General features: G+C 39.5%; 64 protein-coding genes, 1 tRNA gene and 1 pseudogene (2 of these 66 cut by a window edge). 22 read left to right on the top strand and 44 right to left on the bottom strand.

Features of this window, described 5'->3' with window-relative positions; translation table 11 throughout:
- On the top strand, positions 1-1,102 hold the 3' portion of the coding sequence (secA, locus tag QVL57_RS03570) for a preprotein translocase subunit SecA (protein ID WP_290075786.1). The gene continues 1,610 nt to the left of window position 1, outside the view; 1,102 of the gene's 2,712 nt are visible here — the last part of the coding sequence; the start codon falls outside the window, past its left edge; the stop codon is at positions 1,100-1,102.
- Here the strand turns inward: secA and QVL57_RS03565 are convergent.
- The gene (locus tag QVL57_RS03565) at positions 1,099-2,121 is read right to left on the bottom strand and encodes a PAS domain-containing sensor histidine kinase (RefSeq protein WP_290075785.1); all 1,023 of its coding nucleotides are present in this window, start codon (positions 2,119-2,121) and stop codon (positions 1,099-1,101) included. The two genes, secA and QVL57_RS03565, sit on opposite strands and share 4 nt — an antisense overlap.
- Positions 2,122-2,130: 9 nt before the next feature.
- Complete coding sequence (locus QVL57_RS03560; RefSeq protein ID WP_290075783.1) at positions 2,131-2,925, bottom strand: response regulator; 795 nt, start codon at positions 2,923-2,925, stop codon at positions 2,131-2,133.
- Positions 2,926-3,137: 212 nt separating this feature from the next.
- On the opposite strand from QVL57_RS03560, the gene QVL57_RS03555 reads away from it, so the two are divergent.
- The 3 genes from QVL57_RS03555 to QVL57_RS03545 all read left to right on the top strand — a co-directional run bounded on the left by QVL57_RS03555 (position 3,138) and on the right by QVL57_RS03545 (position 5,501).
- Positions 3,138-3,329, top strand: coding sequence for a NepR family anti-sigma factor (locus QVL57_RS03555; RefSeq protein WP_290075781.1), 192 nt, complete (start codon positions 3,138-3,140; stop codon positions 3,327-3,329).
- 45 nt (positions 3,330-3,374) lie between these two features.
- The gene (locus QVL57_RS03550; protein ID WP_290077393.1) at positions 3,375-3,923 is read left to right on the top strand and encodes an RNA polymerase sigma factor; all 549 of its coding nucleotides are present in this window, start codon (positions 3,375-3,377) and stop codon (positions 3,921-3,923) included.
- Between the two features lie 183 nt (positions 3,924-4,106).
- Complete coding sequence (locus QVL57_RS03545) at positions 4,107-5,501, top strand: histidine kinase dimerization/phosphoacceptor domain -containing protein (protein WP_290075779.1); 1,395 nt, start codon at positions 4,107-4,109, stop codon at positions 5,499-5,501.
- A gap of 3 nt (positions 5,502-5,504) precedes the next feature.
- Here the strand turns inward: QVL57_RS03545 and ubiG are convergent, their stop codons facing one another.
- Complete coding sequence (gene ubiG, locus QVL57_RS03540) at positions 5,505-6,263, bottom strand: bifunctional 2-polyprenyl-6-hydroxyphenol methylase/3-demethylubiquinol 3-O-methyltransferase UbiG (RefSeq protein WP_290075778.1); 759 nt, start codon at positions 6,261-6,263, stop codon at positions 5,505-5,507.
- Positions 6,264-6,389: 126 nt separating this feature from the next.
- On the opposite strand from ubiG, the gene QVL57_RS03535 reads away from it, so the two are divergent.
- From QVL57_RS03535 to prmC, 3 genes are read left to right on the top strand one after another with little or no spacing between them, the layout of a single operon-like run.
- The gene (locus QVL57_RS03535; protein ID WP_290075776.1) at positions 6,390-7,682 is read left to right on the top strand and encodes an aspartate kinase; all 1,293 of its coding nucleotides are present in this window, start codon (positions 6,390-6,392) and stop codon (positions 7,680-7,682) included.
- 21 nt (positions 7,683-7,703) lie between these two features.
- Entirely contained in the window at positions 7,704-8,783 is a 1,080-nt protein-coding gene (gene prfA / locus QVL57_RS03530; RefSeq protein WP_290075774.1) for a peptide chain release factor 1, read from the top strand.
- Positions 8,783-9,652 carry a peptide chain release factor N(5)-glutamine methyltransferase gene (gene prmC / locus QVL57_RS03525; RefSeq protein ID WP_290075773.1) on the top strand — a complete coding sequence of 290 codons (870 nt, stop codon included), beginning with the start codon at positions 8,783-8,785 and terminating at the stop codon, positions 9,650-9,652. Before prfA ends, prmC begins: the two co-directional genes overlap by 1 nt.
- Here the strand turns inward: prmC and QVL57_RS03520 are convergent.
- Both QVL57_RS03520 and QVL57_RS03515 read right to left on the bottom strand, forming a co-directional pair.
- On the bottom strand, positions 9,649-10,938 hold the full coding sequence (locus QVL57_RS03520) for an adenylosuccinate synthase (protein ID WP_290075771.1): 1,290 nt from the start codon (positions 10,936-10,938) through the stop codon (positions 9,649-9,651). The genes prmC and QVL57_RS03520 overlap by 4 nt on opposite strands.
- Positions 10,939-10,984: 46 nt before the next feature.
- The gene (locus QVL57_RS03515; RefSeq protein WP_290075769.1) at positions 10,985-12,157 is read right to left on the bottom strand and encodes a phosphoserine transaminase; all 1,173 of its coding nucleotides are present in this window, start codon (positions 12,155-12,157) and stop codon (positions 10,985-10,987) included.
- Between the two features lie 126 nt (positions 12,158-12,283).
- Here QVL57_RS03515 and QVL57_RS03510 point away from each other — a divergent pair.
- Positions 12,284-12,359 (top strand) — tRNA-Phe (locus QVL57_RS03510).
- 90 nt (positions 12,360-12,449) lie between these two features.
- Positions 12,450-13,583 carry a hypothetical protein gene (locus QVL57_RS03505; RefSeq protein ID WP_290075767.1) on the top strand — a complete coding sequence of 378 codons (1,134 nt, stop codon included), beginning with the start codon at positions 12,450-12,452 and terminating at the stop codon, positions 13,581-13,583.
- On the opposite strand, the gene rpoH is transcribed toward QVL57_RS03505, so the two are convergent.
- Both rpoH and QVL57_RS03495 read right to left on the bottom strand, forming a co-directional pair.
- A complete protein-coding gene (rpoH, locus tag QVL57_RS03500) occupies positions 13,580-14,455 on the bottom strand; it encodes an RNA polymerase sigma factor RpoH (protein ID WP_290075765.1) in 876 nt (291 codons plus the stop codon). The two genes, QVL57_RS03505 and rpoH, sit on opposite strands and share 4 nt — an antisense overlap.
- A 66-nt stretch (positions 14,456-14,521) precedes the next feature.
- The gene (locus QVL57_RS03495; RefSeq protein ID WP_290075763.1) at positions 14,522-15,538 is read right to left on the bottom strand and encodes an RluA family pseudouridine synthase; all 1,017 of its coding nucleotides are present in this window, start codon (positions 15,536-15,538) and stop codon (positions 14,522-14,524) included.
- A gap of 73 nt (positions 15,539-15,611) precedes the next feature.
- On the opposite strand from QVL57_RS03495, the gene QVL57_RS03490 reads away from it, so the two are divergent.
- The gene (locus tag QVL57_RS03490; RefSeq protein WP_290075762.1) at positions 15,612-15,923 is read left to right on the top strand and encodes a hypothetical protein; all 312 of its coding nucleotides are present in this window, start codon (positions 15,612-15,614) and stop codon (positions 15,921-15,923) included.
- Here the strand turns inward: QVL57_RS03490 and QVL57_RS03485 are convergent.
- Positions 15,892-17,658: an ABC transporter transmembrane domain-containing protein gene (locus tag QVL57_RS03485; RefSeq protein WP_290075760.1), complete on the bottom strand. Its 1,767-nt coding sequence runs from the start codon at positions 17,656-17,658 to the stop codon at positions 15,892-15,894. The two genes, QVL57_RS03490 and QVL57_RS03485, sit on opposite strands and share 32 nt — an antisense overlap.
- 78 nt (positions 17,659-17,736) lie before the next feature.
- Here QVL57_RS03485 and rpmE point away from each other — a divergent pair, with 78 nt between their 5' ends.
- The gene (gene rpmE / locus QVL57_RS03480) at positions 17,737-17,958 is read left to right on the top strand and encodes a 50S ribosomal protein L31 (RefSeq protein ID WP_290075759.1); all 222 of its coding nucleotides are present in this window, start codon (positions 17,737-17,739) and stop codon (positions 17,956-17,958) included.
- Between the two features lie 42 nt (positions 17,959-18,000).
- On the opposite strand, the gene QVL57_RS03475 is transcribed toward rpmE, so the two are convergent.
- From QVL57_RS03475 to ykgO, 4 genes are all read right to left on the bottom strand, one after another.
- Positions 18,001-18,750: a YebC/PmpR family DNA-binding transcriptional regulator gene (locus QVL57_RS03475; RefSeq protein WP_290075757.1), complete on the bottom strand. Its 750-nt coding sequence runs from the start codon at positions 18,748-18,750 to the stop codon at positions 18,001-18,003.
- 62 nt (positions 18,751-18,812) lie between these two features.
- A complete protein-coding gene (locus QVL57_RS03470; RefSeq protein ID WP_290075755.1) occupies positions 18,813-19,640 on the bottom strand; it encodes a TIGR00282 family metallophosphoesterase in 828 nt (275 codons plus the stop codon).
- Between the two features lie 2 nt (positions 19,641-19,642).
- Entirely contained in the window at positions 19,643-20,251 is a 609-nt protein-coding gene (locus QVL57_RS03465; protein WP_290075754.1) for a 5-formyltetrahydrofolate cyclo-ligase, read from the bottom strand.
- Positions 20,252-20,500: 249 nt separating this feature from the next.
- Complete coding sequence (gene ykgO / locus QVL57_RS03460; RefSeq protein WP_290075753.1) at positions 20,501-20,626, bottom strand: type B 50S ribosomal protein L36; 126 nt, start codon at positions 20,624-20,626, stop codon at positions 20,501-20,503.
- Positions 20,627-20,750: 124 nt separating this feature from the next.
- Here ykgO and QVL57_RS03455 point away from each other — a divergent pair, with 124 nt between their 5' ends.
- The gene (locus QVL57_RS03455) at positions 20,751-21,749 is read left to right on the top strand and encodes an NAD(P)H-quinone oxidoreductase (RefSeq protein ID WP_290075751.1); all 999 of its coding nucleotides are present in this window, start codon (positions 20,751-20,753) and stop codon (positions 21,747-21,749) included.
- Positions 21,750-21,813: 64 nt separating this feature from the next.
- Complete coding sequence (locus QVL57_RS03450) at positions 21,814-22,434, top strand: cell cycle transcriptional regulator TrcR (protein WP_290075749.1); 621 nt, start codon at positions 21,814-21,816, stop codon at positions 22,432-22,434.
- 19 nt (positions 22,435-22,453) lie between these two features.
- On the opposite strand, the gene QVL57_RS03445 is transcribed toward QVL57_RS03450, so the two are convergent.
- From QVL57_RS03445 to tkt, 4 genes are read right to left on the bottom strand one after another with little or no spacing between them, the layout of a single operon-like run.
- Positions 22,454-23,482: a class I fructose-bisphosphate aldolase gene (locus QVL57_RS03445; RefSeq protein WP_290075747.1), complete on the bottom strand. Its 1,029-nt coding sequence runs from the start codon at positions 23,480-23,482 to the stop codon at positions 22,454-22,456.
- Between the two features lie 13 nt (positions 23,483-23,495).
- Positions 23,496-24,668, bottom strand: coding sequence for a phosphoglycerate kinase (locus QVL57_RS03440; protein ID WP_290075745.1), 1,173 nt, complete (start codon positions 24,666-24,668; stop codon positions 23,496-23,498).
- A gap of 10 nt (positions 24,669-24,678) precedes the next feature.
- Entirely contained in the window at positions 24,679-25,683 is a 1,005-nt protein-coding gene (gene gap, locus QVL57_RS03435; RefSeq protein WP_290075744.1) for a type I glyceraldehyde-3-phosphate dehydrogenase, read from the bottom strand.
- Between the two features lie 23 nt (positions 25,684-25,706).
- Positions 25,707-27,710: a transketolase gene (gene tkt, locus QVL57_RS03430; protein WP_290075743.1), complete on the bottom strand. Its 2,004-nt coding sequence runs from the start codon at positions 27,708-27,710 to the stop codon at positions 25,707-25,709.
- A gap of 112 nt (positions 27,711-27,822) precedes the next feature.
- Between tkt and QVL57_RS03425 the strand changes: the two genes are divergently transcribed.
- Positions 27,823-28,092 (top strand): hypothetical protein, encoded by a 270-nt coding sequence (locus QVL57_RS03425; RefSeq protein WP_290075741.1) that lies wholly within the window; start codon positions 27,823-27,825, stop codon positions 28,090-28,092.
- Between the two features lie 9 nt (positions 28,093-28,101).
- Positions 28,102-28,440 (top strand): cell division protein ZapA, encoded by a 339-nt coding sequence (gene zapA, locus QVL57_RS03420; RefSeq protein WP_290075739.1) that lies wholly within the window; start codon positions 28,102-28,104, stop codon positions 28,438-28,440.
- Here zapA and QVL57_RS03415 read toward each other — a convergent pair.
- Complete coding sequence (locus tag QVL57_RS03415) at positions 28,433-28,843, bottom strand: DUF1036 domain-containing protein (protein WP_290075737.1); 411 nt, start codon at positions 28,841-28,843, stop codon at positions 28,433-28,435. The two genes, zapA and QVL57_RS03415, sit on opposite strands and share 8 nt — an antisense overlap.
- 98 nt (positions 28,844-28,941) lie before the next feature.
- On the opposite strand from QVL57_RS03415, the gene QVL57_RS03410 reads away from it, so the two are divergent.
- Positions 28,942-29,199 (top strand): DUF2312 domain-containing protein, encoded by a 258-nt coding sequence (locus QVL57_RS03410; protein WP_290075735.1) that lies wholly within the window; start codon positions 28,942-28,944, stop codon positions 29,197-29,199.
- A 53-nt stretch (positions 29,200-29,252) separates the two neighbouring features.
- On the opposite strand, the gene QVL57_RS03405 is transcribed toward QVL57_RS03410, so the two are convergent.
- From QVL57_RS03405 to rpmF, 7 genes are all read right to left on the bottom strand, one after another.
- Complete coding sequence (locus tag QVL57_RS03405; RefSeq protein WP_290075734.1) at positions 29,253-29,645, bottom strand: hypothetical protein; 393 nt, start codon at positions 29,643-29,645, stop codon at positions 29,253-29,255.
- A 65-nt stretch (positions 29,646-29,710) separates the two neighbouring features.
- Positions 29,711-30,352, bottom strand: coding sequence for a thiamine diphosphokinase (locus QVL57_RS03400; RefSeq protein ID WP_290075733.1), 642 nt, complete (start codon positions 30,350-30,352; stop codon positions 29,711-29,713).
- 14 nt (positions 30,353-30,366) lie between these two features.
- Positions 30,367-31,293: an RNA polymerase factor sigma-32 gene (locus QVL57_RS03395; protein WP_290075731.1), complete on the bottom strand. Its 927-nt coding sequence runs from the start codon at positions 31,291-31,293 to the stop codon at positions 30,367-30,369.
- 173 nt (positions 31,294-31,466) lie between these two features.
- Positions 31,467-32,051, bottom strand: coding sequence for a CarD family transcriptional regulator (locus tag QVL57_RS03390; RefSeq protein WP_290075730.1), 585 nt, complete (start codon positions 32,049-32,051; stop codon positions 31,467-31,469).
- 184 nt (positions 32,052-32,235) lie between these two features.
- Positions 32,236-32,571 (bottom strand): ferredoxin FdxA, encoded by a 336-nt coding sequence (gene fdxA / locus QVL57_RS03385; RefSeq protein ID WP_290075728.1) that lies wholly within the window; start codon positions 32,569-32,571, stop codon positions 32,236-32,238.
- 47 nt (positions 32,572-32,618) lie between these two features.
- The gene (locus QVL57_RS03380; protein WP_290075726.1) at positions 32,619-33,767 is read right to left on the bottom strand and encodes a hypothetical protein; all 1,149 of its coding nucleotides are present in this window, start codon (positions 33,765-33,767) and stop codon (positions 32,619-32,621) included.
- 62 nt (positions 33,768-33,829) lie between these two features.
- Positions 33,830-34,009 (bottom strand): 50S ribosomal protein L32, encoded by a 180-nt coding sequence (gene rpmF / locus QVL57_RS03375; RefSeq protein WP_290075724.1) that lies wholly within the window; start codon positions 34,007-34,009, stop codon positions 33,830-33,832.
- 160 nt (positions 34,010-34,169) lie between these two features.
- On the opposite strand from rpmF, the gene QVL57_RS03370 reads away from it, so the two are divergent.
- Positions 34,170-35,072 carry a polyprenyl synthetase family protein gene (locus tag QVL57_RS03370; protein WP_290075722.1) on the top strand — a complete coding sequence of 301 codons (903 nt, stop codon included), beginning with the start codon at positions 34,170-34,172 and terminating at the stop codon, positions 35,070-35,072.
- On the opposite strand, the gene ispG is transcribed toward QVL57_RS03370, so the two are convergent.
- Entirely contained in the window at positions 35,053-36,315 is a 1,263-nt protein-coding gene (ispG, locus tag QVL57_RS03365; RefSeq protein ID WP_290075721.1) for a flavodoxin-dependent (E)-4-hydroxy-3-methylbut-2-enyl-diphosphate synthase, read from the bottom strand. The two genes, QVL57_RS03370 and ispG, sit on opposite strands and share 20 nt — an antisense overlap.
- A 113-nt stretch (positions 36,316-36,428) precedes the next feature.
- Here ispG and QVL57_RS03360 point away from each other — a divergent pair, with 113 nt between their 5' ends.
- Entirely contained in the window at positions 36,429-36,743 is a 315-nt protein-coding gene (locus QVL57_RS03360) for a hypothetical protein (protein ID WP_290075720.1), read from the top strand.
- 46 nt (positions 36,744-36,789) lie between these two features.
- On the opposite strand, the gene QVL57_RS03355 is transcribed toward QVL57_RS03360, so the two are convergent.
- Entirely contained in the window at positions 36,790-37,332 is a 543-nt protein-coding gene (locus tag QVL57_RS03355; protein ID WP_290075719.1) for a hypothetical protein, read from the bottom strand.
- The gene (gene leuS, locus QVL57_RS03350; protein ID WP_290075717.1) at positions 37,319-39,973 is read right to left on the bottom strand and encodes a leucine--tRNA ligase; all 2,655 of its coding nucleotides are present in this window, start codon (positions 39,971-39,973) and stop codon (positions 37,319-37,321) included. Before leuS ends, QVL57_RS03355 begins: the two co-directional genes overlap by 14 nt.
- A 77-nt stretch (positions 39,974-40,050) precedes the next feature.
- Between leuS and QVL57_RS03345 the strand changes: the two genes are divergently transcribed.
- Positions 40,051-40,698 (top strand): YggS family pyridoxal phosphate-dependent enzyme, encoded by a 648-nt coding sequence (locus QVL57_RS03345; protein ID WP_290075715.1) that lies wholly within the window; start codon positions 40,051-40,053, stop codon positions 40,696-40,698.
- A 6-nt stretch (positions 40,699-40,704) separates the two neighbouring features.
- On the opposite strand, the gene QVL57_RS03340 is transcribed toward QVL57_RS03345, so the two are convergent.
- Positions 40,705-40,884 carry a DUF1674 domain-containing protein gene (locus tag QVL57_RS03340; RefSeq protein ID WP_290075713.1) on the bottom strand — a complete coding sequence of 60 codons (180 nt, stop codon included), beginning with the start codon at positions 40,882-40,884 and terminating at the stop codon, positions 40,705-40,707.
- A gap of 46 nt (positions 40,885-40,930) precedes the next feature.
- On the opposite strand from QVL57_RS03340, the gene QVL57_RS03335 reads away from it, so the two are divergent.
- Together QVL57_RS03335 and QVL57_RS03330 are read left to right on the top strand one after the other, a co-directional pair.
- The gene (locus tag QVL57_RS03335; protein ID WP_290075711.1) at positions 40,931-42,301 is read left to right on the top strand and encodes an RsmB/NOP family class I SAM-dependent RNA methyltransferase; all 1,371 of its coding nucleotides are present in this window, start codon (positions 40,931-40,933) and stop codon (positions 42,299-42,301) included.
- Between the two features lie 72 nt (positions 42,302-42,373).
- Positions 42,374-44,089 carry a heparinase II/III family protein gene (locus tag QVL57_RS03330; RefSeq protein WP_290075709.1) on the top strand — a complete coding sequence of 572 codons (1,716 nt, stop codon included), beginning with the start codon at positions 42,374-42,376 and terminating at the stop codon, positions 44,087-44,089.
- On the opposite strand, the gene QVL57_RS03325 is transcribed toward QVL57_RS03330, so the two are convergent.
- Complete coding sequence (locus QVL57_RS03325; RefSeq protein ID WP_290075708.1) at positions 44,074-45,168, bottom strand: D-alanyl-D-alanine carboxypeptidase family protein; 1,095 nt, start codon at positions 45,166-45,168, stop codon at positions 44,074-44,076. The two genes, QVL57_RS03330 and QVL57_RS03325, sit on opposite strands and share 16 nt — an antisense overlap.
- A 69-nt stretch (positions 45,169-45,237) precedes the next feature.
- Here QVL57_RS03325 and QVL57_RS03320 point away from each other — a divergent pair, with 69 nt between their 5' ends.
- Complete coding sequence (locus QVL57_RS03320) at positions 45,238-45,687, top strand: universal stress protein (RefSeq protein WP_290075707.1); 450 nt, start codon at positions 45,238-45,240, stop codon at positions 45,685-45,687.
- Here QVL57_RS03320 and QVL57_RS03315 read toward each other — a convergent pair whose 3' ends face one another.
- The 15 genes and pseudogenes from QVL57_RS03315 to atpA all read right to left on the bottom strand — a co-directional run.
- The gene (locus tag QVL57_RS03315; protein WP_290075705.1) at positions 45,688-46,239 is read right to left on the bottom strand and encodes a biotin transporter BioY; all 552 of its coding nucleotides are present in this window, start codon (positions 46,237-46,239) and stop codon (positions 45,688-45,690) included. It abuts the gene before it with no gap.
- Positions 46,240-46,244: 5 nt separating this feature from the next.
- Positions 46,245-46,811, bottom strand: coding sequence for an energy-coupling factor transporter transmembrane component T (locus tag QVL57_RS03310; RefSeq protein WP_290075703.1), 567 nt, complete (start codon positions 46,809-46,811; stop codon positions 46,245-46,247).
- Positions 46,808-47,482 (bottom strand): ABC transporter ATP-binding protein, encoded by a 675-nt coding sequence (locus tag QVL57_RS03305; protein ID WP_290075702.1) that lies wholly within the window; start codon positions 47,480-47,482, stop codon positions 46,808-46,810. Before QVL57_RS03305 ends, QVL57_RS03310 begins: the two co-directional genes overlap by 4 nt.
- The gene (locus QVL57_RS03300; RefSeq protein ID WP_290075700.1) at positions 47,466-48,272 is read right to left on the bottom strand and encodes a 1-acyl-sn-glycerol-3-phosphate acyltransferase; all 807 of its coding nucleotides are present in this window, start codon (positions 48,270-48,272) and stop codon (positions 47,466-47,468) included. The genes QVL57_RS03305 and QVL57_RS03300 overlap by 17 nt, the downstream gene beginning before the upstream one ends.
- Before the next feature lie 37 nt (positions 48,273-48,309).
- Positions 48,310-49,089, bottom strand: coding sequence for a succinate dehydrogenase iron-sulfur subunit (locus QVL57_RS03295; protein WP_290075698.1), 780 nt, complete (start codon positions 49,087-49,089; stop codon positions 48,310-48,312).
- Between the two features lie 12 nt (positions 49,090-49,101).
- Entirely contained in the window at positions 49,102-50,910 is a 1,809-nt protein-coding gene (sdhA, locus tag QVL57_RS03290) for a succinate dehydrogenase flavoprotein subunit (RefSeq protein ID WP_290075696.1), read from the bottom strand.
- 3 nt (positions 50,911-50,913) lie between these two features.
- Positions 50,914-51,300, bottom strand: coding sequence for a succinate dehydrogenase, hydrophobic membrane anchor protein (gene sdhD / locus QVL57_RS03285; protein WP_290077392.1), 387 nt, complete (start codon positions 51,298-51,300; stop codon positions 50,914-50,916).
- A 22-nt stretch (positions 51,301-51,322) separates the two neighbouring features.
- Positions 51,323-51,724: a succinate dehydrogenase, cytochrome b556 subunit gene (gene sdhC / locus QVL57_RS03280; RefSeq protein ID WP_290075695.1), complete on the bottom strand. Its 402-nt coding sequence runs from the start codon at positions 51,722-51,724 to the stop codon at positions 51,323-51,325.
- Positions 51,725-51,857: 133 nt separating this feature from the next.
- Positions 51,858-52,223 (bottom strand): annotated as a pseudogene (gene rplS, locus QVL57_RS03275) (50S ribosomal protein L19); the annotation flags it as partial.
- Positions 52,224-52,352: 129 nt separating this feature from the next.
- Positions 52,353-53,045, bottom strand: a complete 693-nt coding sequence (gene trmD, locus QVL57_RS03270) for a tRNA (guanosine(37)-N1)-methyltransferase TrmD (RefSeq protein WP_290075694.1) — start codon at positions 53,043-53,045, stop codon at positions 52,353-52,355.
- 8 nt (positions 53,046-53,053) lie between these two features.
- Complete coding sequence (gene rimM / locus QVL57_RS03265; RefSeq protein WP_290075693.1) at positions 53,054-53,557, bottom strand: ribosome maturation factor RimM; 504 nt, start codon at positions 53,555-53,557, stop codon at positions 53,054-53,056.
- 11 nt (positions 53,558-53,568) lie between these two features.
- Positions 53,569-53,970, bottom strand: a complete 402-nt coding sequence (gene atpC / locus QVL57_RS03260) for an ATP synthase F1 subunit epsilon (protein ID WP_290075691.1) — start codon at positions 53,968-53,970, stop codon at positions 53,569-53,571.
- A gap of 19 nt (positions 53,971-53,989) precedes the next feature.
- Entirely contained in the window at positions 53,990-55,432 is a 1,443-nt protein-coding gene (gene atpD, locus QVL57_RS03255; RefSeq protein WP_290077390.1) for a F0F1 ATP synthase subunit beta, read from the bottom strand.
- 114 nt (positions 55,433-55,546) lie between these two features.
- A complete protein-coding gene (locus tag QVL57_RS03250; RefSeq protein WP_290075690.1) occupies positions 55,547-56,425 on the bottom strand; it encodes a F0F1 ATP synthase subunit gamma in 879 nt (292 codons plus the stop codon).
- Between the two features lie 40 nt (positions 56,426-56,465).
- Positions 56,466-56,592: the final stretch of a F0F1 ATP synthase subunit alpha gene (gene atpA / locus QVL57_RS03245; protein ID WP_290075688.1), read on the bottom strand. 1,424 nt of this gene lie beyond the right edge of the window; 127 of the gene's 1,551 nt are visible here — the last part of the coding sequence; its start codon lies off the right edge, out of view — the gene reads right to left on this strand; it ends in the stop codon at positions 56,466-56,468.

The raw sequence follows: 56,592 nt of genomic DNA, 5'->3' as shown, positions 1-56,592 counted from the left end.
ATCGCAATTAAAGGCCAAAGCAATTGCTGCCGGAGGTCTATATGTTTTAGCAACCGAAAGGCACGAAAGCCGCCGAATAGACAATCAGCTACGAGGCAGATCTGGACGACAAGGCGATCCAGGAAAATCTAAATTCTTTTTATCTTTAGAAGATGATTTAATGCGTATTTTTGGCTCAGAGCGGATGCATGGCATGCTACAAAAACTTGGTCTAAAAGAGGGAGAAGCTATTACTCATCCTTGGATCAATAAGGCCTTAGAAAAAGCACAGACAAAAGTAGAAGCACGGAATTTTGAAATAAGAAAAAATCTATTAAAATATGACGATGTTATGAATGATCAAAGGAAGGTTATATTTGAACAACGTCTAGAAATTTTACAATCTGAACATTTAACCGATGTAATAGAAGAAATGCGCGAAGATGTAATGCATAGCATTACTGCTAAATATATAACTGCTGATAATTATCCTGAACAATGGGACATAGAAAATTTAGCAAAAGAGCTTAAAGAGGCTTTTAATTTAACTTTACCTTTTGCAGAATGGCAAAAAGAAGATGGAATAAACGCAAAAGAAATTGCCCACAGAATTGACAAGGCAGCACAAGCATCGCTAACCCAAAAAGAACAACATGCGGGGCCAGAAATCGTACGCTACTTTGAAAAAACTGTGCTAATAGAAACGATAGATACACTTTGGCGTCAGCATTTAGAAAATCTAGAGCATTTACGTTCGGTAGTAGGGTTCAGAGGATACGCCCAAAGAGACCCATTAAACGAGTATAAAACAGAAGCTTTTGGACTGTTTCAGCAATTACTAAGCCAATTGCGCTATGACGCTATATCAAAGCTTTTGCGCATTGATATAGCAAAGCCAACTACGCCAATTATAGATTTGTCACAGTTGAGGGCTCAGCATGCAGAATTAGGCGAGGAACTCGGACTGCTAGAATCGAATATTACTACGCTGGAAATAGGTGGAGTTACACCGCAAGCTAGAATTCCCAAAGACGATACAAACTGGGGACGGGTAGGCCGAAACAGTCCTTGTCCATGTGGCAGCGGTAAAAAATATAAACACTGCCATGGAAGTTTTGCTTAAAAACTTTGAATTTTATTAAATTCAAACTGCGTTTCAGGCATTTTTACATTATAAAGTACGCCATAATTATCTATAGTATATATGGCGGTACCGCTTAGTGCGGCAGGTACTATTTTTTCTAAAACTGCGCTGCCGAAACATGCTTTTGGATCCTCAGGCAGAACACCAGCAGGGTCAAATTTTTCATTCCAGGCTACAGCTACCACCAACTTATCATCACTAGTAATCTGTTTTACACAACTTACCACAACAGTACCTTTTTCTTGGGCCAAAGCACCAAAAGAAAGAGAATTTATCAAAAGCTCATGTATAGCAAGACCAATATGCAAGGCCGCATTAGGAAAAAAATAAGGATCATCCCCAACTATAGTAAAGCGATGGCTTTCTGTACCTAAATAGGGACTTGTTTGCGATTGTATCAATTCAAAAAATCCAGCCCCACGCCAATTAGAATTAGTCACCAAATCTTGGCTATGCGAAAGAGATTGAAGACGACCTTGAAATTTTTTTAAAAATACTACCGTAGATTCACTAAATCTTGCGGTTTGCGAAGCTATGCTCTGAATAATAGCCAAGAGATTTTTTGACCTGTGGCTAACCTCCCGCAGCAAAACTTTTAAAACTTGTTCGCGCTGTCGTATTTCAGAAACATTAACACCCGTTGTAATTAGTCCAATTATATGCCCCGTATCATCTCTATGTGCATCTATTGAAAATTTATACCAAATATGTTGAGCATTATGCTCAAATCGCAATTCAGTAGTTGCGCATTCTCCAGTAGCTAAAACCTGTAATTTTTTGGTTTCCAATCGCTCTGCTAAATCAGCAGGCAAAAAATCACTGTCTCTACAATCTACACGCCACCGTGCAAGCAAAAATTCTGGTACATTTTCTGCCCAGCGATAAATTAAATCGGTTGTTTGATAAAACACGCAAATGTCTGCACCGGCTATCGCTTGCATTAAAGCACCGATACGTCTTTCATCAATATTTCTATTTTTTACCGCATGTTGTAACATAATGTTGGCTTAAGCAGCGCTAGATGCATTTTCTTGAAAAAACAATGCTTGAGAAATTAATGCCTTTACCATCTCTGGATTGAATGGCTTTGTTACCAAAAAGGTTGGCTCTGGCCTTTTTCCAGTTAATAATCTTTCTGGAAAAGCAGTTATAAAAATCACGGGCAAGTCATTTTGCTTTAAAATATCATTCACAGCATCTATACCAGAAGAATTATCTGCCAACTGGATATCTGCCAAAATCATTCCCGGCTTTTCTTTAGCATAAAGCGCATTTGCTTCATCTCTAGTACGCGCTATGCCCACAACCGTATGCCCTAAACTTTCAGTAAGCTGCTCTATGTCCATGGCGATAAGAGGCTCATCTTCAATAATCATTATTCTAGTGGCAACTTGTTCTGAGATGTCTTTTGATGCTTCACTTATTAATTTTTTCACATCACTTAATTGCAAATCTAAAATTTCAGCTATTTCTGTTTCATTAAAGCCTTCTACAGCCACCAATAAGAATGCCTGTCTTGCGCGCGGCGTTAAATAAGACAATTTAGCATTAGCCCGCTCCTCTAGACCAAATACTGGCAAAGGTTCGGCTAATTTAGGAGAAGTTTGATCAAATAGCTGACAAAATAAATGATATACGCTTATACGGTCGCTAGAAGTTTCAGGAAATATACTAACATCAGCAATCAAAGCTTCTAGCATGGCAGCAACATAGGCGTCACCAGAATTTTGCGAGCCTGTTACAGCGCGTGCAAAGCGCCTGAGATATGGTAAATGCGGTGCGATACGCGTGGACAAAGACATGTTTTACCTCGTAATATAAATAGCTCTATTGATGGCTATCTATATGGTGAAGATAAAAAAGAAAACAAGCCCTTTGCATTTTAAGCGCAATTTACTATTTATTGCTGTATAATAATATTATGTCATGGCTGGAACTTTTAAACCCACAGTTAATTAACCAACCACTGACCAAGTGGCATAATTTAAAAAGCGCATAATGCGGGGGCAAGTAAATGGATACAAAAAAATCCACGGCAGAAAAATCAATGAAAGAGCTTATCGGGCCACATAGCGAAATTACAGCTAAATTGCGCCAATTATATGGCTCTATACAAGAAGAGCCATTACCAACAAATCTGCTAACGCTTCTAGAGCAATTAGATGAGGCAGAGGAAAACGCACAGCAAAATGCCAAGCAATTATAATTTTTTAACCTATGGGATAGTCCTTTGGAATCGCAAACAGAACAAATGCATTATAAAAAAGAGTTTAAAAAAGAGCTCCTAAAAAGCCTGCCAAGCCTACGCGCCTTTGCCGTTTCTTTAGTACGCTGGCCAGACAAGGCAGATGATTTAGTACAAGACACTATTATGAAAGCCTGGGCCAAACAAGATAGCTTTAAAATAGGTACCAATATGAAAGCTTGGCTATTTACCATATTGCGCAACGAATTTTACAGTCAAATGCGGCGCAAAGGCAGAGAGGTACAAGATAGTGACAACACGCTTTCAAATAATATGGCCATACATCCAGCGCAATATGGCTCACTAGATTTACAGGATTTTAAAAAAGCTCTAGATATGCTGCCGCCAGACCAAAGGGAAGCTATAATATTAATCGGGGCTTCCGGCTTTTCTTATGAGGACGCGGCAAGAATTTGCGATTGCGCTGTTGGTACTATAAAAAGTAGGGTAAGCAGAGCTCGAGTGCGCTTACAAGAAATCTTAAAAATCAATGGCGAGTCTGATTACGGGCCAGATAATTATTCCGCTAATATTACTATGCGTTCTTTTAATTAATAAAATTCTTTTTCTACTATTGTTATTTCGCTTAGCTGCCCAAAATTATAATTATGGTATAGTCTGTATACGCGTTTAAATGGCCCATCAATCTAGATGCGCCATCAATTGTAGCTTATGTAATAGCGTTGTTAATCATAAAAACATATATGTTAAACCGGCTGTGACCCATTAGGCTAGTAGATGAGCGCTTTAAATTATAATAGACTTAAGCATCAAGCTTGGCGGCCAGCGCGCCTACTTTTTGCTCTTTCTATTATCCTTACACTGTGTGCCGCAATAGCGATAGCAACATTATATAAATATATAAATGAAGAGCTCAGCTACGTTTCTTCTACATTATACCTACAAAAAAACTATGGAGACGTATTTGCTAAGCTTCTAAAACTACAAAGCGATCAACAATATTTTGTTAAAAGCAAAGATAGCCAAACTTATCAAAGCTTTAACCAAACCTATAATGAACTAAGCGCAATATTACAAAATATCAGCGCTATAAGCTTTTACGCCCCACAATTACGTCCTTGTATCAGCGAATTTGTACGGGCTATAAGTACACAAGCTACCGCTGTAAAAGAAAATATGGATATAGCGCAAAAACTACAATTTAATAATCCTGTAGATTTTAGCAATTATGATTTAAATTTTTCACGTATTATTAATGCATTTGTTCAAAAAGAAAATGCTGTACTGGACAAGCACCAAGAAACAATTAATCACATAAAAAACCTATTTATAATTTCAATGTTAATCTTTATGTTAGGCTTAGCAATATCTAGCATTATCGCTATTCAACATTTTTATAAAGATATTAAACAATTAAATGCTAAGCAAAAGCGATTAAATGATGAAAATTTAGAGCTAGAGTCGAATATACGCCAACGCACTAGTGAGCTAGAAAGCGCTCGCTTACATGCTGAAAAAGAACGACAAAGGGTAGAATTATTACTACAAGATACTAGCCACCGCATAGGTAACTCTCTTGCCACCGTAGCTTCGCTCTTGGGAATGCAAGCCAATAGAAGTAAGAATGAAGAAGTTTCAAATGCGCTGATAAGCGCTCGTGATCGAATTCAAACCATAGCCGCAGCCCATCGACGCTTGCGCCTAGGTAGCGACATGGAAACTACAAAGGTAAATGAATTTTTACAAGCCGTTATCCATGATATAGAATTTTCTATGCCAGCAGATGTAAAAGAAAGAGTACATATAGTAACTCAATTACACCAGTGTTGGTTTTCATCGCGCGATGCCACTACATTAGGCATTGTTATGGGAGAGTTATTAACAAATGCTATAAAACATGCCTTTCCCGTACCTAAAACTGGCGAAATTAATGTATTTTTAGGAAAAAAACATGACAAATTATGTTTAATTATTGAAGATAATGGTATTGGAGTAAAAACTAATAAATCTACCACCAGTGCCGAAGAAAAAATGCATCCAGGGCTCGGCCAATTGGTAGCAAAACAATTATGTATGCAATTTAACTGCGAACCCGTATACGAAGAGTTACCAAATAGCGGTACCAAAGTTACTATAGATTTAAGCAAAGTCGAATCCAAAGAAGAAGGTTAGAGCTTAGCTCAATTTTTTGGCAACAATCATATAGTTTATGGACATATCTTTTGACAAATCCCAACTATCATGCAACGGGTTATAAACAATACCAGTCTGTCCTACTAAATCAAACTTATCTTTATGAAAATAAGCCTTTAACTCATCTGGTGTAATAAATTTATTAAAATCATGCGTGCCTTTAGGTAGCCAACGCAAAATATATTCCGCAGCTATAATAGCAAAAGCCCATGCTTTAAAGCTTCTATTTAAAGTAGCTACAAAAACCACCCCTCCAGGCTTAACCGTTTTGCAGCAACATAACATAAAATTTGCTAAATTATCGACATGCTCAACCACTTCCATATTCAGAACTACATCAAACTCTGCCCCACCTTCGCTTAATTCTTCTAAACTCATAGCTCGATAATCTATGACAAGCCCCATCTTTTCCGCATGTAAACTAGCAACATTAATATTTTTTTCAGCCGCATCTATTCCAACAACGCTAGCTCCAAGCCTAGCAAGGGGCTCACACAACAACCCGCCGCCACAGCCAATATCTAAAATTTTAACCCCTTGCAATGGCAATTCAGAACTAAGCGAAACTCCCTTGTGCTGAGCTACCATTTCTAAAATGTAGCTGATTCTAGTTGGATTAAATTTATGCAAAGGGCGAAATTTCCCCTTCGGGTCCCACCATTGCTCCGCCAAGCGCGAAAATTTTTCTATCTCGCTACCATTAATAGAGGTGGAAGTAAAATTTTTATAAAATTTAGGCATCTTTATTATATTCTAAGAATTATTATTCAATAATATATTATTTTTCTTTAAATTGAAATAAATATTCTGTATTTATACTCTCTTGATTCCTTTTAATAACCGATTGGCATAAGGCAAAACACTCTAATGGCACGTATTGTAATGAAATTTGGGGGCACATCTGTTGCTGATGTAAAACATATACGTAATGTAGCCCAACATATAAAACGCGAAGTGCTGGCTGGCAACGAAATAGTCGTAGTCGTTTCTGCTATGGCTGGTAAAACCAATGAATTATTGGCCTTAGCTCGCGAAGCTTCAGGCAATGTCAAAAAAGCTCTATCGGACAACGCTGAAAAGATGATAGATAGAGAATATGACGTTATACTTTCATCTGGCGAACAAATAACTATAGGACTATTATCGCTTGTTTTGCAAAATATGGGTATCGCAGCCCATTCATGGCTGGGCTGGCAAATACCAATACAGACCGATAACAATTATAGAACAGCCCGTATAAAAGCCATAAATGGAGCCGCCATAATCGCAGAGTTAGAAAAGAAACGGGTCGCCATAGTAGCGGGCTTTCAAGGGCTGAGTCCAGATAACAATATAACCACCCTGGGACGCGGAGGGTCTGACACAAGCGCCGTTGCTATAGCCGCCGCAATTAAGGCAGATCGCTGTGATATATATACCGACGTGGATGGAGTCTATACTACAGATCCACGTATAGAAAAAAAAGCAGTGCCATTAACAAAAATATCGTTTGAAGAAATGCTGGAAATGTCCTCGCTCGGTGCTAAGGTTCTGCAAGTGCGCTCTGTTGAGCTTGCAATGATTCATAAAGTGCGTACTTTCGTACGTTCAAGTTTTACTAAGCCAGATGCAAAGGAATTATTAAATGATAATATTAGCAAGGGAACTCTTATCTGTGATGAGGATGAAATAGTGGAACAACAGATCGTTACAGGCATAACTTTTGTTAAGGATGAGGCAAAAATTACGCTATGGGATATTGCAGATAGGCCAGGCATTTCGGCAGCGATTTTTGGTGCATTAGCGAAGCAATCTACTAATGTAGATATGATAATTCAAAATATTTCCAAAGACGGCTCCACCACCGATATGACATTTACTGTACCATCTGAAGATTTAAATAAAGCAGTGCAGGTTTTACAGAACAAACAAGCGGAAATCGGCTATTCTACTATGCAATATTCTGATGATCTTACCAAAATTTCAATTATAGGCATTGGCATGAGATCGCATGCGGGGGTTGCAGCTACCGCTTTTGAAGCTTTAGCCGAAAAAGCTATTAACATCAAAGCCATAACCACTTCTGAAATAAAGATCTCTATTTTAATAGATTCCGTATATACAGAACTTGCGGTACGTACATTGCATCAAGTATATAATTTAGCTAAAGAAGCAAACTAAACTATATAGATAGGACAAGCTATGGTAAAGCTGCCGCAAGAGCGCATGGAGCAGTTAGAAAAACGATTTTTGCTAATCGAAAATAAAATGGCAAATAATCCCAGCAGCGAAGAATATGTTAAGCTCGCTGCCGAATATGCTGAGCTAGAAACTATTGTTAGTAAAATAAAAGAATTAACTAACGCTAAAACCGAGCTAGATAATATGCAGCAAATGTTGAATGACACCAGCTTGGACCCGGAGTTACGTCAATTAGCGAAAGAAGAAAAACCACAGTTAGAACAACAAATAACGCAGTTAGAGCAAGATTTGCAGCTGCTATTATTACCTAAAGATATAGCAGACGACAAAAGCGCTATCTTAGAAATAAGAGCTGGCACGGGCGGCAGCGAAGCGGCCTTGTTTTGTAGTGAACTATTTCGTATGTATGAGCGCTATGCCAGTGCAAATGGCTGGAAAGTTGAACTAATTTCCAGTAGTGAGGGTGAAATCGGCGGATATAAGGAAATCATAGCGGCAATAGAGGGTAAAGGGGTATTCGCAAAATTAAAGTTTGAATCTGGTGTACACAGAGTACAACGCATTCCACAAACAGAGACTAATGGCCGAGTGCATACCTCTGCCGCCACAGTGGCTGTATTACCAGAAGCAGAAGATATTGATATAGAAATAAAACCAGAAGATATTCGTATAGACACCATGCGTGCTTCTGGATCGGGCGGGCAGCATGTTAATACCACAGACTCAGCCGTACGCATTACCCATTTACCAACAGGGCTTATGGTGGTACAGGCAGAAAAATCTCAGCACCAAAACCGCGCACGTGCCATGCAGGTCCTAAAAACAAGGCTATATGATATAGAGCGTCAAAAGGCCGAAGCAGAACGTTCTGCATCACGCAAGAATCAAGTAGGATCTGGCGACCGCTCGCAACGCATTAGAACCTATAATTTTCCGCAAGGCCGGGTAACAGATCATCGTATTAATTTAACACTTTATAAATTAGACCGTATTATGGAAGGTGATATAGCAGAGCTAATAGATTCTCTGATTGCTGATAATCAAACCAAGCTGCTTAGCGCCATGGATAATAACAGTTGATGACAAGCTCATGCCGCAGCTTAAAGCAGACACAAAAGCACATAAAAGAATTATTAAAAAACGCTGGAATAAGAGAATATAAACAAGAAGTTTTTATCCTCTTAGAGCATTATTGCAATAAAACCAACCTCGATTTTATTATAAACCCCGAAGCAATTATCGATATTGCTCAACTTAAAAAGCTAAACTTAGCCGTGCAGCGCCGTATAAAAGGTGAGCCTCTATACCGCATAATAGGCCATCGAGATTTTTATGGCCTAACTTTACACTTAAGTAAAGATACTCTTGAGCCACGTTTTGACACTGAATGTGTAGTTGAATTAGCTTGCAAACATATAAAACAAAAATACCATACACAAGATAGTATATATTTTTTAGATATAGGGATAGGTAGCGGCGCTATAAGCTTATCGCTTTTGCAATCCTTTTTAAATAAAAAGCTATACGGGCTGGGTGTCGATATTTCTTATAATTGTTTAAAAACTGCACAAAAAAATCGTAACGCATACGGATTTAATAAAGTCTTACAACTAAAGCAAAGCAATTGGTTCAGCCGCGTGAAAGGTAAATTTGATCTAATAATTTCTAACCCCCCATACATAGCAAGCGCAGAAATAGCAACGTTAGACAACATAGTAAAACATTATGATCCAATACGCGCGCTTAATGGCGGTAAGGACGGCCTAAAATTCTATAGACTTTTGGCAAAACAAAGCAAAAATTACCTTAATCCCAATGGCATAATAATAGTAGAAATAGGCGCCAACCAAAAACGCGAAGTAACGGCTTTGTTTACAGAAAATCAATATCAACTGATAGATGAATGCCAAGATTATAACAATATCGACAGGGGTTTGGTTTTCGCTTAATGTTCAAAAGGGCATTTTACCATTATAGTATCTTCACGCTCTGGGCTGGTAGATAATAATGCCACTGGTGCGCCAATCAAATCTTCTATAAAGCGTATATATTTAACAGCTTTAGCTGGCAAATCACGCCAATTACGTGCGCCTTGTGTTGAACAATCCCAGCCCTCAAAACTTTCATAAATAGCTTTCACTCGCTGTTGCATAGCCATGGAGCTAGGCAAATAATCTATTCTTTTCCCGTCTAGCTCGTAGCCTATACATATTTTGATTTCTTTTAATCCGTCTAGCACATCCAATTTTGTTAACGCAATACCGTTAATACCGTTAATAGTTACCATCTGACGCACCAATACTGCGTCAAACCAGCCGCAGCGCCGCTTACGTCCGGTCACCACACCAAATTCATGCCCTTTAGTGCCTAAAAATTCACCTATTTCATTTGTTTGTTCAGTTGGAAAGGGCCCCTCTCCAACGCGAGTAGTATAAGCTTTTACTATACCCAAAACATATTGTATAGCCTGCAAGCGAAGTCCACTGCCTGTAGACGCCTGGGCCGCAATGGTATTTGAAGAGGTTACAAAAGGATAAGTGCCAAAATCATTATCTAACAAAGCGCCTTGCGCACCCTCAAATAATATACGAGCTCCACTCCTAGCTTTTTGATCTAATAAAAACCAAGTATTGTCAATAAATGGCAGCATGACATCCGCAATTCTCAATAATTCTTCATAAAGAGCCTGTGGTTGAATCTCTGCTAAACCCAACCCTCTACGCAAAGCATTATGATGCGTAAGTAAACGCTCAACTTTAGGCATTAATGCATCTTTTTCTGCTAAATCAATAACCCTTATCGCCCGACGCCCCACCTTATCCTCATAAGCTGGGCCTATACCACGCTTAGTAGTACCTATTTTTAACCCGCTACTTGCCTCTTCACGGAAAGCGTCTAGCTCTCTATGCAAAGATAAAATCAAAATGGCATTTTCAGCAATACGTAAATTTTCAGGTTTTACAACAATATTCTGAGTTTTTAATTTCTCGATCTCTGCCATAAAATGATATGGATCTATAACCACCCCATTACCTATAACCGCCAATTTGCCGCGCACAACCCCAGAAGGCAATAGAGATAATTTGTAGCTAACACCATCAATAACCAGCGTATGACCCGCATTATGCCCCCCCTGATAGCGTACTACCACATCAGCACGCTGCGAAAGCCAGTCTACTATTTTTCCCTTGCCTTCATCGCCCCATTGTGCGCCAACCACCACCACATTAGCCATATCAGCCTCCACCACATAAAGTTATAATATTAACCATATATAATTTTTAAGCAAAATTATAGTTTAAATTATGTTTTGCCTCAAAAAAAGTAAAATCCAACCATTCACAAAGAGCGCGTAAATCATCTGCCTCTATAGATGCGCCTGTCCATATACGAAAGCCTAGAGGGGCCTCCCTATGATTCCTAATATCATAGGCAATATTCAAACATGCCAAGCGATTTAACATATTTTCTATAAACTCCCTTTGCCCCTCTATAGTTAATCGCGTTATATCCGGATCGATTATACGCAAACATTGTGCAGTTTTAGCTCTTAGCGCCTCTTCTTTTACTATATAATCAAGCCAAGTACTAGCTTTTACGTAATCCGCAACGATCTTAGCATTATCTAACGTTTTTGCTATCAACGCAGGCACACCACCAGTAGCTTTTACCCAAAGCAAGCTATCTAAATAATCTTCAATACACAGCATAGATGGGGTATTAATAACTCGCCCTTGAAAAAGCTCGTAATCTATGCACTTATCCTTTTTCAAACGTAAAATTTTAGGTATAGGCCAAGACGGCGAGTAAGATTCTAAGCGCTGTAAAGCCTTAGGGCTTAAAATAATTATGCCCTGATTTGCTTCAGCGCCTAGCGTTTTTTGACAGGAAAAGGTAACTACATCCAAGCGCGAAAAATCTAACTCTTGAGAAAATGCTGCCGCACTGGCGTCACAAATAACTAATCCTTGCCTTTCTATGGGAATGAAATCTATCTTAGGCAAACTCATGCCTATAGTAGTGCCATTTAACACAAATACAAAATCTTTTCTAAAATCTATACCGCTAAGCTGCGCAAACAATTTATTGTCAGCGAATATAGTCTGTACATCTACTAATTTAAGCTCTACGGTAATATCATGCAGCCATTCTTTTGCAAAATATTCATAAAGCAAGATAACCACTGGATTTGGGCCCAACAAATTCCATAAAGCCATTTCCATCGCACCCGTGTCTGATGCTGGAACCAGGGCAAGCTTATAGTCATCTGGAACTTTTAATAATTCTCGAGTTAATTTTATAGCCTGACGTAATTTTGCTTGGCTAAACTCAGAACGATGCGATCTTTCAATTGCGGCATTAGCTAAAGATAATAAAGACCAATTTGCATGTTTTTTACAAGGACCAGAAGAAAAATGCGGGGAAGATGGTCGTAATTTGGGCATGGTAATCATTCTACAGCTCTCAAAAATAAAATAAGCAATCGAACATAATATATAAGAAAAGAAAAATATTAATAGTTTTTTCGTTTTACTACTAGACTAGTTAACACGAATGTTGTAAATCATATTATTAAATATGCCCAGATAGCTCAGGTGGTAGAGCAGCGGACTGAAAATCCGCGTGTCCGTGGTTCGAGTCCGCGTCTGGGCACCACTTGTTATTATTCCATGCTACGATTTACCTGGCGATCTGTATTCCGAATTTGCCCACTGCCTTTTAGCTTATTGGTAGGACAGCTATAATATGGCCGACTTTAAAGTATTACTAAAAAAAACTATAGAAAAACGCGAGCAAACTACACCAAGTTTTCGCCGAAGAGTGTATAGGGAAGCCAAAGAAAATCTGCGAAAAATTTTAACCTCCTATGATTGCGCTCCAGAAGAAATTGAAGAGCAAATACATGAGCTTGAAAAGGCAGCTATAGAAATTGAAGCAGAATTTTCTGCGCAACAAAAAGCTTCTATCATAAGCTTAAAAAACAATACTAACAAAAAAGTTAATCTAACAAATTTAAACCTTTCTACGATTTCCGCGCGTGAAGAAAAAACTAGAACCCTCGCCACACCGAATCCGCATAAAGAAAAAATCTTTAAAATCTTTACCCTAGCGCAAAATCGCTCCAAAATGCAATCTGCTGCAAAACTCAGAAAGGTAATAACCTACTCTTCTATCGCTGCTATTTTATTTATTTTGCTAAGCTTATATAGCGGATGGCGCTTTTTTGCCCATAGCAATCGTCCAACCATAAAAAAAACCCCCATTAATACTGAAATGACAAAAAGCTCTGCTGTGAAAAAGTTTGAAGGAAGACTTACAACAAGCTCAAAGACTATATCAGCTACCCCCTCTACGCAACCAATTATACCCACAAATTATGACGTGGCCAATTATTTAGATAAAGCTACCAATAAAGAACAGCCAGCGCACTTATCTTGGGATCTTATTACAAGACCTAGCACTCTAGGTGACGATTCCGTAATAATCGCACGTATAGATGCAAATGAAGGAAATACACAATTAAGATTTAGTTTAAAACATAACAAAGATAGCGCATACAATGGCACCTATTCTATAGAAGTAATTTATAATGACGCAGAGCATATGGCAGATAAAGCGGAGCTCACATTGCTAAATAAAAATAATCAACCAGATATGCAATTGCAAAATCTAAATTACTATCATCCGCAGCCGCATAAATTTGTCTATAGTTTTGGTAATAACGCAACAAAACAGCCAAATAATTTACAGCGATTATTGCAAGCAACTGGATTTAAGCTACAATTTAGCTATAAAGATAAAGTTGAAGCAGATATTAGCTTTACTAAACTTAAAAACGGCCAAGAGCTTTTTGATAATATAGTAAAAAAATGGGATTAAACGCCTGAATGCTCGCGCATAAAATTTTGTACTTTTTCGAAAGCACGCACTTCTATTTGCCGCACCCTTTCGCGACTAACACCAAAATCAAGCGCTAGCTCTTCTAGTGTAGTAGTTTTTTCATTTAACCTTCTAGCGCGAAAAATATCTGCCTCGCGCTGTGTTAACTGCTCAATAGCCTTATTCAACATTTTGTGTTGATAGGCTTTTTCATTTTCGTCAATTAATATTTCTTCTTGATTTTGCTTGTCGTCTACTAGCCAATCTTGCCATTGTAGACTTTCGCCCTCGCCCGATTTTACAGTAGCATTTAAAGAGCTATCACCGCCTAAACGCTGATTCATTGATACTACTTCCTGTTCGGAAACATTAAGATTATTAGCTATAAGTTTTATTTGCTCTTCATTTAATCCTTGATCGTCAAAAGCAGAAATTTTATTTTTAATCTTGCGCAGATTAAAAAACAATTTTTTCTGATTCGTCGTGGTGCCTAATTTAACTAAGCTCCACGAACGCAATACATATTCTTGAATAGCAGCTTTTATCCACCACATCGCATAGGTGGCTAAGCGAAACCCTTTATCTGGCTCAAACTTTTTAACAGCCTGCATCAATCCTATATTGCCTTCTGAAATCACCTCACCTATAGGTAGCCCGTAACCACGAAACCCCATAGCAATCTTTGCAACCAAACGCAAATGGCTAGAGACTAATTTATGGGCCGCTTCTAAATCGCTATGCTCTTGATAGCGCTTAGCTAGCATATACTCCTCATCTGCTGCTAAAACAGGAAACTTATTTATCTGCGCTAGATAACGTGCTAGCGAATTATCGCCCACATTTACTAAAGAAGCTGCGGTCCTTACTTTCAAGATTTTAACCCTCTTATCGCCTTTTTATCTAATAATTATACTAACATAATTTGCTTAACTATAGCGTTAATTATAATTAATTTTTCGCATAACTGCACTATTATGTAATTGATCTAATAAACTAGCCATATCTGCTGGCAATTTTGCTATAAAATTCATTAATTTTTCGCTTCTAGGATGTATAAATTGTAAGTATTCTGCATGCAAAGCTTGCCTGTGCAGAAAAGACTCTAGTTCAAATGGTAACTTAAGCGCTTTTGTTTTAAACCCGCTGCCATATACCGTATCGCCTAATAAAGGGCAATTAATATGCGCCAAATGCACTCTTATCTGATGGGTACGGCCAGTTTCTAAGCTGCACTCTACTATACTTACCAAAGGCTCATTATTTTCTATACTGCAAAAGCTAGCGAGTAATTTATAATGCGTCACGGCATGTTTAGCGCCGCTACTATTGGCTTGCACAACGGCGCGCTTGGTTCTATCTTTAGTTGATCTAGCCAGATAAGTATTTATAATGCCTATGCGCTCTTGTGGCGCTCCCCAAATTATAGCCACATATCTGCGCTGTAAGTAGCCCTGCCGACCGTGATCTAAAAATTGCTCGCTTAAATGCCTGTGCGCCATATCATCTTTAGCCGCTATCATTACACCACTAGTATTTTTATCTAACCGATGCACTATACCCGGTCGCTTTACACCACCAATTCCCGATAGGCTGTCTGCACAATGATGCAATAAAGCGTTTACCAAAGTACTATCATAATTGCCAGCGCCAGGGTGTACAACTAACCCGGCTGGTTTATTTATCAGTATAACGTCCTCATCTTCATATAATATATCTAAAGAAATGTTTTGAGCCACGGGTTGAGCTGCAATTGGCTCTGGCACCACGATTTTGATAAGCTCTTGCCCTTGCAGCTTACGCTTTGCGCTTGTAGCGCAAATATCATCTAAATAAACGTTACCATTTTTTATAAGAGTTTGTAATTGTGAGCGCGAGAAATCGCCCTGCAGCGCATCAGCTAGCCATTGATCTAGTCTTTTGCCTATAGCTGCTTCATCTGTATGTAACTGTAACAATATTTACCCTTTTATTTACTATTTTGACTTATCTTAAAATCGATTTAAATAAGCTTTGCAAAGAATTTTGGCTATGCAAGATCCAACTATAGAAAATATACGCAAACGTCTTACCCGACTCATGTTAGTATCTATAATTATCACATTAACGTTATTAGCTAGCGTAGTTATTACTCTAATATATAAATTAAACCATTTAGATAATCATTATATAAGTCAACAAACTATAGAATTACCAGCGGGAGCAAAAATAATTAGCCAAAGCTTAAATCAACAAACTATAGCCTTACACCTTAAGCTTAGGCAAAATAAAGAAGCTATATTATTATACGATTATAAAAAAGCTCGCATTCTTAGCGAATTATTGGTACATATGACGCCTTAAATTGTAGCTTAACCAGCCGCGCATAGGCACCATTTTTTTCCAATAATTCTTTGTGATTACCATATTCTATTATCTGCCCCTTATCCAATACAAAAATTTGCTCCGCATTTAAAACCGTAGCAAGCCTGTGCGCTATAATTAAAACCGTTTTATGCTTGCTGAGCCTTTCTAAAGCTTCTTGAACATAGGCCTCGCTATTAGCATCTAAAGCAGAGGTCGCTTCATCCAATAGCAAAATAGGGGCGTCCTTTAAAAAAGCTCTGCTCAAGGCAATACGCTGTTTTTGCCCGCCAGAAAGCATCAGGCCCCGCTCACCCACTACAGTATCAAATCCTTTTGGCAAATCAGCAATAAACTCATATGCCTTGGCTTTACGCGCAGCAGCCTCGATGTCCAACCAAGTCGCCTCTGCCTTTCCCATTGCGATATTTTCATAGATAGTTCCGTCAAATATTGCATTATCTTGACTGACATAGGCTATATTTTTACGCAAAAACTGCACTGGTAAGTTTTTTATATCTACACCGTCCAACAAAATTTTACCTTGTTGTATGCCATAAAAACGTAATAATAACGAAAATATAGTAGTTTTACCAGCCCCAGTTTTACCTACAAAAGCTACTCTTTGGCCAGCTTTTATAGCTAAAGATAAATTATCTAAAACCAAATGATCCGGCCTAGCACTATAAGAAAAAGCTACGTTTTGAAAATTTATATCCCCCCTAGCAGTTAGAGTAGAAGAATCATTAGCTATAGCTAAATCTTGTTGTTTTTCTTCTTTTGATAATTCATATAACCGCTCTAAAGCACCTAAAGCTTGCATTAATTGTGAGCCCACTTCGGCCAATTGACCAAAAGAGCTTGCCGAAAAAAGAGCGTATAAAATAAATTGCCCTAACTGACCAACACTCAAGCGATGCGTCAAAACATCCATAAAGCCTAAATATAAAGTTGCTATAACGCTCGCAAATACAAAAAAAATTGCTCCGCCAGTAAGCAAAGCTCGGAGCCAAACAGAGGACAAAGCAGCCTGAAAAGCAGACTCAAGCAAAGCAATAAATTTATTATATAATAAAGTTTCATTAGTATAGCTATTTATGGTTTTGATATTAGCAATAGCTTCTGCAGCCAAAGAATTTGCTGCTGCTAAATCATCTTGCGCCAAGCGTGCCTTCACTCTTACCTTACGAGCCAACAAAATAATTGGTACTAAAATAATTGGTACAATCGACAATTCTAATAGCGACAAGCGATAGCTAGTTATAAACATCATAACAAAACCACCAATTGCCATAAGAAAATTGCGTAAAGCAATAGAAGAAACAGAAGCTATGGCATCTTTTACTTGTGTCGCGTCTGCTGAAAGACGAGAAACAATTTCCCCAGAGCTAGCCGAGTCAAAAAAGCTCATCGGCAAAGTTAAAATATGCCCAAAAATATCACTGCGCATAGAATTTACAATATTTTCGCCCAATATAGAAACACAAAAATAACGCAACGCCGAGGCTACTGCCAATAGCAAAGCTAAGAGTAATAAAAATGAAAAATGAAAAGCTATGTCTTTAAAGCCATAATCAAGCATATTACGAACAACTATAGGCAATATAAGCATAATTACAGCAGCCATTATAATAGAGCCAAGCGCTCCGGCAAGCAATAATTTGTAGCGCCATAAATAAGTCAGCAAAAATGCAAATGGGGATTTAGCTGCAATTTTTTGCGAAACCCGCTGCATACAGATTTAAATCCTTGTATATTACCAATTTTTCTATATAATATCTTTTAAATACTAATTTATGAGGGATATTGCAACATGAAAGCTAATATACATCCAGATTACCACTCGATTAAAGTTGTAATGACCGATGGTACTGAATATTTTACTAAATCTACCTGGGGCAAAGAAGGCGACACTTTAAACCTGGACATTGATTCTAAAACTCATCCAGCCTGGACAGGAAACATGCAATCTTTAACGGAACGTGGCGGGCAGGTTTCTAAGTTTAAAAATAAATTTGGTAATCTCGGCATATAAATTTTAATTATAGAGAATAGGACTCCGCTAAAAGCCTATTCTCTATGCTTCTGAGAGTTTTTTTAACAGCTCATCACTAATTTCAAAATTTGCGTAAACATTTTGCACATCATCGTCTTCCTCTAAAACCGTAATCAAGCGCAATACCGAGCGAGCCTTGTCCTCATCCAATGCAACGCTGTTCAAAGGTTTCCAAACGGTTTTTATAGAATCAGCTTCTTTTAGCTTACCTTCCAAGACCTTGGATACTTCCCCCAAATCTTCAAAAGCGCAAACTATAGTATATACACCGTCTTCCAAAGTTACATCCTGAGCACCAGCAATAATCACTGCCTCCATTACATCATCTATATCCCCAACAAAAGATGGGTATATAATCTCGCCAACACGATTGAACATAAAGCTAACAGACCCAGTTTCGCCCAACGCCCCACCAGCTTTGGTGAAGGCTGCACGTATATTAGAAGCAGTTCTATTACGATTATCTGTAAGCGCTTCTACAATAAAGGCAACCCCGCCAGGGCCATAGCCTTCGTAACGCACTTCGTCATAATTCTCTGACTCATTGCCAGAAGCTTTTTTTATAGCCCGCTCAATATTATCCTTAGGCATAGATTGCACTTTAGCATTTTGAATAGCTAAGCGCAGCCTGGCGTTCATATTAGGATCTGGAGCGCCCATTTTAGCCGCAACAGTAATTTCGCGTGCTAATTTAGAAAAAATCTTAGATCGTATAGCATCTTGTCTGCCTTTACGATGCATAATATTTTTAAACTGTGAATGACCAGCCATAATCTACATTATCTCCCCGAATATCTTTAAAGTTATAAAATATTTTATAAAATTTTACAACTCTATTCTTCCCAAATTAGCGGCCTAGCTTCTTGTAAATGGGCCCCTATCCTTATAGGCGCTACATATTTAGCTAAGCCTGTATTATCACAAATTTCAACACATAAACCGCTTAAAGTGGCTGGACCTTTAGCCGCCTCATACCGCTTCCTTACTATCTTACCAACAAATCTATTTATTGGCTCTTCTTTTTCCATACCCAGAGACGAATCATAATCACCACACATACCAGCGTCTGTTATATAAGCTGTACCATATTTTAAAATTTGCGCGTCTGCGGTTGGTATATGCGTATGCGTGCCCACAACAACGCTAACCCGGCCATCTAAAAAATGCGCAAAACATTGCTTTTCACTAGTAGCTTCTGCATGGAAATCAAATATTATAGCGTCCACCTCCTCGCCTAAAATACAATTAGCAATCAATTGTTCAGCAGCGGCAAAAGGGTCGTCCAAATCCGGATGCATAAAAACACGACCCATAATATTTGCCACTAAGATTCGTGCTCCATTTTTTGCCGTGTAAATATTCGCTCCCTTACCGGGCGTGCCTAAAGGGTAATTTACAGGGCGTAAAAATCTCTCATGCCTACTAGCAAAAATCAACGCTTCTTTTTGATCAAAGACGTGATTTCCTGTTGTTACCACATCACAACCAGCGCTTATCAGTTGGTTATAAATCTTTTCTGTAATGCCAAAGCCCCCAGCCGCATTTTCACCATTAACCACCACAAAATCCAATTTATATTTGGTAATTAAGCCTGGTAATTTATCGCACACCATATCCCTGCCTACATTGCCAACCACATCGCCTAAAAATAAAAATCGCATAATTAAAACATTCTTGTCCCTATATTTTCACTCTGTATATGTAGCAAATAATTTGGCGTTAATACAGCATCCAAAATTTTATCATGTGGCTCTACCATAATTGTATCAATCAGCTGCATTTCAAAAGCCACTCCTATCAATAAAGGCTTTTCCATAAGAGATGCAATATATCTATCATAAAATCCTCCGCCATAGCCTAAACGATGTCCTTTTTTATCACAAGCCAACAAAGGCAATAATATAATGGCTGGGTATAAAATCGCTGCATCATTACTGGGCCCAAATATCCCAAAAGGCCCACGCTCTAGCTTTCCTAGTTCAGAAAAAGCAAAAGCGCGAAAATGCATAATTTTTTTATTTGCTAAAGTGGGCAAGCAAAGATTCGCACCAGCTTTTTGCAACTCATAGAGCAAAGATATAATATTTAACTCGCTAGCTATAGGCCAATAGCCAGCAACCACTGTGCCAGCGCGCTTTATAAAAAAAGCTAAATCTTTGGCTCGTAAGCTAATTTGGTTTGCAGCTACAGCACGCTCACTTTTATCAATAGTCCCGCGCTTCTGCAACATAACCCGACGTAATTGCTGCTTTGCTGTGATTGCCTCATGCATTTTTATGAGGCCTTTCGGATAAAAAGTGGCGTCCACAACAATCGATGAAAGAACTGATCCAGGGAGCCTACTAGGTAGGTGGGCACCATATAGTAAAGCCCGCAAGCTAAACCAGAGACAGTTCCCTTTTGGATCATTAAGGCCCCTGGGATTTTAGCTTTCTGTCGTAAAGTGCAGAGCGCCATTGACTAATATAAGCAAGTTTAAACTCTTTTACCAGTGGTAAAAGAAAACAAAATCACAATCAGCTCAGCCTTGGCGAGCCTTAAACCGTGGAGCTGTTTTATTTATGATATAAACGCGCCCTTTACGACGAATCAAACGGTTGCCACGATGGCGCGCCTTAAGCGCTTTTAGAGAATTTTTGACTTTCATAACTATCACCAATAATATAAATTACATATATTTATACATATATTGCAAACTATTGTCAAATAGCATCTTCTTTACTATGCCTTTTTATGGTAAATTAAGGTAAAGATCCTCGGGGGAAAAGAACATGCATAACATACCGCAAAAGATGAAGGCTATAGAAATAGCTGAACCAGGCAATGCTAGTGTCTTAAGAAAAATAGAAATAGAAATACCGAGTTTTGCAGAATATGAGATATTAATTCACACCCATGCCGCGGGCGTCAATAGACCAGATATTGTACAAAGAAAAGGATTATATCCACCCCCACCTGGAGCTTCCAGCTTACCAGGACTTGAAGTTGCTGGCATAGTTGTGGCCATAGGAGCGAAGGTTAGCAAATATAAAATCGGCGACCCTGTATGCGCCCTTTTAGCTGGCGGAGGCTATGCAGAATATGCCGTAGCTCACGAAGATGTTGCCTTGCCCATACCAAAAGGGATAAACTTTGTTGAAGCAGCCGCCATTCCAGAAACCTTCTTTACGGTTTGGAGTAACCTTTTTGATATTTGCCACTTTAAGGCTGGCGAAACGCTACTTGTTCATGGCGGAACCTCTGGTATTGGCGTTAGCGCAATAGCCTTGGGCAAAGCTTTTGGAGGCAAAGTAATAATTACAGCGGGAAGCGAAGATAAATGTAGCTTTTGCCACTCATTAGGAGCTGATTTAGCTATAAATTATCACACCCAAGATTTTGTTAAAGAAGTTCTTAACTTTACAGAAAATAACGGCGTTGATGTGATAATCGATATGGTCGGAGGTGATTATGTTAATAAGAACTATAAGATAGCGGCAAATGATGGACGCATATGCCAAATCGCTTTTTTAAATGGTAATTTAGCCGAAATTAATTTAAATTACATTATGCGCAAAAAATTAATACATACTGGGTCTACGCTACGCGGACAAAGCATTGCCTTTAAATCGGCTATAGCAAAGCAATTATCGCAAAAAGTTTGGCCATTATTTGAAACTAAAACTATAGTACCAATCATAGATAAAATTTTTGCCATTGATGATGTACAAGCTGCGCATAACTATATGGAAAGCGGGAAACATAAAGGAAAAATAATTTTACAACTATAATATATTGACCTTAGAGCAAAACAGTTTATAAAATATACGCTATAATTAAAAAGGATTATAAAAAATGGCTGCACAAATTATTATGCCAAAAGCTACGGCTGTATGGCTGATAGACAATACCTCATTAACTTTTGACCAAATCGCTAATTTATGTAATTTGCATCCCTTAGAAGTTAAAGCTATTGCCGATGAAGAAACTACACAGATTATCCGCGGAATAGACCCAATAATAGGCGGCCAACTTTCTAGAGAAGAGATAAGCAAAGGCGAAAAAGATCCAAATTATCACTTGCAATTATCAACATCGCAAGCTCATCTGCCCGCAAAAAAACAAAAAGGAAAGCGCTATACTCCATTATCAAAACGGCATGACAGACCAAATGCTATTTTATGGCTAATACGCAATCATCCAGAACTAAAAGATGCACAAATCACACGCCTATTAGGTACAACTAAATCAACTATTGAGCAGGTGCGCAATAGAACGCATTGGAATTCGGCAAATTTAGTTGCAGCCGACCCTGTAACTCTGGGTCTCTGTTCACAAATAGATTTAGATGCTGAAATAAAAAAAGCTGCCACAATAGCCGCCACGCAGCAAAAAACTAACTCTACCTTATTGCCCGCTTCCTTTACAGAACGCCTAGATATATTTGGCGACGATATGCCAGATAAAAACGAGTAGCAAACAATAACAGCGTGAATTATTGCGATGTTTCCTCGTGCAGCGACCATTTACCTTGCGCAGCTAGAAAATTCATTCTGGCACGTTTTTCAAATGCTTGCTGGGCTAGCGCAACATTTTCTTTACGACCAGCCCACGCCTTTAACGCGGGTGCTTGTAGCGCACGGCCGTAGGAAAAACTTAATTTCCATGGTAGGTCAACTTGGCGATTCATGATATCAAGATGTTCTGTAGCTTCTATTTCGCTCTGCCCACCGGACAAAAAGGCTATACCAGCCACGCTTGCTGGCACCACATTTTTTAAACACGAAATTGTATTAGCCGCTACTTGTTGAGCAGAAGCTATACGATTATTCATACCGTCTATAACCATATTTGGTTTTAGCACCATAGCTTCAAACTTTACCCTAGCGACAAACAATTCTTCAAACACAGCATGTAGCGTAGCTGTAGTCACATCATAGCATCTAGCAATATTATGTGTGGCCGGGGGACTGTCCATTAAAATTTCTGGTTCTACAATCGGCACTATACCATTTTCCTGGCACAAAGCTGCATAGCGCGCCAAGGCTTGGGCGTTTTGCCGCAAGGCGCTATAGCTAGGTAAGTCCTTATCATTTATAGCTATAACAGCTCGCCATTTTGCAAAACGCGCACCTATAGCATGATACTCTTTAAGCCTTTCACGTAAATTATCTAGGCCCTCTGTAATAGTTTCATTAGCAAAATTAGCTAAAGATTTTGCTCCTATATCTACCTTTATGCCTATTAAAGCCCCAGCCTCGGTTATATAATCAGTCAACATGCGACCATCTGCTGCTTTCTGGCGTATGGTTTCATCATACAATATAACACCTGATATATAATTCTTCATAGCATTAGAAGTACGAAACAACATTTCCCTGTAATCACGACGAGATTCATAAGTAGAATCTACACCTATAGCCACAAATCGTTTAGTTATTGTCGCGTTACTCTCATCGGCTGCTAAAATACCTTTTCCATCACTTACTAAGTAATTAGCTATAGTTTCAATATTATCTAGCATATATCCCCCTTTTTTATTTGCTAAGCGCTGCTATACCAGGCAAAGTTTTACCTTCCATCCATTCTAAAAATGCACCCCCCGCCATAGATACATATGTAAATCTGTCAACCGCACCCGCCTTACTAAGTGCATATACTGTATCACCACCGCCAGCGATAGAAAGCAACCGACCGTTTTTAGTACGCTCTGCAACCCATTGCGCTATTTCTGTAGTACCCTTATCAAATGGCTTTAACTCAAAAGCGCCCATAGGTCCATTCCATATTAAGGTTTCACTAGCAGCTAAAATCTCTATAATAAACTTAGTAGTCTCTGGGCCAATATCAACTATCATGGCCTCTCTTGGCACTCTATTTACAGACATCACTTCATGTCTAGTATTAGCTACAAATTCATAAGCAACCACGACATCGATAGGTAAGATAATATTACAGTCTAATTCAGCAGCCTTATCCAATATCATATTAGCCTTATTTAAAGCCTCTGGCTCATACAGCGATTTTCCAACAGCAAGCTGTTTAGCAGCTAAAAAACTATTTGCCATGCCGCCACCTATAATCAAATTATCTACTTTCTCCATAAGGCTAGATAATAAGTCAATTTTTGTAGAGATTTTAGCGCCGCCCACAATAGCCGTTACTGGCCTAACTGGCTGCTCTAAGCCTGTGCGCAATGCCGACAATTCTTGACCTAAAGCAACACCTGCATAAGCAGGTAATAATTGTGCAATAGCCACAATAGAGGCATGTGCTCTATGCGAAGCTGAGAAAGCGTCATTTACGTATACATCTCCGTAAGTTGCCAATTTTTTAGCAAATTCTATATCATTTGTTATCTCGCCAGAATAAAATCTAGTATTTTCCAACAAATATAAACCAGATCCGTTAACTGGCACAGGAAAACCAATATCATCAATAAAACTCACCCGCATACCCAAAACTTCTTCTAAGGCAGGAATAATTTGCTTTAGCGAATATTCTGCTTGTCGCTTACCTTCTGGCCGGCCAAAATGCGAGCACATAACTATTTGTATATTTTTTGCTAAAAGCTTAGATATAGTCGGTATTACACGCTCGATACGCGTAGTATCTGTAACTCGTCCCTCGCTAAACGGCACATTTAAATCAAGCCGCACTAATGCGCGATTCACATCATCGGAAATTTCATCTAAAGTTTTGAAACGCATGCCATTTTCCTCAAGTATTTTTCATAGCTACCGCAACATCCAACATCCGATTAGAAAAGCCCCATTCATTGTCATACCAGGCAACCACACGACAAAATTTATTATCCATTACTCTAGTCTGATCAGCATGAAAAATAGCTGAATGCGGGTCATGCACAAAATCGCTACTCACCAATTTTTCTTCTGTATAGGCAAGTATAGTTTTCATATCGCCATACGCAGCGGCTTTCATAGCTTCATTGATCTCTGTTACGCTAGTCGATTTTTTAGCAGTAAAAGTAAAATCTATTAAAGAAACATTTGGGGTAGGCACGCGTATAGCTACCCCATCTAGTTTACCAGCTAGCTCTGGCAATACTAACGACACAGCTTTCGCAGCGCCAGTAGAGGTAGGTATAATAGAGCAAGCAGCCGCGCGAGCACGATAAAAATCCTTATGCGCACTGTCTAAAGTAGGCTGATCACCAGTATAGGAATGGATGGTTGTCATAAAGCCATGCTCTATCCCCACATGCCTATCCAAAATTTTTGCCACTGGTGCCAAACAATTAGTAGTACAAGAAGCGTTGGAAACAATAATATGCTCATTTGTAAGCTCTTTATTGTTAACACCGTAAACTACTGTTAAATCTGCCCCTACCGAAGGCGCTGAAACCAAAACCTTTTTAGCACCAGTTTGTAAATATGCAACAGCCTTATCGCGACTTGTAAACACGCCAGTACATTCTAATACTATATCTATATCCAAATCTCGCCAAGCTATTTGGCTAGGGTTTGATTCAGATGTAGCTCTTATAGTTTTACCAGCTATAATAAAGGATTTTTCTGTAACCTGCACAGGGTAAGAAAAACGTCCATGTACACTGTCATATCGCAATAAATGAGCATTTATCTCATTATCACTGCGACTATTTATAGCAACTAACTCTATATCATCGCGCTTATTTTCAAAAATAGCCCGCGTGACAGTACGACCAATACGGCCAAACCCATTTATAGCTATACGCGCTTTCATCGCTTTCTCCTACATTTAAATCTTTAGTCCAAAACTGGGTCTCGTTGCAAACGCCTATCCCTTACTAAACTAACTATATGTTCTGGCGTAATACCGAAATGCTCATAAAGCTGCTTTAATGTACCACTAGCGCCAAAACTATTTAACCCAACAAATATACCATCTAGACCTATAAATCTAGACCAACCAAGCTCGATTGCAGCTTCTACCGCTACCTTTATCGGAGAGTTTCCAATCAAAGCCCTTTTGTATGATGCAGATTGTTGTTCAAATAGCTCAAAACATGGCACAGAAACTACACGTGTAGCAATAGAATCTTCTTCTAATAATTTAGCTGCACGTAGGGCAATCTCTACCTCTGACCCTGAGGCAAATATAGTTACTTGAGCATCTTCGCCAGCCGTTTTTATCTCATATGCACCTAAGGCACAAAGATTCTCTTCTTCAAATTCTGTCCTTACGGTCGGTAAATTCTGTCGAGATAATGCCAAGGTAGATGGAGTATTTTTCGTAACTAACGCAAGTTGCCAACATTCTAAAGTTTCTATAGCATCTGCCGGACGAAACAGATTATGATTTGGAATCGCACGCAAACTTGCCAAATGCTCAACTGGCTGATGCGTAGGCCCATCTTCGCCTAAACCAATAGAATCATGAGTCATTACATAAATCACACGTAATTGCATCAAGGCGGATAAGCGCATAGCAGGTCTAGCATAATCAGAGAAACACAAAAAGGTGCCGCCATATGGAATGAAAGCTCCATAAAGGCTAATACCATTCATAATCGCTCCCATAGCATGTTCCCGAATACCATAGTGAATATATCGACCCGCAAAATCCTCTGCAGAAACAGCCGATGTTTGAGAGGTTTTGGTATTATTTGAACTAGTCAAATCTGCCGAGCCGCCTATAAGTTCTGGTACTATGCCATTTATTACCTCTAATACTAATTGCGAAGCCTTTCTTGTGGCTATATTTGGTACTTCTTCAGTCAAATCTTGCTTATATTGCGCTATAGTGCTATCAAAATTACCAGGTAGATCTCGTCTAACTAAACGCATAAATTCTGCGCTTAAATCCGTATCCAACGCTTCTAACTGTTTCTGCCAATCTTGAAAATGTCTGGCAGCACTCAAACCAGCTAATCGCCAAGCGTCTAAAATATTTTCTGGCACAGTAAAAGGCTCACAAGTCCAGCCCAAATTACTACGAGCAGCTGCCGCTTCTTCCTCCCCCAGCGGCGCTCCATGTACCAAATTGGTGCCGGCCTTATTTGGCGCGCCAAACCCAATAATAGTTTTACAAGCGATTAACGTAGGTTTTTCAGATTTTTGTGCTTTTTCTATTGCCTTAGCTATAGCTTCGGAATTATGTCCGTCTATCTTAATAACTTCCCAGCCACAAGCTTCGAATCTTGCGGCTTGGTCCGTCTTATCAGACAAGCTAATTTCGCCATCTATAGAAATATTATTATCGTCCCAAAATACGATCAATTTACTAAGACCAAAAGCACCAGCAAAGGAAATTGCCTCTTGCGAGATACCTTCCATCAAGCAGCCATCTCCAACCAGCACATAAGTATAGTGATTTATCAAATCACCAAAGCGAGCATTTAACATACGCTCACTCAAAGCCATGCCAACAGCATTGGCCAAGCCTTGTCCTAGAGGGCCAGTTGTAGTTTCAACGCCTCTTATATGACCATATTCGGGATGCCCTGCCGCTTTTGCGCCTAATTGGCGAAAATTTTTAATTTCATCTAAAGTAACATCTTCATATCCCGTTAAATATAACAAGGAATATAACAACATAGAACCATGCCCAGCCGACAAAACAAACCTGTCGCGGTTTATCCAATTAGGATTTTGGGGGTCATGTCGCATAAATTTTGTATAAAGTACGGTAACAATATCAGCAGCCCCCATAGGCAATCCTGGATGGCCCGAATTAGCTTTTTCTATAGCGTCAATTGAAAGAAACCGTATAGCATTAGCCATTTGTTCCTGCAGGGGGGTATTTTTCATCGATTTACTCTTAACGGATAATTGCATAACTGTGCTATATATTATACTATATTTTTACCGTCAATGTATATATTATAATGTATATCTTGTTTATATAGGCCACATTCATTTCATGACTAAATTAAAACAGAATAACACAGAAGACAACCATGATAGCATACAGCAAGCAACAGCATATCTTTTGCATTGTGTCAATTTATTAGAAACAGCTATAGCGCAACAACCAATAAGCGCACAGCACACGGAAAAACTGATTCTAGCACAGGCCCTAAAAAAAAGCGAAGAAGCAAGAGCAAAATTGGAAGCTGCGAATAATGAAGTCGCGAAAAAGCTTATCGGCACAATGGAATTGTTGCGCGATATTCTAGAAAGCCAAGAGTAAAATTAAACCATGGCACGTATTACTGTACATATAGATCAAAAAACTTACCACCTAGAATGTGAAGAAGGTCAGCAAAATTATATAATCAAACTAACGCAAAGGCTAGGCGAATATATCAGCAACATACGAGCAGAGTTTGGCGAAATGCATCACCAGCAAGCGGCAATCATGGCGGCTCTAATGGCAATAGATGAACTTACCTATGCAAGGCTTAAGCAAAAAAAATTAACCAAAGAGCTTGAAGATTTAACAGCCAAAGACACCGCTAATACCGCCAAAGCCATCTTAGAGGCAGCACAAAAAATCAAGGCAATAGCGGAAAGCTTGACTTTGGAACAAACTAACTAGATTTTTTATCCTTTAGATGAACTGTCCAATTCGCTTGTGATAAGGTATCTATCTCTTGAAATCCGGCTTTTTGAAATCCGCGGACATAACAATTCTTAACACCCGTAATATTGAATTTTTCGTCTTTCACACACAAAAAAATCGGCCCTTCCCAGCGGCCTTCATTTTTTGCATCTTCTGCATGCAAATAATAAAAGCGAGCTTTCAAAGGTTCTTTAATAAGAGCACTGCAGTTTAAAGGCGCCACCCGCCACCAACCTTTTGTTACCCATTCGCTTTTATCTTGATAACTTAAAGCCACGGTAACTACGCCCTGCGTATCATTGCACAACCGAAACTCCGCATAGGCTATTTGGGAAAATATAATTACCAAGAAAAAAACAGCCGCTATAATTTTTATCATAATACCTTACCAGTTTTCTATATATTTATCATATATTTAGAATTTTACCACATAGTGCTAACAGTTTTTATGGTTAATATAGTTTCCGGAGGAAAATAATGAGTGATATCTCAAGTGAAGCACAATCTATAGCCGTTGGCCAGTTACGCTCTTTTATTGAGCGGATAGAGCATCTAGAGAATGAAAAAAAAACCATATCAGACGATATCAAAGAAGTCTATAATTCGCTAAAAAGCGCAGGGTTTGACGCAAAAGCAGTAAAAAGCATAATTAAGCTGCGAAAGCAAGAAGACCATGAAAGAAAAGAAGAAGAAGCTATTCTTGAATTATATAAAGAGGCCCTAGGCCTATCTTAGGCACAAAAAAAGCGGCTCGCAAAGGAGCCGCTTTAGTTACCAGCAATGCTGTATTAGCAAGGCGCTCTATAAACTTCGCCATATGCATCTTTATGGTCGCAATAGCTAGCTGGTGTACGGGTTTGCGTAACTTTTACAGTAGCTACAGATCCCACAGGATGATGATGCATTCTTCTAACATGCACGCGCTCTACCCCGTCATCCTCTGCATATACCACATGCTTTTGCGTAGCAGCTGTACCTACAACAGCGCCTGCTGCACCGCCTAGAGCCGCACCAGCCAAAGCACCACGGCCAGAACCGGAAAGCGCCCCACCAGCCAAAGCACCTAAAGCTGCACCGCTTGCCCCATAGCCCACAGTTCTTTGCTCTGTTTGCGTACACGCACTTGCGCTTGCGCATAAAGCTGCAATTACACCAATAGTCATTAATTTATTTTTCATCATTTTCTTCCTTTGCTATTTACCCTACATAAGTAGTTCTAATGTAAAGCGGCCAGAGCCCTGGCCACTTACTGATTTAACGCCGCTACTATTACTGCTTTACCTAAACTCAATTGAAGCTTTAAAGTTCCACGCACTATGTTAGATAAAGTATGTGTAGAACCAAAATCTATATCTAAAGGCTGCAAATTATCTATAGACCATTCAGCGCCCTCAATAGCCAGCCCGTCTAATTTGGATAAACCTATAATGCTAAATTGTGTACCTACAGGCCAGTCATAAATCGTTGCCCCTGGTAGCAAGGCTCGACCTTCCTGATTACCGCTAGTCAATAAAACCTTTATACCGCGCTCGGTTAAAGCCATGCACATAGCGATATGAGCTAAACAATGATCAAGCCTAGGTCCACCAAAGGCCCCGCATAATATCAGCTCGGTTGCGCCGTTGCTTAAAGCCGCTTCAATAGCTATTTGGCCATCTGTTTTATCTTTGCTACTGGGAAAGCTAAGTTTTTCTACTCCACTATATTTTTCAAGCTCTTGCGGAGTGCAGGAGTCAAAATCTCCCACCCATAGGCTCGGCTTCATATTCAAAGCTGCCACATGTTTTATTCCACTATCGGCTGCGACTAATTTACTGTGCTTAACTTGCTCTCGCAACCTTGGCGTTGCTACCAAATCGCCTCCTAGCAATATAGTATATGCACCCATAGCTTTTTAACTCCTCAAAAATAATACGCCGTTTGCTCATTATGAGCGAGCAGCGCCGTACGCAATTTTTGTATAGCCCGTGCCTCTATCTGCCTTACCCGCTCTTTAGAAATACCTAGGGTTAACCCCAAGGATTCTAGGGTAACGTGATCTTCTCCTAAACGACGAGTTTGAATTATTTGCAACTCCCTAGCATTTAATACACGAAGCGCCTTTTGCAACCATAAACTCCGCCGCTTGCCATCTATACTACGCTCTACTAATTGATCTTGCAACGGCATTGGGTCAGCCAACATATCAATTTTCTGGATTGTAACATCTTCATCTTGCACTACAGGGCTACTAAGGGAATTATCATTTGAAGAAAAACGAAAATCCATAGTTTCAACATCCTGAACAGAGACACCTAATTTACTAGAAATTTTGTTATATAACTCATCCTTAGATAAATTTTTGTTCTCTGCAGTAAGCTTAGCGCGTAATCTACGTAAATTAAAAAACAAAGACTTTTGCGCCGAGCTAGTGCCACCGCGCACTATAGACCAATTGCGCAAAATATAATCTTGGATAGAAGCACGGATCCACCACGTTGCGTAAGTAGAAAATCGCACCTCGCGCTGTGGGTCAAATCTTGCCGCAGCCTCCAGCAAGCCAATACAACCCTCTTGTACCAAATCGCCAATTGGCAAATTATAACGCCTAAATTTGGCTGCTATGGAAATCACCAACCGCATGTGAGCCGTCGTTATTTCGTGTAATGCTTCACTTTCGTCATTACCTCGCCAACGGGCCACCAAATTTAGCTCTTCTTCCTTCCCTAAATAAGGCGCAGACATCGAGGCTTTTAGAATAGTGCGATTAAGCTGCTGCCCACTTTGCGGACTATCAGCCTTGCTACTTTTGCCGCTGGGGCTACGTGCCGCTGAAATACATTCTTGCATGTGCATCCTCTACCTCTTTTTATAACAACTTAAGCTAGAATTAGCTCAATATTACTCGAGAACGCTTTACACACTACTTTGTTGCATAGAATCTATACTTCTTTTACAACAATCGCAAGATTTATTTTAAATTTTATTAAGAAAAGCCCGAAAAAGCAATATTTACAAGATAATTAGGCCGCGACAACAACATTATTTTTATCTTGCCTTACAGCAACAGTCGCAGAGCTTTTTAATTTTCTCTCAACCGAATCCTCTAATTGTTTTTCAATTTCTTGAATAGAAGCTTCTAGTGAAATTTTTCGCACTAGGGCAATTTCACGAGAGAAACGATCTATCGCCACCTCATAAAGCTGTCTTTCAGAATAAGATTGGGTAGCTTGGCTAGGAGATTTAAAAAGATCGCGCACTGCCTCGGCCAACGCAAAAATATCCCCTGAATTAATTTTTGCTTCATACTCCTGCGCCCGACGCGACCACATAGCACGCTTTGCTTTAACCTTTCCATAAAGAGTTTTCAAAGCAATTTCTGCCGTATCATGTGTAACTAATTTGCGCATACCAAGAGCAATAGCTTTATTAACCGGCACTTTTACATGCATCCTATCTCTTTCAAACCGAATAACAAACAACTCAAGTTTTTGTCCAGCAACTTCCTGCTTCTCTATAGCCTCTATCTGGCCTACCCCATGGGCCGGGTAAACTATATATTCCAAAGCCTTGAAGTCGCGTTTAGTTGCCTTTGAGTTATCTGCCATTTATATATCCTTAAATTTATTTTAAAATTTTACCAAACCGAGCACAAAAAGCTCTACTTAACCAAAAAAGCAAAGCTTACACAATTATAAATCCTGATCGATGGTGTTAATCAATATTAACAATGATATAACAAAACGGCTAGTTAATCAACTAAACAATGAAGTTTCTAATAGATTAAATTTATTATTTTGACCCAGGATTTGGAGAAAAATATTTTTCAAACTTATTCAAAACGCCATCCATTTCTTTGGCTTCTGGCAATGGATCTCGCTTTGTAGTAATATTTGGCCATATAGAGGAATATTTTGTATTAAGTTCTAGCCAATTCTCTAACCCGGGCTCTGTGTCAGCTTTTATAGCCTCGGCTGGACATTCCGGTTCACAAACACCGCAGTCTATACATTCTTCGGGATTAATTACTAACATATTTTCCCCCTCATAGAAACAATCTACGGGGCAAACCTCTACACAATCAGTAAATTTACAACGAATACAATTGTCCAATACCACATAGGTCATATAATTACACTCTCCCTTAGCAAAAAACTACAATATTCAATAACAAATTAACTCTTATTGTTATTATTTTTTGCTGATAAAGTTAATTCTTTCCGTAATTTCGCTAGCGGAGCGAAAGGCGAATTAACTACCCTTTGGTTAAAAGGCCGTTTACGGAAACCATCTGATGGAGAATCTACTTTCACAAATTTTTTGCGTTTAAAATTCGCCCTGGACCGGTCCTTTCCTCTAGTAAAAGACCAAATATCAATTCTGCTTATAGGTTTATTTTCAGCGATTTCTATATGAGTAGCTCTTTCTGGTATTTTTGCCACCTCACCATGAAAATCTTGCGGCAACTCAATTGTTTTACGCATATAGCCCATAGCTGTTAAAATCTTTACCAGATTATCATAGCTTAAACCCAATAAAGAAAGAGCCCAAGGCGTTAGCACAAAATTATGCCCATCATAAGCTCCAGCAGGTTTAACTTCTTGCCCTTTGCGCCAAGACAAAGCTTCTTGGATATAAGTAGATAAACGCTCTGCTATGTCTACCCTCATAGCATATTCATCCCAGAACTCATACCCAGCCAAATTATAGAGCTTCTTCGGAACGGCTGAGTCGTACAAAAACGTAGTACGCCCAAGCTCTAACTCCTCCAATATATTACAGCTGGCCTCATTAATCGCATCAGTTTCTGCACTAGCTGCGTTATTAATCGCCCACAGCATTAGCAAAATCTTCACCGAGGCTGGTTTTATTATATCATATAAAAATACATGAAACCGACCAAACCGCACGCCCAATTTACGTAATTCAGCCCGCGCTTCTTGTTGCATTTTTTCAAGCTTGTCAGCAATCAATCCCCGCGGGACAATACCTTGATGCTGTACCAAGCTAGATGCTATTTCTTTGGCTATAGTATGAGTAAATTGCAAATCTTGCAACTTAGTTATTGGTGCCAAAGCAACAGCAAGCTCGGCGGCAACAAATCCCAGCAAACGTCTCTTATACACTTCATGATCTATAGCAGCATCGGCAAGCAAGGATTCATCTAAAATAAGCTTTGGTTGATAAAAATCGTCCCCGATAATTAGTTGAGCTAATACATTACTCTTGTAGCGTACAACGCCCTTTAGATCTAAAGTTAAAGCTGCATTACTATCGGCTAATAAGCCATCAAAAGCTTTATCCCCATTTAGCCGCTCACACATTCAACCAACCTTACTATTTATATAAAATCAAAAAATCGGCAACATTTCTGCGCATAAGTGACTTATTCTTTTATAGATAAAACTTGACGGCCGCGATACATACCAGTTTTTAGATCAATATGATGCGGGCGACGATATTCGCCAGAAACCTTATCTTCAACATAAGTAGGCGCTTTCAACGCATCTGCCGAACGACGCATACCACGTTTAGAAGGCGAAGTTTTTCGTTTAGGTACAGCCATTATATATTCCTCAAATTACAACAAATTATCCAATGCCAAAGTATTTTGGCAGAAATACAAGTAAAATATACTATTTAAAATAACTTTACTAGCATTTTCTTAAAGAAACCATTATAAAACTTTATAGTACCGCTCTAATTAAGTTAACTATTGTACAATTATGCTTACTTTTCACACCCAGTTACAAAATTATGCAAACCGCATAGACGCAGGTTTAAAAGAAATACTAACCCATAATGTACAAAAATTCGAGCTAGCCCGACCCCAAAAATTATTAGCAGCAATGCGCTATGCCTTATTAAATAAGGGCAAAAGATTACGGTCATTTTTATTATTAAAAACCACCGAACTACTTAATGGCAACGAATCAGCCGCCTTGCACGTAGCTTGTGCAATCGAAGTAGTACATTGTTATTCTTTGATACATGACGATTTGCCAGCTATGGACGATGATGATTTACGACGTGGCCAGCCTACCGTACATAAAAAATTTGATGAAGCCACGGCTATTTTAGCGGGCGACGCCCTTTTAACTTTAGCTTTTGATATTCTTGCCACACCGCAAGCAGGGCTAAGCCCAGCAAGCCAGCTACAATTGATCTTAGAGCTTAGTAGAGCTTCGGGGCTAGGCGGAATGGTTGGCGGCCAAATTTTGGATTTAGCTAATGAAAATAAAATCGCAAATGAGCAAGAAATCTTACTAACACATGCTATGAAAACTGGTGCGCTATTTAATTTTTCGGCCAAAGCTGGAGCTATCATTAGCCAGGCCAGCGAAGAGGAGGTAGCAATTATCGAAGCGTTTGGTTCTGCCATAGGGCTTGCCTTTCAATTAGCAGACGATGTTTTGGACTTAACCAGTACTAGCCAAAGCCTTGGTAAAACGGCTGGCAAAGATGCCAAAACTGGCAAAGCTACCATAGCTTCGCTCTATGGATTGGAAATGGCTAAAGAACAATTGCACGGTCTATTGGCCGAGGCAAAAAAACTACTGGCGCCTTTTGGAGAACGAGCCAATGATTTAAAAGCTATGGCTGATTTTATTAAAGATCGCTCTTTTTAAACCTTTTTTCTATATATTCCCGCAAAAAACCTTCAAATTGCTCCGCTATATTATTACCACGCAACGTGGCAACTTTTTTCCCCTCCACAAAAACCGGCGCTGCAGGTTCTTCACCCGTCCCCGGTAAAGATATCCCTATATCAGCATGCTTAGATTCGCCAGGCCCGTTGACTATACATCCCATTACAGCGACCTTTAGCTTCTCTATGCCAGCATATTTTTTACGCCAATCCTCCATGTTTTCCTTTATATCGCGCTGAATTTTTTCAGCTAAACTTTGAAAAACTGTAGAGGTAGTACGGCCACAGCCAGGACAAGCAGAAACTACGGGCATAAATTGGCGAAAACCCATAACTTGCAGCAATTCTTGTGCTACTATAACCTCCTTACACCGATCCCCACCAAGCGCCGGTGTTAAAGAAACCCGTATGGTATCCCCTATACCTTGCTGCAATAAAATCGCCATAGAAGCACTAGAGGCGACAATGCCTTTCGAACCCATTCCGGCCTCTGTAAGGCCTAGATGCAAAGCATATTCACTACGCTGGGCTAACATAGTATATACCGCTATTAAGTCTTGAACTTGACTTACCTTTGCAGATAAAATTATTCTTTCCCGAGCAAGGCCTAAAGATTCAGCAAACTTTGCCGACAACAAAGCTGACTGCACCATAGCTTCATACAAAATCTCTTTAGAACTCAAATTCGTAGAATTTTTGATATTATCATTCATTAAGCTGGTAAGCAATTCTTGATCTAACGAGCCCCAATTTACGCCAATACGTATAGCTTTACCATGAAGCTGAGCACACTCAATAATATTCGCAAATTGCTTATCTTTTTTCTCACCAAAACCTACATTGCCAGGATTAATGCGATATTTCGCCAAAGCTTTCGCACAATCTGGGTATTGGCTTAGCAGCACATGGCCATTATAGTGGAAGTCTCCTATCAAGGGCACATCTAAAGAGCGCTTTGCCAATTCTTCAACTATAGGTGCTACAGCTTTTGCAGAATCATCTCTATCTACAGTAATACGCACCAATTCTGACCCAGCCTTGTGCAACGCAACAATCTGCTCCACTGTTTCTTTTATATTGGCTGTATCGGTATTAGTCATGGATTGTATCACAATAGGATTATTACCACCAATAAGGATATTTCCTACTTTAACTGGCACGGTTTTATGCCTAGCAAAAGCCGCGCTATAATATGGCTGATCTATAGTTGCTGCGCTCTGCATATTATCTTCCTTATAGCTGACACTGCTAAATATAATAATATGTATAATGGAACTTAGCAAATATTATTTAGTTAGTGTTTGACACAGTTAAGTTTAGTACAAAGGAGTATAAAATGGATTTTCTAGATAATGATTACGGTTCAACACATGATGCGCAAAAACGTATCCATGCACTAAAGCGTGAAATCAAGGCCTTAACAAAGCATCACGGCCGTAGGTTACGCCATGAAATGCCAGAAGATTTTGATAGCTTTACAGAATCTTTAAAATATGGCGGCAGAAAACTTATGCACCGTCTTAGCGGCCATGCACAAGATCTAAGCTATAGCGCCAAGCAGCATCCAACTGGCTATACGGCACTGCTTATAGGGTTGGGCGCTTTAACCGCAGCTATATGCTCGTTCCGCGGCAAGCATCACTGCCACTAAATTAGCTAGTCGGTGCCCCGTTTGCCTAAGGCGGGGCACCTATTTTTTACCTAGACATCGCTTTAGCTGGCTTAACTTGCCAGGCCATTAAGCTCATATAGATTTGCTCAGCTAAATCTTCTGCCACACGCATGGTAGCACGCTCGCGTGCTTTTAAATTCGCATATTCCTGTTCTAACCTATCATAGGATGTTGCAGAACGTACAACGGCCGAAGCTAATTTACGCCCTGAATTTGTTTCTAGCACATAGCTACCCGTAGCTTCTACTATGCCAGAAATTGCCTGGGCACTTACGTCTAGATTCATTCGATCTGCGCCTATTAAGTTAGTGCGATAATTATATTGCCCAGTAACTTTAAGTTTATATTTATTATTTTTATTCGTGCTGGCAGTGTGCAACAAATCTACCAACTTATTATCGATAATTTGTGTAAATCTATCTGTTGGTTTACTAAGAGCTATATTTGACAATACAGTAGGAGCAACCACATTATCGCTTTTATAAACTGGGCGCACTACACAGGCGCTTAGGCTAGAGACCAGAGTAATGGTAAGCAATAAATTTTTTAGCCAGTTAAAACACCACATTTACTATTCTCTGTTTTACGATAATTATCTTTTTTGGCGCAGCATTTTGGCACAATTTACGGACCCAATCTAATTGCAAAATTTGTAGCTTCAATTCCTCGTCCGAAATAAGCTTTGACACAACAATTTCGCCACGTTTCTTTCCATTAACCTGTATTGGCAAAGTAAACAAATCAGAGCTTAATAAAGACTCATCGTGAACTGGCCAAGCAGTTTGCGCAATAAACCCAGCGCCGCCCAGCGCCGCATGGCCCTCTTGCGCTATATGTGGAATTATCGGAGCACATATAATCAATAAAAAATCTAATGCCTGCCTAATGGCTGCCTTTGCTTGCGCCTCTGGCGGTATTTTCAACAGACCAGGCTCTAAAATATTCACCAATTCATAAATCCTTGCCACCGCACGGTTGAAGGCGAGCTTTTCATAATCATCCTTTACAGCCTTTACAGCCGCATGCGCCGCTTTGGTTATTTTCAGTACAGCTTCGTCAGAGCCGCGATAAGTAACAGGCGCTACATTCACCAGCGCACCCTGCCCAGCTTTTATAAGACGCCACAAACGCTGAATAAATCTATGCGCTGCCTCTACGCCTGCGTCCGTCCAAATTACATCACGTTCTGGCGGTGAATCAGACAACATAAACCAACGCGCAGTGTCAGCTCCATAAGCTTCTATTATATCGTCGGGGTCTACAACATTTTTTTTCGATTTAGACATTTTTTCTATCGGCCCGATTTCAACAATTTCGCCTGTATCTCTTAGCCTAGCTACCCGCTTTCCATCTATTTCTTCTATGCTTAATTCATCTGGCGCAACAAAATTACCCATCGCTGTCTTGTAAGTTTCATGCACAACCATACCTTGGGTAAATAAACCTTGAAACGGCTCTGTAACGTCAGTAGCAAAATTGCCTATACGCGCCATGGCTCGCGCGAAAAATCTGGCATATAATAGATGCAATATCGCGTGCTCAATACCTCCTATATATTGCTTAACTGGTAACCACACACTGCTTAAAGCTTTATCTATAGCCGTTAAATTGTGCGGGGCTATAAATCGAGCATAATACCAAGATGAATCGACAAAAGTGTCCATAGTATCAGTTTCTCTACGCGCCATCTTGCCACACAGCGGGCAAGCGACTTTGCTCCAACTAGAGTGACGTTCTAACGGATTACCAGGTACATCAAAGGTAACATCTAAAGGTAGTTTAACTGGCAAATCGCTACGCGGTACTGGTTGTACCCCACAATCTTGGCAATATATTATCGGAATTGGGCAGCCCCAATAACGCTGACGGGATATACCCCAGTCACGTAAGCGATATTGCGTTTGTTCTATTGCCTGTGGCAACTGCCCTATTAATCTACTGCCAAGACGGGCGCTAACCTCTGCAATTGCTTGGGCAGAGCCCATACCATTCAAAAATTCAGAGTTTATAAGCGTGCCTTCGCCAACATAGGCTTTATCAGCAATGTTAAATTCTGCATTTGCTATGTTTGACGGTAATATTACAGGCTTAACTGGTAGCCCATATTTATGCGCAAAATCTAAATCCCGCTGGTCATGCGCTGGGCAACCAAAAATGGCCCCCTTACCATATTCCATTAATACAAAATTGGCTACATATACCGGAACATTCCACTGCGGATCAAAAGGATGCTGGCAATAAAGCGACGTAAAATAGCCTAATTTTTCTGCCTTATCCCGCGATTCAGTATCTGTTGCGCCCTGAGCGCATTCGGCAAGAAATTCCTTTAAATTCTCATCATGCTGAGCTAAAAGCTTTGCCAAAGCGTGATCAGGTGAAATAGCAATAAAAGAAGCGCCAAATATAGTGTCAGCCCTAGTAGTATATATTTCTATAAATTCTGCATGCTTAGCATCTAAAGCCGCTACGAACTCACAACTGGACTGTGCAAATAACCAACGCATGGATAGACCTTGCGATTTACCTATCCAATTTTTTTGCATTATTTTAACTTTTTCAGGCCATTCCTTCAGCTCATCCAAACCCCGCAACAATTCTTCACTAAAATCGGTAATGGCAAAAAACCACTGTGTTAGCTCTTTGGTTTCGACTAGCGCGTTAGATCGCCAACCGCGGCCATTTATTACTTGCTCATTGGCTAGCACAGTTTGATCAATAGGATCCCAATTTACCTTTGCCGTTTTACGCTTTACCAAACCATGCTCATACATGTCCAAAAATAATTGTTGCTGAAAACCATAATAATTTTCATCACAAGTAGCAAATTCACGGCTCCAATCTATAGACAACCCAAGCGCCTTCAGCTGCGTGCGCATAGCGGCTATATTGCTATAAGTCCAGTCTCTGGGTTGTACCTTGTTTTGCATAGCTGCATTTTCTGCTGGCATCCCAAAAGCGTCCCACCCCATAGGATGCAAGACTTTGTAACCGCAGGCCATTTTAAAGCGCGCCACAGCATCGCCCATAGTATAATTACGAACATGTCCCATATGTATGCGCCCAGAAGGATAAGGAAACATTTCTAGTACATAATAGGGCTTTTGCCCTTGTTCCAAGGTAGTTTCTAACTCAAACAGCTTCGTTTCTGCCCAAGCTTTTTGCCATTTTAATTCTGTAGCTTTAGGATTATAGCGCTCTATAGTATTCATTTTTATCCACAAATCGTATATTACTAACATTATTATGTTAGCATAGATCTATACTTATTTAAAGAACAGACATCGGAATGATAGAAGAGAATTATAAAAATATCTTAAACGATATTAAGCAAACTAATCAAGTGGCTGGCATTCCAAGGCTTATTGCCGTGTCTAAAACCATACCAGCCAATAGTTGTGAGCAGCTATTACGGCTAAATCACCGACGATTTGGAGAAAACAGAGTACAAGAAGCAGAGGAAAAATGGCCCCCATTACGCAAGCTCTATAGCGATATCGAACTACATTTAATCGGCCCGTTACAATCAAATAAAACAAAACAAGCCATGCAGCTATTTGATGTAATACAAAGCGTAGATCGTGAAAAAATTGCAGCGCTGTTGGCTGAACAAGAACAGCAGCAACAAAAATATCTACGCTATTATATACAAATCAATATCGGGGAAGAGACGCAAAAAGCTGGCATAGCGCCTTTAGAAGCAAAAGAATTTGTTAGTTATTGCCGTAATGATTTAAAACTGAACATAATAGGTCTAATGTGTATACCGCCAGCAACACAAGCTAGCGGTATATATTTTGCCTTGCTTAATAAATTGGCCAGTAAATGCAGCCTTACCAATCTTTCGATGGGTATGTCAAAAGATTATCGCACAGCAATAGCATTCGGCGCTACGGACATACGCATAGGGTCTGCTCTATTTGGCAGTCGCACATAAGCTGGATCAAAAATCTATGGTTCTGCCTTTTAGTTCCCAGTCGCCATAACGCACTGGGTCCGGCCCATCGCGCCCGCCTAGCTCTTTTGGTAAATTAGCCAAATTTTGTTCTGCGATTTTACGTCGTGCTGCAGCCTCTGCCAATGCCCTCTTTGCTTGCAAATTTTGATCTATAGCTAACTTCATTGCATGACTCCTTCCATTTAGGCTAATTATAATATATAGCATAATTATGGAACAGGATAAATCAAAAATCACTCGCGGAGCTGAGGCTAGAAAAGTAGCCCTGCAACTCTATACAATAATAATTGAAAAGCGAACATCTTTAAGCGGTCTTACGGATAATAGTGGCGGCGCGCATAATTATTTAAAGTTAAACCCCTCAGATCGTTCTTTGGTAAAAGCAATATTGCAGACAGCTTTGCGGCATCGGCAACAAATCGAACATATACTAAAAGATTATTTAAAAAAACCTTTGCCGCTAGGCGCTAGTAGATTGAATTATCTTCTGCATATAAGCTTAGCGCAGTTATTGTATTTACGCGTTGCGAGTTTTGCCACAATAAATATTGCCGTGGATTTAGCTAAGCAAGACCCACGAATGCAGCGCTTTCATAAATTGGTAAACGCGATATTGCGCTCTGTTGTACGGGATATTACTGCTAATAAATTAGAAAATAAATTTTTTAAACAACAATTACAAAATTTGCCCAAATGGTTCAGCGATCTATTGGTAAAGGATTACGGAGCAGATAAAGCAGAGGCTATTGCAAAGGCTATAAATAAGCCCTCTGCCCTAGACCTTACTGTAAAAACACAGCCAAAAAACTGGGCGCAAAAGCTAGAGGCAACAATATTATGGGGGAATAGCATAAGGCTAAATAATAGCTGCAAAACTAATATACAAAAATTAGAAGGCTACGAAGAGGGTGAATGGTGGGTACAAGATTGTGCGTCTACTATAGCGGCCCTATTTTTAAACAAAAAAGAATTTAATAATATAGCTGATTTATGCGCTGCTCCAGGTGGCAAAGCTGCGCAATTAATTAATCAGGGCGCAAAAGTTACAGCTTTTGAAATCAACCCCAGCCGCTATGAAAGGCTAAGGGAAAATATGGCGCGCCTCCAAATGCACGCTGAGCTTATAAATACAGATTTTCAAACCTATAAGCATCACAACTTCTTCGACGCTGTGCTTCTAGATGCTCCATGCTCATCTACTGGAACCATAAATAAAAATAGTGACATATTATGGACCAAAGGACCAGAGGATATTAAAAGCTTGAGTAACTTACAATATCAAATGTTACAAGCTGCTGCAAAATATGTAAAAATCGGCGGCACTATTATCTTTTCTAATTGCTCGCTCGCCAAGCTGGAAGGCGAAAATATGATTGAAAAGCTATTAAAACAAAATAATAATTTGACCTTAAAAAAATTCACTATCGATGAAGATATCTTTAGCAATTACCCGCAATTACAAAGCTTTATCACCAAAGAAGGCTTTTTGCGTACTAGTCCAAGTGATTTTGCAAAAATCTTTCCGCATTTGCCGGGGGCAATGGACGGATTTTTTATAGCTCGCTTAGTTAAATCAACCTAGCTATTAATATTTCATTCACCTTACTGGCTTAAAACATTCCTATAGTAAAATATAAATATAGGGACATAAACTGTGGCTATTTCAGTTGCAATTAATAAACCATTCCAATCAGCCAAAGATTTCTTAAAAACAGAATTGCTAAAACAGCATTTTGGTCTATGCAAACTCAAAGTCGGGCCGTTACCTAGCTGGCGTTTCAAATCTTTTAAAACTTTTGAAATATTGCTAGAAGCTGCCGATTTTCACCCTATTAATGCCGAGCAGATAAGAGAGTTTTATCTAGGCAATTTTGCGCTTGGTGGCCGCATGGTCCAAGCTGGGGGAGCTTCGCCATTTTCCTTACACCCACCAACTCTAGAATTTGCTGAAGCTTTACATGATTTTAGCTGGTTGCGCGATTTAAGGGGTGCCAAAACTCCATTATCAGCTACCTTTGCGCGCGCTATGGTACAAGAGTGGTTAGATAGCTGCAATTATAAAGCTGGAACAACACCATGGCGGCCGGATATAGTAGCGCGCAGACTTATCGCCTGCCTGTCGCATTGTCGTATGTTGGTCGAGGGTGCTTCGGGTAAATTTATAAAAAAATTCCTTAAATCATTAAGTTTCCAATTTCGATATTTGTATATTTCTGCAAAAACTATGCCAGAAAACGAAAGAAAATTACAAACCTATATTGGGCTATGTTTTGCAGCTATAAGTTTGAATATAGACGAAAAAAAACGGCAATATATCTATAAGCAATTGAGTAACTGCCTTGATAAGCAAATTTATCCAGATGGCGGCCATATTTCCCGCAACCCTACTGTGTTAATAAATTTACTCTTTGATCTACTTTCTATACGCTACAGCTTCAATTATATGGGCCAAGCCGCTCCAATAGCAATTCATAACGCTATCGAACGCATGATACCAGCCTTGCGTATGTTCTGCCATCAAGATGGTAGTATAGCTAGATTTAATGGCGTAGGGGCTATTTTACCAGAAAAACTTAGCAGTATTTTTGCCTTAGATGAGGCACAAGGCGAGGCATTTAGCTACGCCCCGTACTCAGGCTATCAGCGCCTACATGCAGAAACTACAACTATTATTGCGGATATCGGCAAAGCACCACCTTTTTATGCTTCTTATAATAGCGGCGCTGGCTGTCTTTCTTTTGAAATGTCATCTGGCAAACACAGCTTTATTGTTAATGCGGGGCTAGATTATTTTGCAAAAAATGAACACAAGCATTTAGGTCGCTTAAGCGCTGCGCACTCTACCGCCACGATAAGCAATAGTTCTGCCTGTGATTTTATAAGCCTTGACCAAAAAAATAATGAATTAGTTATCAATGGCAATTTTAATGTTTCTAGCGAGCAAATTAAAGGCCCGCAACAAATTGGCTTTATTGCTAGCCACGATGGCTACAAAAAAAAATGCAATTTACTGCACGAGCGCAAGCTCACCTTAACTTTAGACGGTAATGTTATTCAGGGTATGGATAGATTTTTTACAGCTGGCGTAAAAGATGCCTGCTTAAAGGGTAGCGACCAGATCACCCTGCGTTTTCATTTACATCCAGATATCGAGCTTAGCTACAGCCCAATGGGCAATATATGTTTACAAGCAAAACAAGGTGATGTTTGGCAATTCAGCTGCTCTAATATCGATGCAGAAATTGAAGATTCCATATATTTTGCTTCGCTAAAAGGCGCGCAAGCCACTAAGCAAATTGTACTAACTTTTCGTCCTAGCCTATTAACGAAAATACACTGGTTATTTCAGCGCACCTATAGCGCGTCTTGAGTTTCTGTTACGACCTGCTGGGTAACTTTAACAGCCACCGTAGGTACATAAATTGGCGCTACTTCTGCTACAGTAATTTGTGTACCCATGGGAGCGATATAGGGAGAAGTTAAAATTGGTAAGCCATTTTTATTTAGATATTTACTACGTTTTTTCCAGGCATCAAGAGAACAAACGGCTTGTGAGATATTCGGCGCCTGGGTAGAATAAGAATCTAAAGGCAAAAGCTCTGTTAATAGCTTACCGTTTATGGTTTGCTGTTGAAAGCCAGTCTCCAACAAATTCGCCATGGTTTCTTCGCGTATATCCAATCTTGTAGCACCCAAAACTACCGCTATTAAAGTACGCCCAGCTCTTGTTGCACTAGCTACCAGATTATAGCCAGAAGCGCAGATAAAACCCGTTTTCATACCATCTATACCAACAAAGCGCCCTAGTAAATTATTAGAGTTAAGCATTATCTTGTGGCTATTAGCGTATCTTATAGCATTTATAGAAAAATAATTGCTATATTCTGGAAAATCTCTGCGCAAAGCGCAGGCTAAAATAGCTAAATCACGCGCCGTAGAATAATTATCACTATTCGGCAAGCCATTGGCGCTAGCAAAATGCGTATAATTCATTGCCAGTTGCCTAGCCTGCATATTCATTAGCTTAACAAAATTTGCTCTTGTCCCGCCTATTAATTCTCCTATAGAGGTAGCAATATCATTGGTAGATTTTACCATCATAATCTTCAAAGCCGTATCTAAACTAAATACAGTGCCAGCTGGATAGCCAGAACAGCTAGGCGGCTGCGAAACCGCATAGCGTGATAAAGTAATTTTACTATCTTTCGTTAAAACACCATCTTTTAAAGCTTTAAAAGTTAAATACACCGTCATCAATTTAGTTAGCGATGCAGGATACCAGCGGTCAAACGCCCGATTTTGCGCTACCACGCGGCTAGATTGCATATCTACCAAGATATATGGCTTATTATAATTTATAGCAAAACTTGCAAAAGGTAAAAATATACTGCTAATACTCAGCCAACACAGCAGCCTTATTAACATTTTACGCCAACAAATATCGCTCATATTCTTTAATTATTTCCTTTAGCTTTATATATATAAAATATACATAAATTTATTAAAGCAAGGATTAAAATGTACAAAAAGATCTTAGTTGCCACCGATGGCTCAAAGATAGCGGAAAAAGGCATAATAGCTGGTGCAAAATTAGCCAAAGGCCTAAATGCTGAGCTATTTATAGTAACCGTAACCAGCGCGATACCAAGCTATACTATTGACATACAGCCTGAATATGCGGGCACAGCAAGCGCATTTGAAGATACTAATGCAGACATAGCAAAAGAAGCCAAAAATATCTTAGAGCAGGGCTGCGCTATTGCTAAGCAGTATTATGACAATGTTAAAGCCATACATGCCGAAAATCCTATAGCAGCCCAAGGCATAATTGACAGCGCCAATGAATATGGCGCGGAAATTATAATTATAGCATCGCACGGCAGAACTGGCTTAACGCGCATGCTACTAGGCAGCCAAGCACAAGAAATACTAAACTTAAGTCAGCTACCAGTGTTAGTTGTAAAATAATTATTTTAACTGGCTGCGCCGAAATAATTGCGGTAAAGCCTTGCGTAGATTAGACGCTGTTAAATAAGCTATGATAATTTTAATTATATCTCCTGGCAAATACACACTGTCTAATATAAATGCTTTTGTTAAGGGCATTTCTAAATAATGCACAAACCAAGCTATACCACATAGATGAATAACAAAGATACCACCTATAGCCAAAGAGGTAAGCTCACGCAAAGGAGTTAATCTAGTCCCTGAATATTTATATAGCATAGAAATACACAATGCCCCTGGAACCCAACCAAGCACATACCCGGTAGCTTGGTTGGTAAATACCGTAAGTCCGCCCTGGCCACTCGCCATCAATGGTATACCAAAGGCAACAATAATTAAAAACACCAGCATAGTTATTAAACTATATTTGGGTTGCAATATCGCCCCGGTTAGCATAACCGCTAAGGTCTGCGCCGTTATTGGTACCGGGCCAAAGACTAAAGGCGGCACCTTACCCATTGCCGCAATCAATGCTACAAATAGGGCTACAGCTGTAATATCTTTTACTCGCATACTAACTACTCCTCTAAACTAAAACCTCGCGCCTCAATAGCTTCTGCCACTGCATTTTGCATTTTTAGAATATTAACAAAACTGGCCTGCAATAATGAAAGCATATCACGCTCTATGCTTCTAGCTTTTTGCGCCTCTCTTATTTGCTGTATCAAACTGCCAACTAACGGTATAAAACGCAAACTCATGGCAAAAATTAACGCAAAAGCTTTAACATTTATCTTAAATAAACGTAACGGCGCCAATAATTTTTCAAACATAACCATAGTTAAAGAAATTGGCGTGGTCAAAGAAATCAACCCAGCTAATAAATACAATATCACTACTCTAGTTACACACAACACAGCTTGCCATACAGGCATGGTTAAACAATCCATGCCAAGCAAAAAGATTAAAAAAATACCGATAACGCGCAATTGCTGCCAAATGGTTTTGTGATTATATCCATACAAATAAAATAGCACCAATATCGCAAACAGAACCACAGAATCCGAAGTCATATTTGCGTGATACACGTATATGCTAGTAATAATCAGCGTAATAAATTTGCCAGCTGGTATTAATAAATTCATAGCCTAGATTCCAGATAATATTGAATAGAAACTTTTGGTACATCATCACAAATAACTTTTCCTGCCTCTAGTACTATAACACGGTCAAACTTTTCTATAAGCCCAAAATCATGAGTTACGACTATAATTTGCTGATCTAGCTCGTTAATTATCTTATGAATCACTTTTTTATTGCTAAAATCTAGCCCGCTGGTTGGCTCATCAAACAAAAGAATGCTAGGATCTGTTATCAAAATAGCGCATATAGCCAATATCTGCTTTTCACCACCGCTCAAGCTATGAATAGGCTGCCCCCGCAAATGCTGTATATTATAACTGTTTAATATAGAATCCACAGCTTTTTCGATATCTAGAGCCGATAAACCACGATTTTTTAGGCCAAAGGCCAAATCTTCCTCTACTATTGGCATAATAATTTGAGTATCTGGGTTTTGAAAAACCAACCCCATTTTCTTTCTTATCAAAGAGCCATTTTTCTTAGTAGATACACCATTTACAAACACTTCACCTTCATCCGGTTCAACCAATGCATTGAGCAACCGTAATAAACTAGTTTTTCCTGAGCCATTGTCACCTATTATAGCTATTTTCTTTTCACTTAACTCAAGCGTAACGTCCTTTAATATAACTTTAGCATGGCTTAATAAGCCGACATTATTTAGTTGTATCATTAGCTTTACCTTTAGCTAGTTGCGCCAAACGTACGCGAGCGGCTAAAGGCATGGGTGGCTTAGGTGCTTGCTGCGCAGCGCTTAGCAATAATTCATCACAGGCAGTCTCTGTCCGTTCAATCAAAGTTTTCAAAAAAATCTTCTTATCTAAACCAGCTTCAATGGCAGGCAATATTTTTACCTTAATGGTACCTTTATATTTAAAAAAACTGCCCTTTGGCCAATATAAACCAGCATTATGCGCTATAGCTACAACAGGAATTTTTAATGACTCATATATAGAGACAATGCCTATTTTATAATCCGGCTCAGCCCCGGGTTCACGCCGTGTACCTTCAGGAAAAATCAAAATCTGGCGACCAATTGCTATTTTTTGCTTTGCTGCGCTTATAATTTGCTTCAACGCCCTTATCGGCGCTCCACGATTAATTGGTATCATACCCATCTTATACATATATGAGCCAAAGCCAGGTATCCACATTAATTCACGCTTTAATATATAAGCAGGGTCATCTAAATAAGGTAACAAAGCAAAGGTTTCCCAGGCTGATTGGTGTTTTGGAGCTATTATATAAGACTTACCCTTAGGCAAATGCTCTAGCCCTTCTATTCGCATATCTATACCTGCTATAAGCTTTAATAAAAATAAGCTAACTTTGGCCCAAAGTTTTGGAAAAAACCAAGCATAACGATGCGGTAATAAAAAATAAACAGGCGCATACAACAGCATTTGTAATAAAGTCGCGATTATAAAAACTAGATTAAAGGCTAAAGAACGTATGAATAGCAAATTCTAGCTTTCCTATTATTATAAGAGCAAATAAATTCTATAATTGGCGCTCTACCATTAATTGCTTTACTTCAGCTATAGCTTTTGCTGGATTTAAACCCTTTGGACAAGCTTGCGCGCAATTCATAATAGTATGGCAACGATATAAGCGAAATGGGTCTTCTAAATTATCCAAACGCGAGCCTTTAGCCTCATCCCTAGAATCAGCTATCCAACGATAAGCTTGCAATAATACAGCCGGGCCTAAATAACGATCCCCATTCCACCAATAGCTTGGACAAGAAGTTTGGCAACAAGCACATAATATGCATTCATACAAACCATCTAGCTTTGCTCGATCTTCATGACTTTGCAACCATTCTTTCTCTGGCTCTGGAGAAACTGTTTGTAACCAAGGTTCTATCAATCTATGCTGTGCGTAAAAACGCGTTAAGTCTGGCACTAGATCTTTTACTACTGGCATAGATGGCAAAGGATAAATTTTAACTGGATGCGAAACTTCATCCATGCCTTTAGTACATGCCAAGGTATTGCTACCATCAATGTTCATAGCACATGAACCGCAAATACCTTCTCGGCAAGAGCGTCGCAAAGTTAGGGTTGGGTCAATATGATTTTTTATATATAAAAGACCATCCAAAACCATGGGGCCACAAGAGTCACGATCCACGAAATAAGTATCTAAACGTGGGTTATCTTCATTATCTGGTGACCAACGATAAATCTTAAACTCGGTAAGCCGATTTGCCCCCTGAGGTTTTGCCCATGTTTTACCAATTTTTACTTGTGAATTTTTAGGAAGTTTCAACTGCACCATTATAAAAATCCCTTAATATACACGCTTTTTCGGCGCAATTTTTTGCAAATCTATGCCACCATCTTTTTGCGGCGTCAACGGGTCTACATGCACAGGCCTATAAGATAAATCTACCTTACCAGAATCTTCTACTTTCGCAAGGCTGTGCTTGCGCCAATTTACGTCATCGCGTTCGGTAAAATCTTCACGAGCATGCGCTCCTCTACTTTCTTTACGAGCTTGCGCGCTATAAATGGTAGCGATAGAATTTGCCATCAAATTATGCAATTCTAAAGTTTCAACTAAATCTGAATTCCATATCATAGATCGATCTGTAACCTTAATGTCATCAAGTTCGTTCCAGATAGCAGACAAACGCACACAACCTTGCGTCAAACTTTCCTGAGTTCTAAATACAGCGGCGTCTTCTTGCATAGCACGCTGCATTTTTTCTCGCAGTACCGCCGTTGGCGTGCCGCCGTCGCTATAGCGCAATTTATCAAATCTAGACATAATTTTGTCCACTGCGGCAACATTTATCTCTGCTATAGCAGCATTTTTATCAATTACCTGTCCAGCTCTTATTGCCGCCGCTCTGCCCAATACTACCAAATCTATCAAAGAATTTGAACCAAGCCGATTTGCGCCATGTACAGAAGCACAACCAGCCTCTCCAACAGCCATAAGGCCTGGAATAACTCTATTAGGGTCATCCATCGTCGGATTTAATACCTCGCCCCAGTAATTTGTGGGTATACCACCCATATTATAATGGACCGTAGGTATAACGGGTATCGGTTCTTTAGTTAAATCTACACCAGCAAATATACGTGCTGACTCAGAAATGCCTGGTAAGCGCTCTTTTAAAATCGCTTCATCAATATGACTCAATACCAAGAATAAGTGATCTTTTTTTACACCAACTCCACGTCCTTCACGAATTTCTATAGTCATACAACGAGAAACAACATCGCGTGAAGCCAGATCCTTAAATGAAGGTGCATAACGCTCCATAAAGCGTTCGCCTTCACTATTAATCAAATAAGCACCTTCACCCCTAGCGCCCTCGGTTATTAAACAGCCAGAGCCATAAATACCTGTAGGGTGAAACTGCACAAACTCCATATCTTGCAAAGCCAACCCAGCGCGCGACGCCATGCCGCCGCCATCACCAGTGCATGTATGCGCAGAGGTAGCAGAAAAATATGCCCGACCATACCCACCAGTAGCCAACACCACCATTTTTGCACTAAATCTATGTATCTTACCGTCATCCAGATTCCAAGCTACGATACCTGTACAAACACCGTCAGTCATAATTAAATCTAGAGCAAAATATTCTATAAAAAATTGCGCATTATGCTTTAAACTTTGTCCATATAGGGTATGTAAAATTGCATGTCCGGTTCTATCAGCGGCCGCACAAGTTCTCTGTACTGGCGGTCCTTCGCCAAATTCTGTTGTGTGTCCACCAAAAGGACGCTGATAAATTTTGCCATCTTGCGTACGAGAAAACGGAACACCATAATGCTCTAGCTCATAAACAGCCGCCGGAGCATTCCTAACCATATATTCCATAGCATCTGCATCGCCAAGCCAATCAGACCCTTTTACAGTATCGTATAAATGCCATTGCCAATTATCTGGCCCCATATTAGCTAACGAAGCTGCTATGCCACCTTGGGCTGCGACTGTATGTGAACGGGTAGGAAAAACCTTAGTTATACATGCTGTTTTAAAACCCTGCTCGGCCATGCCCAAAGCAGCGCGCAACCCCGCGCCACCAGCACCAACCACTACAACGTCAAATTTATGGTCGATATATTCATAGCTATTTGCCATAGGCTAGCCCCCAAAATTAATTTTCAACACCGAAATTATACAAGCTATAGCTATAGCCCAGCAAAACATAATATTCAAGATCAGCAAAAAAGCACGCAGAGCATGCTGCGGCACATAATCTTCTATTATAACCTGTAAACCAAGTTTCATATGATAAATACTTGAAACAATCATAAGCAACATTAATACCGCTATCATAGGGCAAGCTAAAACATTATGTACCGTAGTATAATCTCTACCTAGATACTTCACCAATAACCAAACAAAAAAGATAATTAAAGGTATATTTGCCATAGCCGTTAATCGTTGCAACCAAAAATGGCCACTACCAGATCTAGCAGCTCCCAAGCCCGCAGCTTTTGCTAAAGGTGGTCTAAAATCTTGTTTCATTTCTTGCATTCTGCACCTATTTTTAATGCGATAAATAACCCATAAGCCAAATGAAAATTGTTACTATAATTGAAATATATATAGTAGCAGTAGCAGTTTTTGTGGCTAAATGTTTTTCTAACAAATTAGGCTTTACATCCCAAATCAGATGCCTTATTCCGCCAACGGTATGATGCACTAAGGCAAGACTATATAGAAATAAAAATATTCTAACGATAATATTCTGGCTAAAAGAAGAAATTATGTTAAAAGCCTGTGCATTGTAGGCCAAAGCAATAAGCCAAGCCGCAAGCAAAATTGTACCAGCGTATAAAGCTACGCCCGTTATACGATGTGCTATAGACATAGCCATTGTTATAGGCCAACTATATATCTGTATATGAGGGGAAGTAGGACGCGCAGCAGTTATATTCACATTCTTCATATTTACCCCATCTTAATTCATCTTCTATGGCTTATAATAACAAACAAATACCCTACGTCAAGTACTGTTTGCCAGAGCCAAAATAAAGGGCGGTAAACCCGCCCCATTTTATTTATTAACCACGAGGCTTAGTTTTACGCGAATCTTGCTTTTCTGCAATACGTGCAGCCTTACCCGTTAAACCACGTAAATAATAAAGCTTTGCGCGGCGTACACGACCACGACGTAAAACTTCTACCGATTCAATAAGCGGCGTATAAACTGGAAAAACACGCTCAACACCTTCGCCATAAGAAATTTTACGCACTGTAAAGGTTTCCTGCAAACCGCCACCTTTACGAGCTATGCATACACCTTCATATGCCTGCACACGAGTACGCGTACCTTCAGTTACTCTAACTGAAACACGCAATGTGTCACCTGGTTGAAAATCTGGCAATTTACGTTTTTCTTCAATTTTTGCCTGTTGCTCAGCATTTATTTCATCAATAATATTCATGCTATCCCTATCTTTTATTCTCAAACAGCCAGAGCGCTCTATATCACTTTAGATACCAAAATTATGGCAGAGCGTATTCACCGTTTATTAGTTTACAAGCTTTTTTCCTTATTACCTTATTATAATGCTTTAAGCAAGTAATTTTTTATGCAATCGCCATAGGTCAGGACGGCGCTTTCTTGTTAATTTAGCTGCTTGTTCATAACGCCATTTTTCTATTTCTTTATGATTACCGTTCAACAACACTGATGGCACTTCTATATTTTCAAAAATACGTGGCTTAGTATAATGAGGATATTCTAGCAAATGATTTTCAAAACTTTCGGTCTGCGCTGATTGCATATTATGCATCGTCCCCGGCAACAATCTTATGATACTGTCTAATATTGCAAACGCAGCTGCCTCTCCACCTGAGACTATAAAATCTCCTATAGAGATCTCTTCTAAAGAACGCTGATCTATTACTCGCTGATCAACCCCTTCAAACCTACCGCAAATCAAAGTAAAAGCAGGCAATTTTGCCATAGCTTTTGCATCAAGCTGCGTAAATCTTCTTCCACGCGGACTTAGTAAAAATTTTGGCCCTTCATCAGCTATAGAATCTATGGCTTTTGCCAAGATATCAGCCCGCAAAACCATACCAGCCCCACCACCAGCTGGCGTATCGTCCACAGATTTATGTTTATCTTGTGCAAAATCCCGAATATTCACCAAATGCAGCTGCCAAGCGCCAGACTCCAAAGCTTTTCCAGCCAGCGAAAAATTCAAAAAACCAGGAAACATCTGCGGATATAAAGTAACAATATTAATTTTCACGCCCATAAGCCAACCTAAAGCTCCATATAAAGCAACGCATCTGCTGACATTGTAATAATTTTTTTACTTACATCTATCTCTGGAATCAGTTGTTTCTTAAAGGGTAACAAAAAACTTTTGCCTGCTAGATCAAAAATTTCTAAAATCTCGCCAGCTCCAAAATTATGAACAGCCTTAACTATACCATAAATTTTCTGTTGCTCATCAACCAGCTGCATGCCAATCAATTCGCTATAATAAAACTCTTCTAGCTCTAATTTAGGCAATTGCGCTGTCTTAACAAACAACTCAGTACCGATTAAGGTCTCAGCACAAGATCTATCAGTAATGTGCTTAAATTTAGCTATAATCTGCTTACCTGTTGGCCGCAGCCAATCTATCTCGTAAACTATACCAGACTTATCATAAAAAATATTATAATTAGCTAAATTAACACTAAAGCTTTTTAGCTTAACAGCACCATGAATACCGTGCGCACCGCCTACATAAGCAACCAAAATAGCATCTTGGCTAGACATCACTCGCAACTCTATGTAGTTAAACTATGCTTAAGCGCTGTTAATTGATGCAATAAATCTTCGTGCTTATTATTTTCTGGCGAAAATTCAGACTCCAAAAGTGCTTGTTTCAAAGCCTTTATTCGCTCGTCTAAACTATTGTGATCAACTTCATGCGATAATTCTGCATTATCCACCAGCAGACTAGTTTTATCACCAAGAATCTGCGCGAATCCACCATAGACAACATATTCAACCTTATTCGCCCCGTTGGTTATAGTAACTATGCCTGGATTTACCGTAGTAACAACAGGAGCATGTTGAGGTAAAATCGTCATCTCCCCCTTAGCAGCGGGAAGCACTACGCTGTTTACCATTTCGGAAAAAATCAATTTTTTTGGTGTAACAATTTCAAAAAGAAAGTTTTTTTCCATCAATTAGCCCTTTTTATCTTTATTTTGCTTCAGTTTCTAGCCGCTTTGCTTTTTCAATAGCTTCATCAATAGAACCTACCATATAAAAAGCAGCTTCTGGCATATTATCATACTCACCATCACACAAAGCTTTAAAGCTTTTAATTGTATCTTTTAAAGCAACCAATTTACCTGGAGCCCCAGTAAAGACCTCAGCCACATGGAAAGGCTGCGATAAAAAGCGCTCGATTTTACGAGCCCGCGCTACAACCAACTTATCCTCGGCAGATAATTCATCCATACCAAGAATAGCTATAATATCTTGCAAAGCTTTATAGCGCTGTAAAATCGTCTGCACTTTTCTTGCAACATCATAATGCTCTTGCCCTACAATTATAGGATCTAAGATACGAGAAGAAGAATCCAGTGGGTCCACCGCAGGATAAATACCTTTTTCTGCAATAGCACGCGATAAAACTGTTGTAGAGTCTAAATGCGCAAAAGAGGCCGCAGGAGCAGGATCCGTTAAATCATCAGCAGGCACATAAATAGCTTGCACAGAAGTAATAGAGCCTTTAACAGTAGTAGTTATTCGCTCTTGCAGGGCTCCCATATCTGTAGCCAATGTTGGCTGATAGCCCACAGCTGAAGGTATACGACCTAATAAAGCTGAAACTTCTGAGCCAGCTTGCGTAAACCGAAAAATATTATCTACGAAGAAAAGCACATCTTGTCCCTGATCACGAAAATGCTCTGCTATAGTAAGACCAGACAAAGCTACGCGAGCACGCGCGCCAGGAGGCTCATTCATTTGTCCATAAACTAGTGCACATTTAGAGCCAGCCACCGAGCCATCATGTTCTTTAGGATTCACATTAACATGCGATTCTATCATTTCATGATACAGATCGTTCCCTTCCCGCGTTCTTTCGCCAACACCTGCAAACACAGAATAGCCGCCATGAGCTTTGGCTATATTATTAATCAACTCCATAATTAAAACGGTTTTACCAACACCGGCACCGCCAAAAAGACCAACCTTACCGCCTTTAGAATATGGAGCCAACAAATCTATAACTTTAATACCAGTTTCTAAAATCTCTAATGCCGTAGATTGTTCAACATAAGGCGGGGCTTCTTGATGAATAGAACGCTTCAGCTCTGTTTTTATTTCACCAGCTTCATCTATTGGTTCACCGATAACATTCATTATCCGACCCAAGGTAGCTTCTCCCACTGGCACCATTATAGGCGAACCTAAATCGCGCACTTCCTGCCCGCGCATCAATCCCTCGGTTGTATCCATGGCAATTGCACGCACAACATTTTCTCCCAGATGCTGCGCTACTTCTAAAATCAGCTTTTGGCCATTATTTTCTGTTTCTAGAGCATGCAAAATCGCTGGCAAGGCCCCAGAAAACTCTACGTCGACAACGGCGCCAATAATCTGCTGAATATGCCCCAAAGATGCTGAATTTTCCATCTCTACTTTACCCTCTTGCTTAATACGGGTTACTGTTTTTCGTGGTTTTTTTACCGTTTCTACAGCTGTATTATTTGTTAAATCTTCAATTTGCACCATTATCCCTACCTTATTTTAAAGAGCTTCTGCTCCAGAAATTATTTCTATTAACTCTGTAGTAATACGAGCCTGCCTTTGCCTATTATAGGTTATAGATAGGCGGCCTATCATATCGCCAGCATTTCGCGTTGCATTATCCATAGCTGTCATCTTAGAACCCATTTCGCCAGCAATATTTTCTAACAATGCCGTAAAAATTTGTGTAGAAACATTATGCTTTACCAAATCTTCTAATAATGCCGCGCGACTTGGTTCATACTCAAAGCTAAAATTCAAGCTAGTTTCAGTTGTAGTTGGCTCTTCCAAGTTTGCTGGTATCAACGGTAATATTTTAGGCTCTTGCTGTATAACAGATTTAAATTGTGAATAAACAAATAAACAAACATCAAATTCTTGCTGCTCAAACCTTGTCAAAATATTTTTTGATATTGCATCAGCTTGTTGATATTGCAAGTTTTTTATATCCCTTAAACTAATATGCTCTAACATTAGCGAGGCAAACTCGCGGCGCAGCATATCAGCACCCTTTTTGCCAATAGTTAAGATTTTAACATCTTTACCAGCGGCCAACAACTCCAGGATTTTCGCCCGCGCTAAGCGCACTATTTGCGAATTAAACCCGCCACATAGCCCACGCTCAGCTGTTGCGATTATAAGCAAATAACGTTGTGGGTTATCTGGCATGCGCAATAAAGCAGGTAAATCCTGTGCTGGCAAATCGTCTGAAATATTAGCTATAAGCTGCACCATTTTAACACTATAAGGCCGAGAGGCTTCTACAGCTTCTTGCGCTTTGCGCAATTTTGCTGCCGCTACCATCTGCATAGCTTTTGTAATTTTCTGCGTTGCTTTTACCGAAGCAATGCGATCTCTAAGATCTTTTAACGAAGCCATAAATTTTATAAAAACCTATATCTATAATTTGCAATAAGACTTACTTTAATGTAGTTTGTGCAGCCAAAAAATTCTCACTATAAGCAGCGATTATCTCGCTAAGCTTATTCTTGAGCTCATCTGTAATTTGCTGTTTTTGTGCTAAATCTGCCAATAAATCTTTATTA

The sequence above is a fragment of the Bartonella sp. TP genome, assembly GCF_030406085.1.
GTDB lineage: Bacteria > Pseudomonadota > Alphaproteobacteria > Rhizobiales > Rhizobiaceae > CALTWN01.
This window is presented reverse-complemented; position numbering and strand designations above follow the sequence as displayed.

Bases quoted from the DNA above. Each gene is read 5' to 3' on its own strand.
- QVL57_RS03565 (WP_290075785.1), bottom strand. From the start codon at position 2,121: ATGTTACAACATGCGGTAAAAAATAGAAATATTGATGAAAGACGTATC.
- QVL57_RS03560 (WP_290075783.1), bottom strand. From the start codon at position 2,925: ATGTCTTTGTCCACGCGTATCGCACCGCATTTACCATATCTCAGGCGC.
- QVL57_RS03555 (WP_290075781.1), top strand. From the start codon at position 3,138: ATGGATACAAAAAAATCCACGGCAGAAAAATCAATGAAAGAGCTTATC.
- QVL57_RS03550 (WP_290077393.1), top strand. From the start codon at position 3,375: ATGCATTATAAAAAAGAGTTTAAAAAAGAGCTCCTAAAAAGCCTGCCA.
- QVL57_RS03545 (WP_290075779.1), top strand. From the start codon at position 4,107: ATGAGCGCTTTAAATTATAATAGACTTAAGCATCAAGCTTGGCGGCCA.
- ubiG (WP_290075778.1), bottom strand. From the start codon at position 6,263: ATGCCTAAATTTTATAAAAATTTTACTTCCACCTCTATTAATGGTAGC.
- QVL57_RS03535 (WP_290075776.1), top strand. From the start codon at position 6,390: ATGGCACGTATTGTAATGAAATTTGGGGGCACATCTGTTGCTGATGTA.
- prfA (WP_290075774.1), top strand. From the start codon at position 7,704: ATGGTAAAGCTGCCGCAAGAGCGCATGGAGCAGTTAGAAAAACGATTT.
- prmC (WP_290075773.1), top strand. From the start codon at position 8,783: ATGACAAGCTCATGCCGCAGCTTAAAGCAGACACAAAAGCACATAAAA.
- QVL57_RS03520 (WP_290075771.1), bottom strand. From the start codon at position 10,938: ATGGCTAATGTGGTGGTGGTTGGCGCACAATGGGGCGATGAAGGCAAG.
- QVL57_RS03515 (WP_290075769.1), bottom strand. From the start codon at position 12,157: ATGATTACCATGCCCAAATTACGACCATCTTCCCCGCATTTTTCTTCT.
- QVL57_RS03505 (WP_290075767.1), top strand. From the start codon at position 12,450: ATGGCCGACTTTAAAGTATTACTAAAAAAAACTATAGAAAAACGCGAG.
- QVL57_RS03490 (WP_290075762.1), top strand. From the start codon at position 15,612: ATGCAAGATCCAACTATAGAAAATATACGCAAACGTCTTACCCGACTC.
- QVL57_RS03485 (WP_290075760.1), bottom strand. From the start codon at position 17,658: ATGCAGCGGGTTTCGCAAAAAATTGCAGCTAAATCCCCATTTGCATTT.
- rpmE (WP_290075759.1), top strand. From the start codon at position 17,737: ATGAAAGCTAATATACATCCAGATTACCACTCGATTAAAGTTGTAATG.
- QVL57_RS03475 (WP_290075757.1), bottom strand. From the start codon at position 18,750: ATGGCTGGTCATTCACAGTTTAAAAATATTATGCATCGTAAAGGCAGA.
- QVL57_RS03470 (WP_290075755.1), bottom strand. From the start codon at position 19,640: ATGCGATTTTTATTTTTAGGCGATGTGGTTGGCAATGTAGGCAGGGAT.
- QVL57_RS03465 (WP_290075754.1), bottom strand. From the start codon at position 20,251: ATGCATGAGGCAATCACAGCAAAGCAGCAATTACGTCGGGTTATGTTG.
- ykgO (WP_290075753.1), bottom strand. From the start codon at position 20,626: ATGAAAGTCAAAAATTCTCTAAAAGCGCTTAAGGCGCGCCATCGTGGC.
- QVL57_RS03455 (WP_290075751.1), top strand. From the start codon at position 20,751: ATGCATAACATACCGCAAAAGATGAAGGCTATAGAAATAGCTGAACCA.
- QVL57_RS03450 (WP_290075749.1), top strand. From the start codon at position 21,814: ATGGCTGCACAAATTATTATGCCAAAAGCTACGGCTGTATGGCTGATA.
- QVL57_RS03445 (WP_290075747.1), bottom strand. From the start codon at position 23,482: ATGCTAGATAATATTGAAACTATAGCTAATTACTTAGTAAGTGATGGA.
- QVL57_RS03440 (WP_290075745.1), bottom strand. From the start codon at position 24,668: ATGCGTTTCAAAACTTTAGATGAAATTTCCGATGATGTGAATCGCGCA.
- gap (WP_290075744.1), bottom strand. From the start codon at position 25,683: ATGAAAGCGCGTATAGCTATAAATGGGTTTGGCCGTATTGGTCGTACT.
- tkt (WP_290075743.1), bottom strand. From the start codon at position 27,710: ATGAAAAATACCCCCCTGCAGGAACAAATGGCTAATGCTATACGGTTT.
- QVL57_RS03425 (WP_290075741.1), top strand. From the start codon at position 27,823: ATGACTAAATTAAAACAGAATAACACAGAAGACAACCATGATAGCATA.
- zapA (WP_290075739.1), top strand. From the start codon at position 28,102: ATGGCACGTATTACTGTACATATAGATCAAAAAACTTACCACCTAGAA.
- QVL57_RS03415 (WP_290075737.1), bottom strand. From the start codon at position 28,843: ATGATAAAAATTATAGCGGCTGTTTTTTTCTTGGTAATTATATTTTCC.
- QVL57_RS03410 (WP_290075735.1), top strand. From the start codon at position 28,942: ATGAGTGATATCTCAAGTGAAGCACAATCTATAGCCGTTGGCCAGTTA.
- QVL57_RS03405 (WP_290075734.1), bottom strand. From the start codon at position 29,645: ATGATGAAAAATAAATTAATGACTATTGGTGTAATTGCAGCTTTATGC.
- QVL57_RS03400 (WP_290075733.1), bottom strand. From the start codon at position 30,352: ATGGGTGCATATACTATATTGCTAGGAGGCGATTTGGTAGCAACGCCA.
- QVL57_RS03395 (WP_290075731.1), bottom strand. From the start codon at position 31,293: ATGCAAGAATGTATTTCAGCGGCACGTAGCCCCAGCGGCAAAAGTAGC.
- QVL57_RS03390 (WP_290075730.1), bottom strand. From the start codon at position 32,051: ATGGCAGATAACTCAAAGGCAACTAAACGCGACTTCAAGGCTTTGGAA.
- fdxA (WP_290075728.1), bottom strand. From the start codon at position 32,571: ATGACCTATGTGGTATTGGACAATTGTATTCGTTGTAAATTTACTGAT.
- QVL57_RS03380 (WP_290075726.1), bottom strand. From the start codon at position 33,767: ATGTGTGAGCGGCTAAATGGGGATAAAGCTTTTGATGGCTTATTAGCC.
- rpmF (WP_290075724.1), bottom strand. From the start codon at position 34,009: ATGGCTGTACCTAAACGAAAAACTTCGCCTTCTAAACGTGGTATGCGT.
- QVL57_RS03370 (WP_290075722.1), top strand. From the start codon at position 34,170: ATGCTTACTTTTCACACCCAGTTACAAAATTATGCAAACCGCATAGAC.
- ispG (WP_290075721.1), bottom strand. From the start codon at position 36,315: ATGCAGAGCGCAGCAACTATAGATCAGCCATATTATAGCGCGGCTTTT.
- QVL57_RS03360 (WP_290075720.1), top strand. From the start codon at position 36,429: ATGGATTTTCTAGATAATGATTACGGTTCAACACATGATGCGCAAAAA.
- QVL57_RS03355 (WP_290075719.1), bottom strand. From the start codon at position 37,332: ATGTGGTGTTTTAACTGGCTAAAAAATTTATTGCTTACCATTACTCTG.
- leuS (WP_290075717.1), bottom strand. From the start codon at position 39,973: ATGAATACTATAGAGCGCTATAATCCTAAAGCTACAGAATTAAAATGG.
- QVL57_RS03345 (WP_290075715.1), top strand. From the start codon at position 40,051: ATGATAGAAGAGAATTATAAAAATATCTTAAACGATATTAAGCAAACT.
- QVL57_RS03340 (WP_290075713.1), bottom strand. From the start codon at position 40,884: ATGAAGTTAGCTATAGATCAAAATTTGCAAGCAAAGAGGGCATTGGCA.
- QVL57_RS03335 (WP_290075711.1), top strand. From the start codon at position 40,931: ATGGAACAGGATAAATCAAAAATCACTCGCGGAGCTGAGGCTAGAAAA.
- QVL57_RS03325 (WP_290075708.1), bottom strand. From the start codon at position 45,168: ATGAGCGATATTTGTTGGCGTAAAATGTTAATAAGGCTGCTGTGTTGG.
- QVL57_RS03320 (WP_290075707.1), top strand. From the start codon at position 45,238: ATGTACAAAAAGATCTTAGTTGCCACCGATGGCTCAAAGATAGCGGAA.
- QVL57_RS03315 (WP_290075705.1), bottom strand. From the start codon at position 46,239: ATGCGAGTAAAAGATATTACAGCTGTAGCCCTATTTGTAGCATTGATT.
- QVL57_RS03310 (WP_290075703.1), bottom strand. From the start codon at position 46,811: ATGAATTTATTAATACCAGCTGGCAAATTTATTACGCTGATTATTACT.
- QVL57_RS03305 (WP_290075702.1), bottom strand. From the start codon at position 47,482: ATGATACAACTAAATAATGTCGGCTTATTAAGCCATGCTAAAGTTATA.
- QVL57_RS03295 (WP_290075698.1), bottom strand. From the start codon at position 49,089: ATGGTGCAGTTGAAACTTCCTAAAAATTCACAAGTAAAAATTGGTAAA.
- sdhA (WP_290075696.1), bottom strand. From the start codon at position 50,910: ATGGCAAATAGCTATGAATATATCGACCATAAATTTGACGTTGTAGTG.
- sdhD (WP_290077392.1), bottom strand. From the start codon at position 51,300: ATGAAACAAGATTTTAGACCACCTTTAGCAAAAGCTGCGGGCTTGGGA.
- sdhC (WP_290075695.1), bottom strand. From the start codon at position 51,724: ATGAAGAATGTGAATATAACTGCTGCGCGTCCTACTTCCCCTCATATA.
- trmD (WP_290075694.1), bottom strand. From the start codon at position 53,045: ATGGGCGTGAAAATTAATATTGTTACTTTATATCCGCAGATGTTTCCT.
- rimM (WP_290075693.1), bottom strand. From the start codon at position 53,557: ATGTCTAGCCAAGATGCTATTTTGGTTGCTTATGTAGGCGGTGCGCAC.
- atpC (WP_290075691.1), bottom strand. From the start codon at position 53,970: ATGGAAAAAAACTTTCTTTTTGAAATTGTTACACCAAAAAAATTGATT.
- atpD (WP_290077390.1), bottom strand. From the start codon at position 55,432: ATGGAAAATTCAGCATCTTTGGGGCATATTCAGCAGATTATTGGCGCC.
- QVL57_RS03250 (WP_290075690.1), bottom strand. From the start codon at position 56,425: ATGGCTTCGTTAAAAGATCTTAGAGATCGCATTGCTTCGGTAAAAGCA.